This is a genomic window from Myroides sp., from assembly GCF_032073645.1.
Taxonomy (GTDB): domain Bacteria; phylum Bacteroidota; class Bacteroidia; order Flavobacteriales; family Flavobacteriaceae; genus Flavobacterium; species Flavobacterium odoratimimum.
In genome coordinates this window covers 57,672-113,395 of sequence record NZ_DAMANB010000013.1, presented here as the reverse complement: position 1 = coordinate 113,395, position 55,724 = coordinate 57,672, and the positions used below count along the sequence as shown (strand labels likewise).

52 protein-coding genes and 2 tRNA genes (1 of these 54 only partly in view) are annotated in these 55,724 nt (G+C 34.1%); 37 read left to right on the top strand and 17 right to left on the bottom strand.

Annotation, left to right across the window (positions count from 1 at the left end; translation table 11 throughout):
* Positions 1-104 precede the first annotated feature (104 nt).
* The 4 genes from RT228_RS11100 to RT228_RS11085 all read right to left on the bottom strand — a co-directional run bounded on the left by RT228_RS11100 (position 105) and on the right by RT228_RS11085 (position 1,850).
* A tRNA-Tyr gene (locus RT228_RS11100) sits at positions 105-185 on the bottom strand.
* A 51-nt stretch (positions 186-236) separates the two neighbouring features.
* Positions 237-317, bottom strand: a tRNA-Tyr gene (locus tag RT228_RS11095).
* A gap of 150 nt (positions 318-467) precedes the next feature.
* The gene (kdsA, locus tag RT228_RS11090; protein ID WP_006261362.1) at positions 468-1,286 is read right to left on the bottom strand and encodes a 3-deoxy-8-phosphooctulonate synthase; all 819 of its coding nucleotides are present in this window, start codon (positions 1,284-1,286) and stop codon (positions 468-470) included.
* Positions 1,287-1,295: 9 nt separating this feature from the next.
* Positions 1,296-1,850: a DUF4199 domain-containing protein gene (locus tag RT228_RS11085; RefSeq protein WP_006261361.1), complete on the bottom strand. Its 555-nt coding sequence runs from the start codon at positions 1,848-1,850 to the stop codon at positions 1,296-1,298.
* Positions 1,851-2,020: 170 nt separating this feature from the next.
* On the opposite strand from RT228_RS11085, the gene RT228_RS11080 reads away from it, so the two are divergent.
* Genes RT228_RS11080 through RT228_RS11070 form a run of 3 tightly spaced genes read left to right on the top strand, consistent with a single transcriptional unit; the run spans position 2,021 to position 5,553 of the window.
* The gene (locus RT228_RS11080; RefSeq protein WP_006261360.1) at positions 2,021-2,509 is read left to right on the top strand and encodes a SixA phosphatase family protein; all 489 of its coding nucleotides are present in this window, start codon (positions 2,021-2,023) and stop codon (positions 2,507-2,509) included.
* Positions 2,509-4,620, top strand: coding sequence for a polyphosphate kinase 1 (ppk1, locus tag RT228_RS11075; protein ID WP_073144686.1), 2,112 nt, complete (start codon positions 2,509-2,511; stop codon positions 4,618-4,620). Before RT228_RS11080 ends, ppk1 begins: the two co-directional genes overlap by 1 nt.
* Before the next feature lie 15 nt (positions 4,621-4,635).
* On the top strand, positions 4,636-5,553 hold the full coding sequence (locus RT228_RS11070; RefSeq protein ID WP_073144687.1) for a Ppx/GppA phosphatase family protein: 918 nt from the start codon (positions 4,636-4,638) through the stop codon (positions 5,551-5,553).
* Here RT228_RS11070 and RT228_RS11065 read toward each other — a convergent pair.
* Together RT228_RS11065 and RT228_RS11060 are read right to left on the bottom strand one after the other, a co-directional pair.
* Entirely contained in the window at positions 5,550-6,308 is a 759-nt protein-coding gene (locus tag RT228_RS11065) for a TIGR02757 family protein (protein WP_006261357.1), read from the bottom strand. The genes RT228_RS11070 and RT228_RS11065 overlap by 4 nt on opposite strands.
* Positions 6,301-6,981, bottom strand: a complete 681-nt coding sequence (locus tag RT228_RS11060; protein ID WP_006260029.1) for an ABC transporter ATP-binding protein — start codon at positions 6,979-6,981, stop codon at positions 6,301-6,303. Before RT228_RS11060 ends, RT228_RS11065 begins: the two co-directional genes overlap by 8 nt.
* A gap of 186 nt (positions 6,982-7,167) precedes the next feature.
* On the opposite strand from RT228_RS11060, the gene msrA reads away from it, so the two are divergent.
* From msrA to RT228_RS11045, 3 genes are all read left to right on the top strand, one after another.
* Positions 7,168-7,713, top strand: a complete 546-nt coding sequence (gene msrA / locus RT228_RS11055; RefSeq protein ID WP_006261356.1) for a peptide-methionine (S)-S-oxide reductase MsrA — start codon at positions 7,168-7,170, stop codon at positions 7,711-7,713.
* A 5-nt stretch (positions 7,714-7,718) separates the two neighbouring features.
* Positions 7,719-7,997, top strand: a complete 279-nt coding sequence (locus RT228_RS11050) for a hypothetical protein (RefSeq protein ID WP_006261355.1) — start codon at positions 7,719-7,721, stop codon at positions 7,995-7,997.
* Between the two features lie 109 nt (positions 7,998-8,106).
* Complete coding sequence (locus RT228_RS11045; protein WP_006261354.1) at positions 8,107-8,532, top strand: hypothetical protein; 426 nt, start codon at positions 8,107-8,109, stop codon at positions 8,530-8,532.
* Between the two features lie 44 nt (positions 8,533-8,576).
* Here RT228_RS11045 and RT228_RS11040 read toward each other — a convergent pair whose 3' ends face one another.
* The 3 genes from RT228_RS11040 to RT228_RS11030 form a co-directional block, all read right to left on the bottom strand.
* The gene (locus RT228_RS11040; protein WP_006261353.1) at positions 8,577-9,113 is read right to left on the bottom strand and encodes a hypothetical protein; all 537 of its coding nucleotides are present in this window, start codon (positions 9,111-9,113) and stop codon (positions 8,577-8,579) included.
* 68 nt (positions 9,114-9,181) lie between these two features.
* Positions 9,182-10,246 carry a nucleoid-associated protein gene (locus RT228_RS11035; protein ID WP_006261352.1) on the bottom strand — a complete coding sequence of 355 codons (1,065 nt, stop codon included), beginning with the start codon at positions 10,244-10,246 and terminating at the stop codon, positions 9,182-9,184.
* A 69-nt stretch (positions 10,247-10,315) separates the two neighbouring features.
* Positions 10,316-10,864, bottom strand: a complete 549-nt coding sequence (locus tag RT228_RS11030) for an IS1096 element passenger TnpR family protein (protein ID WP_006261351.1) — start codon at positions 10,862-10,864, stop codon at positions 10,316-10,318.
* 234 nt (positions 10,865-11,098) lie between these two features.
* On the opposite strand from RT228_RS11030, the gene RT228_RS11025 reads away from it, so the two are divergent.
* The 7 genes from RT228_RS11025 (at position 11,099) to RT228_RS10995 (ending at position 17,896) form a co-directional block, all read left to right on the top strand.
* Positions 11,099-11,257, top strand: coding sequence for a hypothetical protein (locus tag RT228_RS11025; RefSeq protein WP_006260037.1), 159 nt, complete (start codon positions 11,099-11,101; stop codon positions 11,255-11,257).
* Positions 11,241-12,596: a 2TM domain-containing protein gene (locus RT228_RS11020; protein WP_006261350.1), complete on the top strand. Its 1,356-nt coding sequence runs from the start codon at positions 11,241-11,243 to the stop codon at positions 12,594-12,596. The genes RT228_RS11025 and RT228_RS11020 overlap by 17 nt, the downstream gene beginning before the upstream one ends.
* A 6-nt stretch (positions 12,597-12,602) precedes the next feature.
* Positions 12,603-12,965: a hypothetical protein gene (locus tag RT228_RS11015; protein ID WP_006261349.1), complete on the top strand. Its 363-nt coding sequence runs from the start codon at positions 12,603-12,605 to the stop codon at positions 12,963-12,965.
* A complete protein-coding gene (locus RT228_RS11010; protein ID WP_006261348.1) occupies positions 12,958-13,719 on the top strand; it encodes a LytR/AlgR family response regulator transcription factor in 762 nt (253 codons plus the stop codon). The genes RT228_RS11015 and RT228_RS11010 overlap by 8 nt, the downstream gene beginning before the upstream one ends.
* Positions 13,720-13,819: 100 nt before the next feature.
* Entirely contained in the window at positions 13,820-14,986 is a 1,167-nt protein-coding gene (locus RT228_RS11005) for a TlpA disulfide reductase family protein (RefSeq protein ID WP_016649299.1), read from the top strand.
* 429 nt (positions 14,987-15,415) lie between these two features.
* Entirely contained in the window at positions 15,416-16,549 is a 1,134-nt protein-coding gene (locus RT228_RS11000; RefSeq protein WP_313138674.1) for a TlpA disulfide reductase family protein, read from the top strand.
* A 189-nt stretch (positions 16,550-16,738) separates the two neighbouring features.
* Complete coding sequence (locus RT228_RS10995) at positions 16,739-17,896, top strand: TlpA disulfide reductase family protein (RefSeq protein WP_058699973.1); 1,158 nt, start codon at positions 16,739-16,741, stop codon at positions 17,894-17,896.
* A 488-nt stretch (positions 17,897-18,384) separates the two neighbouring features.
* Here RT228_RS10995 and RT228_RS10990 read toward each other — a convergent pair whose 3' ends face one another.
* The 3 genes from RT228_RS10990 to RT228_RS10980 form a co-directional block, all read right to left on the bottom strand.
* Positions 18,385-19,107, bottom strand: coding sequence for a TIGR00730 family Rossman fold protein (locus tag RT228_RS10990; RefSeq protein ID WP_006260044.1), 723 nt, complete (start codon positions 19,105-19,107; stop codon positions 18,385-18,387).
* A gap of 4 nt (positions 19,108-19,111) precedes the next feature.
* Positions 19,112-21,946 (bottom strand): excinuclease ABC subunit UvrA, encoded by a 2,835-nt coding sequence (gene uvrA, locus RT228_RS10985; protein ID WP_039329670.1) that lies wholly within the window; start codon positions 21,944-21,946, stop codon positions 19,112-19,114.
* Between the two features lie 240 nt (positions 21,947-22,186).
* Positions 22,187-22,597, bottom strand: coding sequence for a four helix bundle protein (locus RT228_RS10980; protein ID WP_082013838.1), 411 nt, complete (start codon positions 22,595-22,597; stop codon positions 22,187-22,189).
* 416 nt (positions 22,598-23,013) lie between these two features.
* Here RT228_RS10980 and RT228_RS10975 point away from each other — a divergent pair, with 416 nt between their 5' ends.
* The 12 genes from RT228_RS10975 to RT228_RS10920 all read left to right on the top strand — a co-directional run bounded on the left by RT228_RS10975 (position 23,014) and on the right by RT228_RS10920 (position 35,208).
* Positions 23,014-23,982, top strand: a complete 969-nt coding sequence (locus RT228_RS10975) for a zinc-binding alcohol dehydrogenase family protein (protein ID WP_039329666.1) — start codon at positions 23,014-23,016, stop codon at positions 23,980-23,982.
* Between the two features lie 482 nt (positions 23,983-24,464).
* Complete coding sequence (locus tag RT228_RS10970) at positions 24,465-25,319, top strand: energy transducer TonB (protein ID WP_006261339.1); 855 nt, start codon at positions 24,465-24,467, stop codon at positions 25,317-25,319.
* An 83-nt stretch (positions 25,320-25,402) separates the two neighbouring features.
* On the top strand, positions 25,403-26,869 hold the full coding sequence (locus RT228_RS10965; protein WP_286420934.1) for a TlpA family protein disulfide reductase: 1,467 nt from the start codon (positions 25,403-25,405) through the stop codon (positions 26,867-26,869).
* A 353-nt stretch (positions 26,870-27,222) separates the two neighbouring features.
* Entirely contained in the window at positions 27,223-28,008 is a 786-nt protein-coding gene (locus tag RT228_RS10960; RefSeq protein ID WP_006261336.1) for a hypothetical protein, read from the top strand.
* A gap of 18 nt (positions 28,009-28,026) precedes the next feature.
* Complete coding sequence (locus RT228_RS10955) at positions 28,027-28,821, top strand: hypothetical protein (RefSeq protein ID WP_006261335.1); 795 nt, start codon at positions 28,027-28,029, stop codon at positions 28,819-28,821.
* Between the two features lie 4 nt (positions 28,822-28,825).
* Complete coding sequence (locus RT228_RS10950; RefSeq protein WP_006261334.1) at positions 28,826-29,674, top strand: hypothetical protein; 849 nt, start codon at positions 28,826-28,828, stop codon at positions 29,672-29,674.
* A gap of 151 nt (positions 29,675-29,825) precedes the next feature.
* Entirely contained in the window at positions 29,826-30,032 is a 207-nt protein-coding gene (locus tag RT228_RS10945; protein WP_016649307.1) for a hypothetical protein, read from the top strand.
* A gap of 248 nt (positions 30,033-30,280) precedes the next feature.
* The gene (locus RT228_RS10940) at positions 30,281-31,348 is read left to right on the top strand and encodes an ankyrin repeat domain-containing protein (RefSeq protein WP_286420933.1); all 1,068 of its coding nucleotides are present in this window, start codon (positions 30,281-30,283) and stop codon (positions 31,346-31,348) included.
* A gap of 18 nt (positions 31,349-31,366) precedes the next feature.
* Positions 31,367-32,155, top strand: a complete 789-nt coding sequence (locus tag RT228_RS10935) for a GLPGLI family protein (protein ID WP_286420932.1) — start codon at positions 31,367-31,369, stop codon at positions 32,153-32,155.
* Between the two features lie 89 nt (positions 32,156-32,244).
* A complete protein-coding gene (locus RT228_RS10930; protein ID WP_286420931.1) occupies positions 32,245-33,582 on the top strand; it encodes an NCS2 family permease in 1,338 nt (445 codons plus the stop codon).
* A 217-nt stretch (positions 33,583-33,799) separates the two neighbouring features.
* Positions 33,800-34,756, top strand: coding sequence for a ketopantoate reductase family protein (locus tag RT228_RS10925; RefSeq protein ID WP_006260053.1), 957 nt, complete (start codon positions 33,800-33,802; stop codon positions 34,754-34,756).
* Between the two features lie 50 nt (positions 34,757-34,806).
* On the top strand, positions 34,807-35,208 hold the full coding sequence (locus RT228_RS10920) for a hypothetical protein (protein WP_006260054.1): 402 nt from the start codon (positions 34,807-34,809) through the stop codon (positions 35,206-35,208).
* 98 nt (positions 35,209-35,306) lie between these two features.
* Here the strand turns inward: RT228_RS10920 and RT228_RS10915 are convergent, their stop codons facing one another.
* The gene (locus RT228_RS10915; RefSeq protein ID WP_394799930.1) at positions 35,307-36,803 is read right to left on the bottom strand and encodes an amino acid permease; all 1,497 of its coding nucleotides are present in this window, start codon (positions 36,801-36,803) and stop codon (positions 35,307-35,309) included.
* Positions 36,804-36,999: 196 nt separating this feature from the next.
* On the bottom strand, positions 37,000-37,569 hold the full coding sequence (locus RT228_RS10910) for a Crp/Fnr family transcriptional regulator (protein ID WP_006260056.1): 570 nt from the start codon (positions 37,567-37,569) through the stop codon (positions 37,000-37,002).
* Between the two features lie 414 nt (positions 37,570-37,983).
* On the opposite strand from RT228_RS10910, the gene RT228_RS10905 reads away from it, so the two are divergent.
* The 8 genes from RT228_RS10905 to acs all read left to right on the top strand — a co-directional run bounded on the left by RT228_RS10905 (position 37,984) and on the right by acs (position 48,242).
* Positions 37,984-39,597 carry a CTP synthase gene (locus tag RT228_RS10905; RefSeq protein WP_006260057.1) on the top strand — a complete coding sequence of 538 codons (1,614 nt, stop codon included), beginning with the start codon at positions 37,984-37,986 and terminating at the stop codon, positions 39,595-39,597.
* Positions 39,598-39,659: 62 nt separating this feature from the next.
* Positions 39,660-41,567, top strand: coding sequence for a membrane protein insertase YidC (gene yidC / locus RT228_RS10900; RefSeq protein WP_006260058.1), 1,908 nt, complete (start codon positions 39,660-39,662; stop codon positions 41,565-41,567).
* Between the two features lie 48 nt (positions 41,568-41,615).
* Complete coding sequence (gene proC / locus RT228_RS10895; protein WP_036496696.1) at positions 41,616-42,425, top strand: pyrroline-5-carboxylate reductase; 810 nt, start codon at positions 41,616-41,618, stop codon at positions 42,423-42,425.
* Between the two features lie 811 nt (positions 42,426-43,236).
* The gene (locus tag RT228_RS10890) at positions 43,237-43,473 is read left to right on the top strand and encodes a hypothetical protein (protein WP_006261327.1); all 237 of its coding nucleotides are present in this window, start codon (positions 43,237-43,239) and stop codon (positions 43,471-43,473) included.
* Between the two features lie 53 nt (positions 43,474-43,526).
* On the top strand, positions 43,527-43,892 hold the full coding sequence (locus RT228_RS10885; RefSeq protein ID WP_006261326.1) for a hypothetical protein: 366 nt from the start codon (positions 43,527-43,529) through the stop codon (positions 43,890-43,892).
* Positions 43,893-44,028: 136 nt separating this feature from the next.
* Entirely contained in the window at positions 44,029-45,240 is a 1,212-nt protein-coding gene (mnmA, locus tag RT228_RS10880) for a tRNA 2-thiouridine(34) synthase MnmA (protein WP_006261325.1), read from the top strand.
* A gap of 14 nt (positions 45,241-45,254) precedes the next feature.
* Positions 45,255-46,196: an NAD(P)H-dependent flavin oxidoreductase gene (locus tag RT228_RS10875; protein ID WP_131540875.1), complete on the top strand. Its 942-nt coding sequence runs from the start codon at positions 45,255-45,257 to the stop codon at positions 46,194-46,196.
* Between the two features lie 135 nt (positions 46,197-46,331).
* Positions 46,332-48,242, top strand: a complete 1,911-nt coding sequence (gene acs / locus RT228_RS10870; protein ID WP_131540874.1) for an acetate--CoA ligase — start codon at positions 46,332-46,334, stop codon at positions 48,240-48,242.
* A 109-nt stretch (positions 48,243-48,351) separates the two neighbouring features.
* Here the strand turns inward: acs and RT228_RS10865 are convergent, their stop codons facing one another.
* A complete protein-coding gene (locus tag RT228_RS10865; protein WP_006263693.1) occupies positions 48,352-48,549 on the bottom strand; it encodes a hypothetical protein in 198 nt (65 codons plus the stop codon).
* A 13-nt stretch (positions 48,550-48,562) separates the two neighbouring features.
* Positions 48,563-49,924, bottom strand: coding sequence for an oxygen-independent coproporphyrinogen III oxidase (gene hemN, locus RT228_RS10860; protein WP_131540873.1), 1,362 nt, complete (start codon positions 49,922-49,924; stop codon positions 48,563-48,565).
* A 92-nt stretch (positions 49,925-50,016) separates the two neighbouring features.
* Here hemN and RT228_RS10855 point away from each other — a divergent pair, with 92 nt between their 5' ends.
* From RT228_RS10855 to RT228_RS10840, 4 genes are all read left to right on the top strand, one after another.
* Complete coding sequence (locus RT228_RS10855) at positions 50,017-50,400, top strand: rhodanese-like domain-containing protein (RefSeq protein WP_058699982.1); 384 nt, start codon at positions 50,017-50,019, stop codon at positions 50,398-50,400.
* Positions 50,401-50,591: 191 nt separating this feature from the next.
* Positions 50,592-50,858 carry a DUF4834 family protein gene (locus tag RT228_RS10850; protein WP_006260067.1) on the top strand — a complete coding sequence of 89 codons (267 nt, stop codon included), beginning with the start codon at positions 50,592-50,594 and terminating at the stop codon, positions 50,856-50,858.
* A gap of 133 nt (positions 50,859-50,991) precedes the next feature.
* Positions 50,992-53,433 carry a YfhO family protein gene (locus RT228_RS10845; protein ID WP_006260068.1) on the top strand — a complete coding sequence of 814 codons (2,442 nt, stop codon included), beginning with the start codon at positions 50,992-50,994 and terminating at the stop codon, positions 53,431-53,433.
* 155 nt (positions 53,434-53,588) lie between these two features.
* The gene (locus tag RT228_RS10840; protein WP_006260069.1) at positions 53,589-54,884 is read left to right on the top strand and encodes a glycosyltransferase family 4 protein; all 1,296 of its coding nucleotides are present in this window, start codon (positions 53,589-53,591) and stop codon (positions 54,882-54,884) included.
* A gap of 210 nt (positions 54,885-55,094) precedes the next feature.
* Here the strand turns inward: RT228_RS10840 and uvrA (RT228_RS10835) are convergent, their stop codons facing one another.
* Positions 55,095-55,724: the 3' end of an excinuclease ABC subunit UvrA gene (uvrA, locus tag RT228_RS10835; RefSeq protein WP_006260070.1), read on the bottom strand. Its footprint extends 2,184 nt past the window's final position; 630 of the gene's 2,814 nt are visible here — the last part of the coding sequence; the start codon falls outside the window, past its right edge; it ends in the stop codon at positions 55,095-55,097.

The window sequence follows — 55,724 nt, the reverse complement described above, 5'->3', positions numbered from 1 at the left end:
GGTTTCCCAACGGATTTACAGTCCGTCCTCGTTGGCCGCTTGAGTATCTCCCCTCCTAAAAGGTTTGTTAGACTATATTTTTATACAATAGATAAGACTTTTTGTGGGGAGAGCAGGATTCGAACCTGCGAAGGTTTCCCAACGGATTTACAGTCCGTCCTCGTTGGCCGCTTGAGTATCTCCCCTCCTAAAAGGTTTGTTAGACTATATTTTTATACAATAGATAAGACTTTTTGTGGGGAGAGCAGGATTCGAACCTGCGAAGGTTTCCCAACGGATTTACAGTCCGTCCTCGTTGGCCGCTTGAGTATCTCCCCTAAGCTTTTGCTTATCTTGTTTGTTTAGAACGGTGCAAATATAGGGCTGTTTTCTTAATCTGCAAGACTTGCAAGGCTTTTTTTTCTTCTTTTTTTTACCGAAATTATCTAACTGATTGGTTATAAAAAAAGTAGTGTTGAAAATATTTTTTAAAATTTATTGATTGTTTGTTTAATGTCAACCAATTTCTTCATCAAATCTTCAAAGTAATCTAAGTGTAGCATGTTCGCTCCATCACTTTTTGCATTCGCTGGATCGAAGTGTGTTTCTAAGAATAGTCCATCTACACCTACAGCGATACCTGCTTTAGCAATAGTTCCGATTAGATCAGGACGTCCTCCTGTCACTCCAGACGATTGGTTTGGCTGTTGTAGCGAGTGCGTGATGTCTAATACTGTAGTAGCATACTGTTGCATTGTAGGGATTCCTCTATAATCTACAATCATATCTTGGTATCCGAACATCGTACCTCTATCTGTCACCATTACGCTTTCGTTATTACAGTCTAATACTTTCTGTACAGCGTGCTTCATACTCTCAGGACTCATAAACTGTCCTTTCTTCAGGTTTACCACCTTACCTGTATTCGCGGCAGCTACTACTAGATCTGTCTGTCTTACTAAGAAAGCTGGGATCTGTAAGATGTCTACGTACTCAGCAGCCATAGCAGCGTCAGAGTTCTCATGAATATCTGTTACAGTAGGTACGCCAAACTCTTTTCCTACTTTTTGTAAGATTTTAAGTGCTTTTTCATCACCTATACCTGTGAAGCTATCTATACGTGATCTGTTTGCTTTCTTAAAAGAACCTTTAAATACATAAGGAATCTTTAGTTTGTCAGTTACTGTTACGATATGCTCTGCGATACGCATAGCCATTTCTTCACCTTCGATAGCACAAGGCCCAGCTAATAAAAAGAAGTTATCAGCCTCAAGGTTTTTAATTAGGGGGATATTATTTAAATTCATAAAATTCGATTATTTATTATTTTTTCGTTTGTTGTTCTTCTTTTGCTTGTTATTTTTATTCTCTGTTATCACAGGCTTTGCTATGTTTTTAGACTGTATAAAGTACGAAATAATCGCGATAAATACAACTCCAAAAGACAGATTATTTGTTACACCATTTCTTAAGAAAATATCGAAAGTAGCATTCTTAGTTGCTTCTTCTAAAGACATGCTAGTCTGTGTAGCTAGTGCCTCCTGTAAGGTAGCCATAAAGTTAGGGCTAACTTGGTTAAACGTAATGTACTGTATAATCGGGAAGAAGAATGTAATCATGATACAGATTACTAGTCCAGATAAGAAAGCACGTTGCCAAGAAACAACACCGTTATAGAATTCGCGTTTCTTCTGTCTTATTCCCAACCAATAAAAGATAATCAACACAAGGTTAAAAAGTAGTTCAAAACCGACCTCATATCTAATCTTTTCTAAGTCGTGAAAACCAAGAGATTTGACAATAAACATCCAAAGTAAAGCTGCTAACGTAGCATAAGAAGCCCATTTAAATTCTATAGAGAAATTTCTCATTATTCTATTTTATAATTAAAGAATCAAAAGTAAAGTTTTTATTTTATAGCTTAAAATTTATTTTATATTGATATTTTTTATTAGATTTAGATATGTTTGTATAATTCTTGGCAAGGATTGTGACGCATAAATTTAAAAAATACAATAAACCACCCGTAAATAAAACTATTATGAAAAAACTAATCCTTATTAGACATGCAAAATCATGCTGGAACGCTATAACAGATGATTTGTCACGCCCAATATCGACCAAAGGAGTTGCTGATGCTCACTTAGTATCGCATACTTTAATGGGGCATTTACCTGCTAAAGTTATTGTATGGAGTAGCCCTGCAAAAAGAGCTAGTGAGACGGCTAAAATATTCTGTCAGAATATGGATATTAACTTAGACTATATTATTTATAATCCCGAAGTATATACTTTCGAACGGTCAGGATTAATAAAAGCGATAAAAAAATGTAAAAATGAGCATGATACCCTAATTCTTTTCGGGCATAATGAGGCAATAACAAAATTTGTTAATAAATTTGGTAGCGAAACCTATGAAAATGTACCCACATCAGGCGTTGTAATCATTAACTTTGATACCAATGACTGGGGAGAGATAGAAAAGGGGACAACTGAATTAACTATTTTCCCAAGAGACTTAAAGAAATAATGAATAATAATAACACAACAAAATACAAGTATATCGACCGCGAGAAAAGCTGGTTGTCATTTAATGAAAGAGTACTTCAAGAAGCTGGTGATGAAACAGTCCCTTTATTAGAAAGACTGAGATTCATCGGTATATTCTCAAATAATTTGGATGAGTTTTTCAGAGTTCGTTATGCCACTATACGTAGAATGACATTGACAGGGGAGAGTAATCGAAGACTGGGAAGTGGAGTTATTGTAAAAGATCTATTGGCTCAAATTACAGAGAGAGTTATTCAACTTCAAAAAGAAAGTGTACGTATCTTACATGAGGTAGAGCGCAAACTAGAAGATGAAGGAATCTTTATGGTCAATGAGAAAGAGATCAGTGAGAAACAACAAGCCTTTGTCAAAGACTTTTTCTTACATCAAGTATCTCCTGACTTAGTGACTATTATCCTAAGTGATTTGGCTGAGTTCCCTCTTCTAAGGGATACGCATGGGTATTTAGTTGTGAAGTTAGAAGTAGACGAAAAGCTGGTAGAGAAGCACTGTACTAATAAACAAAGACGTGATAATAGCTCTGTTCGCTATGCTATTATCGAGATTCCGAATATTATTAATCGATTCGTAGAAGTTCCTTCTGAGGATCCAGGCAAGAAGTATATCATGATGTTAGACGATATCATCAGATATAACCTAGATTCTATCTTTAATATCTTTGATCTAAAAGCAGAATCTGCTTATATGATTAAAGTAACACGTGATGCTGAGCTAGACTTCGATACAGATTTACACAAATCTTTTGTTGAGAAGATTTCCAGTGGAGTACGCGATAGAAAACAAGGGGCTATTGTGCGTTTCGTTTATGATCAGGAGATGGATGATGAGCTGTTAGATTTCTTATTAGAGAACGTAGAGATCGAGCTTAACGATAGTATTATTCCCTCTGGAAGATACCATAATAGACGTGATTATATGGGATTCCCGACTACTGGAAGAGTGGATCTTACGTATCCAAAACAGATACCTGTAGCTGTGAAAGGACTGAGCCTTGAAGATAGTATTATTCAGCAGATACAGAAGCGTGATTATATGATCTACACTCCTTATCAGTCTTATTCATATTTAGTAAAATTCTTGCGTGAAGCGGCTTTAGATCCACAAGTATTGTCTATTAAGATAACACTGTATCGACTAGCTAAAAATTCACAGATTATTAGCTCACTTATCAATGCTGTAAAGAATGGTAAGAAGGTAATCGCTCAAGTGGAATTACAGGCACGTTTCGATGAAGCGAGTAATATTTATTACTCTGAATTAATGCAGGCTGAAGGAGTTCAGTTAATATTCGGAGTTAAAGGACTGAAAGTACACAGTAAAATCTGTGTAGTAGAACGTCTGGAAAATAAAAAGGTAAAACGTTACGGGTTTATTTCGACAGGTAACTTTAATGAGAGTACAGCTAAGGTATATACTGATGTAACGGTGTTTACTAGTCATAATTCGCTAATGAAGGATGTGTCTAAGGTATTTGAGTTTCTTCAAGTGAACTATCGTGTACATCGTTATAAGCATTTATTAGTATCTCCACATTATACGCGTAAAGGGTTTTATAAGTTGATAGAACGAGAGATTAAGAATGCTAAGAATGGATTGCCTGCTTATATACGATTAAAGATGAATAGCTTATCAGATCTAAAGATGATTGATAAACTATATGAAGCGAGTAATGCAGGAGTTAAGATACAGTTGATTATTAGAGGAATCTGTTCTCTTATACCTGGAGTGCCTGGTATGAGTGAGAATATAGAAGCGATCAGTATTGTAGACCGTTTCTTAGAGCATTCTAGAGTTTATATTTTTGGGAATAATGACAACCCTGAGGTGTTTATCTCTTCAGCGGACTTTATGACTCGAAATTTAGACGAAAGGGTAGAGGTGACTTGTCCTATCTATGATGATTTAGTAAAACAAGAGTTGATCGATACATTCGATATCGGGTGGAAAGGAAACTATAAGACGAGATATCAGACAGCAGACTTGTCTAATAAGTATAGAGGGTATACAGCTGAAAATATGTTTCATGCTCAGCAAGAAATGTATAAGTATTATCAAAATAAGTTAAAGTAAAAGAAGAAATTATATATGCTAAAAATAAAGAAGTATGCTGCTATAGATATAGGTTCTAACGCCATGAGACTGTTGATTATGAATATCATCGAGGAGGAGGGAAGAGAGACTATATTTAGTAAGAGTTCATTAATACGTGTGCCTATTCGATTAGGACAAGATGTTTTCACTACAGGAAAGGTATCTCCTGAGGCGGAAGACCGTATGGTGGATGCAATGAAGGCGTTCTTTTTATTAATGAAGGTAAATAAGGTAGATCGATTTATGGCATGTGCTACTAGTGCCATGCGAGAAGCTACTAATGCTACATCTATCGTGGATAGAGTGTATAAAGAATCTGGAATAAAGATCAGTATCATAGATGGTAAAAAAGAGGCTATGATTATCGCTTCTTCTGATCTAAAACATTTTATTAATAGCAGTAATAGTATTCTGTATATAGATGTGGGGGGAGGTAGTACAGAGTTTACGTTGTTCTCTAACGGAAAACAATTGAACTCTAGATCGTTTAAAAATGGTACTGTACGTCTATTAAACAATATGGTAGAACCTCAGGTATGGACAGATATAGAGCAGTGGATCAAGGAAGAGACTAAGGAGTTAAAAGACTTAATCGTCATCGGTAGTGGTGGGAATATCAATAAGATCTTTAAAATGTCTGGTAAGACGCAAGATAAGCCTCTTACTTACTTCTATCTACACAAACAATTACTACGACTAAGTAAGATGTCTTATGAGGATAGAATCTCTTTGTTAGGATTGAACCCAGATCGTGCTGACGTTATTATACCTGCTATAAACATCTATAATAACGCCATGAAATGGAGTGGTGCTAAATACATCTATGTTCCTAAAATAGGGGTGTCTGATGGTATCGTAAAAGCACTTTATTACAATAAAGTAAAACTTGATTATCAAGTCATAGAGTATTAAAACTTCTCAATTGCTCCTAGTCCAAATAGGGCAAAGTCATATTTGACAGGGTCTATAGGATCGAAACGACGCAAAGCCACATCTAGTTCAGCTAGTGCCTTTGCGTCATTTTGTTTTCGCTTTAGGATACCTAGCTTTCTAGCCATATTACCAGAGTGTACGTCTAATGGACAAGATAAATCAGCTGTACTGATTTGTTTCCATATTCCTAGATCTACTCCTTTATGATCATCCCTGACCATCCAGCGCAGGTACATATTGATTCGTTTCGCAGCAGATCCTTTGAGCGGGTCAGAGATATGCTTCTGTGTACGCGACTGATGTTCTATCTCGAAGAATAGTTTTTTGAAGTTAGAAATTCTCTCTTGCATATTCATTTGTTGATTTGCAAAGACATTTTCTAGTCCATTGTGGTTGCTATAAATATGTTTAAGCCCTTTTATAAAAGTTGCAAAATCTACACCATTGAAAGTTCTGTGCACAAAGCTGTCTAAACTCTCTAAGTGGTCATCATGATGCTCCATCACGAAGTCATAAGGAGAATTTCCCATGAGCTCCATCATGCGATGTGCATTCTTAATAATCATCTTTCTATTTCCCCATGCAATAGTAGCACTTAAGAACCCTGCTATTTCTATATCTTCTTTTAGTGTATATAGATGAGGGATTTGTATAGGATCGTCCTGAATAAAAGTAGGGTTGTTATAAAGAATTACCTTTTCATCAAGGAACTCCTTAAGTTCTGCTTTAGTCATGTAAGTTTTGTTTTTGTTTAATTTGACCATCTACCATGGTTAATTTGCGATCAGCCATATTCGCTAGTTCTTCATTATGCGTAACAATGACGAATGTCTGTCCTAATTCATCTCTTAGTTTAAAGAATAACTTATGTAAGTTTTCTGCCGAGTGTGTGTCTAGGTTACCTGATGGCTCATCAGCAAAAATAACAAGAGGTTTATTGATTAGCGCTCTAGCTACAGCTACACGTTGCTGTTCTCCTCCTGATAGTTCAGATGGGAAGTGATGTATACGGTGAGATAGTCCTAAGTATTCTAATAAACGAATAGCTTCCTTCTCTGTCTCCTGTTTGTTTTTATTAGCAATAAAAGCTGGGATACACACATTCTCTAAAGCCGTAAACTCAGGTAGTAACTGGTGAAACTGAAAGATAAAGCCAAGGTGTAAGTTTCTAAATTTAGATATTTCTTTGTCTTTAAGACCTAGAATATCTTGACCGTTTATAGAAAGAGTGGTTTGACTTTCTATAGAGGGCTTGTCTAATGTTCCTAGTATCTGAAGTAAGGTTGTCTTACCAGCTCCAGATGCTCCTACAATAGAAACAATCTCTCCTTTTTTTATATGTAGATCTACTCCTTTTAAAACCTCAAGTTTATCGTAGTATTTATGAATATTAGTCGCTCTGATCATTTACTTAATTTTAGAAATACAAAGTAACGCTTTTTACCTATTTTAAAAACCTAAAAATGATTAAAAGACGAGTAATATATTTTTAAAATAAAAAAGTATCTTTATACAGACGATGTATATAAGTCTAATATGACTTATGACTAGCTAGATAAAACAATTAACGAATAGAAAATAGAAAGTAAGACAATGGAAAATAATAAATTAGAAACGGCAATATTCGGAGCAGGATGTTTTTGGTGTATTGAAGCTATCTATAAAAGCTTAAAAGGGGTAGAAGAGGTGCTTCCAGGATATATCGGAGGAAAAAAAGAAAACCCTACCTATGAAGAGGTGTGTACAGGAGAAACTGGCCATGCAGAGGTAGTAAAGCTAGTGTATAATCCCGCAGCGATTAATTATAACGAATTATTAGAGGTGTTCTTTACGAGTCATAATCCAACTACTTTAAATAGACAAGGAGAAGATGTAGGGACACAGTATAGAAGTGAGATATTCTACACGACAGAAGCTCAGAAAGCTGCCGCTAAAGAGTATTTAGATATCTTGAATAGTGAAAAAGTATATGATGATCCTATCGTAACTAAAATATCAGAAGCGACGAAATTCTATGTGGCAGAGGATTATCACAAGAATTATTTTGAGAAGAGTGGAGATAAGAACCCTTATTGTCAGTTAGTGGTAAAGCCTAAATTAGACAAGTTTAAAGCAAAGTACAATACGAAGCTTAAATAATATAAATGATTACGAATAATAAAATTAAATATAGACAGCTTTTTATAGGGATATTTATGGACCTTATAGGGTACTTATCCTATGCTATACCTGGAATAGGAGAGATAGCTGATCTGGTGTGGGCACCAGTGTCAGCCTACATTCTAGCTAAGATGTATCCTGGTAAAGTAGGTAAGGTAGCAGCTGTGGTTAACTTCATCGAAGAGCTGTCTCCTGGACTTGATTTTATACCCACATATACTATAACTTGGTTTTATACATATTTTGGTAAAAAACAAGAATAGTTAATTCTTTGCAGGTAATTTGTGTAAATCATTATTATTTATTAAATTTATGTAAAATAAAAAGATCAGGAGAGTTTTAGAATTTAACAATTAATTAAAAGTATTTCTTATGAGAAAAGTTTTTACACTATTATTCGCAGCGTTAGTTTTTATGTCTTGTACCAATGCAAAAAAAAGTAGAGAATTGGGGGATCAACAAGCTGGTGAGAAAGTTATAGGATGGTATTATTACAACGTTAAACAAGGGTTATACGATTCTATTCCCAACTTAGTAGATGATGACTTCTTCAATAGCGACCAAAAAGCAAAACTTGTAGAAGACTTAAAAGCTAAAAAAGAGAAGTTTGGTAAGTTAGATAGCTTTACAATGGATAAATGGGAGATGACTGATAGAGATAAAAAAGCGAAGACTAAAGATTTCTATTTTGAGTACAAAGTAAAATATGAAAATGAACCACAAACAATTACAGAGAAGATTTACCTAAGTCAAGAAGGTAATGATCTTAAGATTTCAAAGTTCGAATTCAGTAAATAATACAAAAAGAAAGCTCCTCACATTGAGGAGCTTTTTTATGCTTACTATTCTGAATCTGAATCAAGAAAGTCTGTAATAATGCTTTGCATTTCTTCTAAGCTTACAACTTTTAGATCAGGGTGTGTTTTTAGCCACGAAGAGTTAAGTGCTCTTAAATCTTCTGTAATTTCTTTAAACGAGTTGTCTTCTAGTAGAGAAGTTGTTTCTTTCTCTTTACCTAATTCTGAGTCAAAGAATTTCTTTAGCTTGATATTGCTAAATGCTTTTACTCTTCGCATTTGTTTTTCGAAGTAGTCTAAGTGTTCTTTTGCTTCCATAGCGGTAAGCCCAGCATGGATAATCTCTACTAGGTCTAGATCCCATTTACTTTTCCAAATAAAAGCAGCTAGTCCTTCTGTCTCTAATATGTTTAGATAATAATCTACACAGTAACTAGCAAAAGCATCAGGATGCAATTCGTCATCACCTACTTCGGAGTTACGTAAGTAATTTACTACAGAGATATTAGAGTTGATAATGTCTAACGGATTCTCACTGCTAAATGTGTTCTCTGATATTAAGATATAGTTGAATTCTCTCATATTATAAGGTATTAGGTATAAAAAAAAGCGATTCCAAATCAGTGTGGAATCGCCTTAATTATCTTTAATTAAGATTTTTGCTCTTTGTTAAAGTAAACTAAGTAGTAATACATTTGTTTCTCCTCGTCCCATCCTTTTTCTACGAATTTATCAGCGCTATCAGGGTTGATAAAATCAAGTTTAATCTGGATGTTAGTATCAAGGTTGATTACATTCTTCAGTTTCTTTCTAGCATCAGACACTGCATTATTTGCAATAGGGAAAGATGTAGTATCCTCTATACTGTATTTTTCTCCTTTGTCCACTTTGTAGTTTTTAAACTCAGCAGCTAAATCAGGATTGTCTATTACTTCGTTTAAGAAATTCGTTTCTTCAAATTCGTCATTTTTAGCAAAGTAATTCACAGAGCGGTTCATGAACATCACCTCTTCTTTTTTATCTTCAGCAGGAAGCACTACATCTTTAGCGAAGTCTTGACAGAACTTAAGGTATTTCTTCGTCATAAATGCTTCATCTTGGAAGATATCTACATTTAAGAAATGCTCTAACCAATAGCGTGCATCATATTTATTACTGTCAATCGTTAAGATTTTATACCCTTCTTCTTTTTTATAGTTGAAGATAATACATCCTTTATCTAATTTGTTTAAGTTGATTCCTTGTAGAAGAAGCATTTCTAGATTAGAATCTTTTTCTTGTAATTGTAAGAAATCAGTTTTAAGCTCACTCTTAAAGATACCAATCGCATCTACAACATTATTATCAATAGATAAGTTTGTTAAGTAAGTAACATAAACTTCTCCATTCTTAATATGTGGATGGTTAGATTGCTCATATAGGTGACGTGTGATTTTTTTAGCAACTTCTTGTACGTTATCTGCTGAAGGAGCATTAAAAATCTCATTGGCAAAGTTGTACATTTCGTTGAATTCTAAATCAACATCATGAGCGAATTGGTAATAACTTTCTTCTTTTTCGCGGAACGGTTTAAAGAAATACTCTTTTAATAAAGGAGCTATTTCATCGTTTAAATTATAAGGTTCTGCAGATAAGAAGATAGCTTCATTTCTACTTTTATTCCCAACTCTATGGATAGATAGAGTTTCAATGTGCGTATTAAATAAGTTGATCATAATGGCAATAATATATTAAGCAGTAGTATACCACTTAAATTATAAATTAAAAAATGAAATTAATAGTTATTAGTTCCAAGTGTCTTCGTAGCCGAAGTCTTCAAAACTATCATCTCCGTCGAACATATCGTAGTCTTCGTCATCGAAGTCATCGTCAAATTCTCCGAAAATATCTTCATTCGATACAGGGTTGGCTGTGAATGATTTGCCCGGCATACTATCTGGTAAGATACCATGAGAGAAAAGTAATTCTGGGTAGGCTGCACCAGGCTCTTCTTCTTCGATAGCTCCTAATTCAACGAAGAAAGTCCACATATTTAAAAAGTCATATACATATATGATTTTTGTGTTTTCTTCATCTAAGATAGAACTGATAGTAGTAGAGCTCATTGTTTTGTGTTCTCCAGGGGTATCTCCCATATCGAACAACGAAATTTCCTCTTCTAGTTGAGTCCATTGGTCATCACACGCATAAAAAGAAGCTGCCTCCATTCCGTCAAAACCAAAAGCATTAACGATAGCATTGTGTAAATCTTCTAATGAGTCATCTTCTAAAATAGCAATGTCTCTAAATATATCTTCCTCAGTATCAAGGATTACTCTGAACTTATAAACCATAACTTTTTTGTGGATTAGAAACGCAAATTTAAACTTATTATTCATTATTGAGGAATAAAACCCAGTCTTTTTACCTACATTTTAACGAAATAGCTACACCTAGTTGAGAGCCAGTTTTTTACTGTAAAACCAGGCTTTTTACAGTTCATCCCTTAAACTTGACAATTCGGTAGTCTTCTTTTTTTTAGTTGTAGGTTCTATTACATCTTTGCTTCAACAAAAAACACCAGAGATATGAAAATTATTATTGCCATTACCTTATTTTTGATAACATTCTTCTTATCTATGTTTGGAATAAACAGAACAGGAGATTCAAAAAGTGTTTTTCAAGAAAAACAACAGTTAATAAATGTAAAGACTAATCTTGTTTTAAAAGATGAAGCAAAAAAATAATATTGTAAAGATAGGAGCTGTATTACTGATAACATTTTTAATGTTTAGAAGGGTACTTAATCTTCATTACTTGGATATCTATTTATTTATATTCTACTTCAGTATACTTGTTTCGGCAGTACTGGGAGTTAATTATTATTTAAAGAAGAGCTATTTTGGTAGACTGAATATGTATCTAAGAGAGAATGAACGAAACATCGGATGGGCTACAGCGATTACTACGGCTATCAACTTTGTAGTAATACTCTGTGTTGCTATTCTTCTAAAGATGATTAATAGTTTCTTTGTAGAGGGAGGGCATATCGCTACTGTGTTTATGCATGGGGGCTTTAGGTCTGTTTTAAACTTCACTGTGTTTTATTCTATTCTATTAGCGATCTATTTTCATATTACTTTTTCTTCTTTAGTTAAAGACCAACAAATAGAAGAACAGAAAGTAATAACGGGTAATGTATCTGCTCAATTTGAAAGCCTTAAGAACCAGTTAGACCCTCACTTTTTGTTTAATAGCTTAAATGTATTAGGGGCATTAATAGAAGAGGATCAGGAGAAAGCAGTAGAGTTTAACCATTCCCTATCTAAGACCTACCGCTATATCTTAGATCAGAAGAATAAAGAATTAGTTCCTTTAGAAGAAGAGTTAGCCTTTGCGAAGACTTATATTGAGCTGTTACAGATGCGATTTGAAGATAGTCTAATATTTGAATTGCCTGAAAGGGTAAAACAAGAAGGTGCTAAAGTAGTTCCGTTGTCTTTACAGTTGTTATTAGAAAACGTGATTAAACACAATAAATCTTCTTCACAAAAGCCAATACATATTCTAATCAAAGAAAGTCCTGATGGGTATTTAATAATTCAAAATACATTGAATAAAAAACAGACTTTCGAAAGTAGAAAAGGAATCGGGTTAGAAAATATAGCCAGTAGATATGCGCTACTAACTTCTAAACCAGTATTTATAGAAGAATCAGAAGAATATTTTACAGTAAGAATACCAATACTAACTAAAATTATAGAACAGATGAGAATCATAGATGTACCTGAGAACGAACAAGAAATCTTAGTAGAAGCTAAGAAAAATGTAGAAAAAATAAAGAAGTTTTATGCTCATTTAACTACATTCATCATGGTCAATATTTTTTTAATGGTGATCAATATGATTACTAATCCAACTTTCCCATGGGCATTGATTCCTTTATTTGGATGGGGAATAGGCTTAGCTGCTGATGCGATGAGAACATTTAATTACAGTCTGTTTTTAGGTAGAGATTGGGAGGATAAGAAGATTAGGGAGTATATGGATAAGCATAATAATGGAGGTACACAAAAATGGAACTAACAGTATATGAAAGAGTCAACCATATCACCAGAAGCTTTAAGGAGCTATCAAAGACTTCAGAGAAAGCGTTATAACAGTTTAGTTTGTATTGGGATAGAGATTATTGTTTATATGGCAATTATTGCCTTTGTATTCTTTGCTAATTATTATCATTTTAGACGTGTACGAATACAAGTAGGGAATGATAACCCAATGAATGCATATTTACTTTTTTCTCTATTAATTCTATGCGCATTGGTCAGAGTTATTATTCTATACCTAGATAAGATACCTGTGTTATCTAAGCTGCAAGAGAGAATGGAGAAGAGAGAATTCGAAAGATTAAAAAAAACATATCAATACCAAGTAAGATTAAATCATCATGATTAGTATAGTTATTATTGAAGATGAAAAGCCTGCAGCGCGCTCGCTAGAGAGGAAGTTAGATAAGTTAGGTTATAGTTCTATGATAAACCTTTCTAGTGTCGAGGAGGCAGTACTGTGGTTTGGTTCTAATAAAGAGCCAGACCTCATCTTTTTAGATATTCAGTTGTCTGATGGTCTGTCTTTCGAGATATTCGAACAGGTAAAGATTAATAGTTCTATTATTTTTACAACGGCCTATGATGAGTATGCTTTAAGGGCATTTAAGTTGAATAGTATAGATTATTTACTTAAACCGATTGAAGAGAAAGAATTAAAACAAGCCATTGAAAAGTTTGAGAATAATCGATCTGTATTCTTTGGGTTTAATCAACAGTTAGATCTCTTTAAGCAATTTATGAATTCTAGTAATACAGTGGAGTATAAAGAGCGCTTTGTTGTAAAAGTTGGAACACAGATAAAAATAGTGATGCGCTCTGAGGTTGTCTGTTTCTATAGTGAGAATAAAGCCTCTTATGTACAGACGACAGAAGGACGTAATTATATTATCGATTACAGCCTTGAGGAATTAGAAAAGATGGTAGACCCGACAGATTTCTTTAGAATGAATAGGAAGTTTATTGTATCTATTAACAGTATTAAAGATATCTATGCTTATTCTAATTCTAGGTTAAAGCTAAATCTAATTAATCTAGAATCAGAAGAGTTAATCGTGAGTAGAGAGAAGGTAAATGATTTCAAAAAATGGATTGAGAAGTAAGAGTAACTTTTAAAAAACAAAGAAGACTAATAATAATCAAATTATAATTAGTAGATATAATATAATAATTATTACTTTAGTTTTAATTAAAAAATTAATTATGAAGAAGTTAAGTGTTTTGTTCGCGTTGGTTTTATTGATGGTCTCTTGCCAGAAGAAGAATACAATCGAAATAATAACAGAGAATCTACCAGATAACACTAAAGTAGAAGTCTATATAAGAAGCTTAGATTTTAATGAACCAGAAGTTGTAGCTACTGGAGATATAGTAGGAGGTAAGGTAGTATTAGATAATCCATTTACAGAGGGAGAATGGGCTTATCTTTCGATAAAAGAGTCAGAAGATGTGAATCATATCGTTCTTTTTATTGGTGAACCAGGTGCAATTACCATTCGATTTGATAAGAATAATCCTGATAAAAGTACTGTTGAAGGAACGGCCAATAATAAGAAAGTACAGCAGTTTATGGAAGATACGCGCCCTATATCAGAAAAATTGAATGTTTTCGTCGAAAAGAATATGGCAAGAATGCAAGAATTAGCTGATTCAACAATAAGTGATGATGGTCAAGAAGAATTAAAGAGGTTAAAAGAAGAGTACTCTGGTTTTGCAAATGAGTTCGATTCAACAATCAAGAAGTATGAAGCAGCAAATAGAGATAACGTATTTGGATTGATCATGTTTGTAGAATTGATGAATATGCAAGAGAAATCATTAGTGGAGTATAAAGCTGATTTTGACAAATATCCAGAAGCATTGAGAACATCTAAATTCGGTAAGCGAGTAGAAGCACGTATCAATGATTTAGTAGAAAATGAAGGGAAAGAGGTTATTACATTTAAAATAGGGGATAAATTACCAGAGTTTAAAGGATTTACTCCTGAGGATAAAGAATTAACGCTATCCTCTTTTTTAGAAGGGAAGAAACTAGTGCTTGTAGATGTGTGGGCTTCATGGTGTGGTCCTTGTCGTCAAGAGAACCCAAATGTTGTCAAAACGTATGAAGACTATCATAAGCTTGGTTTTGACATTATAGGATATTCTTTAGATAAGGATAAAGTAGCTTGGGTTAAGGCTATTGCAGCAGATAAGTTAACTTGGGCACAAGTTTCTAATCTACAGTTCTGGAAAGACCCGATTGTTGCAGATTATGGTATACAAGGGATTCCTGCGAATTACTTAATTGATGGTAATGGTGTTATTGTAGCAATGGATTTGAGAGGAAATGAATTAGGAGAAAAAATAAAAGAGCTGTTAGTAAAATAATTGATACAGTAAGTATATCTTAGAACTGCTATGACTTTAGGTTATAGCAGTTTTTTTTTGAAACTAGAATATGCTCTTTAACCCAAATTACGCATTAGCCAAATACTACAAAGCAATTCTACTTCATAGTTCTTTCATTAGCTCTAAAACCATACTATAGTATGCTTTAATCACTAATTCAGACCTATTTTGTTTAATTACTTTTCGTTTATATGTCTATTGCATAATTCGGGTTTTAGACACTTATTGCTAAGGTAGAAGGTGGAATAGATTTGTTGTGATTCAAGTTTTTAGCAGAATAATACAAGTTTTTAGCCAAATTTGTTAATATACTGATGCGAAAGGTTAATTGTGATTAAAAGTCAACAAAAGTATGGGGATTACTCCTTTATAATATCTATTTTTAACCTGTAAATAAAAAATATCCAAATGAAGAAGTTAAGTATATTGCTTTTTGGCGCATTGGTATTTGTATCGTGCCAAGATAAAAATGTAATTGAAATTACGACGAAGAATATTCCAGATAATGCAAAAGTAGAAATACTGTCTAAAGAGATTGGTCAAGATACGCCGTTTGCGGTAGCAGAAGGAGTTATTGTGGATGGTAAGGTGAGCCTTAAGAATCCGTTTACAGAAATAGATGAAGCTTTTCTTTCTATCCAAGAGGAGGGACAGGTAGGGCATAGCATTTTCTTTATGGGAGAACCTGGTAAAATTACCATTGAATATGACCAACATCATCCTGATCGCCCTATCATTGGTGGAACTGAGAATAATATAAAGTTACAACAGTTCTTAAATGAGATGAAACCTTATACTGATAAACTGACACAGTTTCTAACTGAGAATGGGGCGGTACTTAATAATGCATCTGGTGATAACGATCCAGCAGTCATAAAAAAGTTGAAACAACAATATAAAGTATTGTCAGAAGAGACTTCTAGATTAGTAGATAAATTTGAGATAGAGAACAATAGAACAGCTTTAGGGCTATTAATGATTTCTCAAAAGATAGGTTCGAAAGAAAAGTCATTAGAAGAATTAAAAGAAGAGTTTAGTAAATACCCAGCACAGTTAAAAAAGACAAAATTAGGTAAGAAGGTGCAGTCGCTATTAACAGGAGCAGAAGGAGACTTAGCTATTGGAGGTAAGTTACCTGACTTTAAGGGACTGACACCAGAAGGCGAAGAATTAACCCTAACGGATTTCTTAAAAGATAAAAAGTTAGTCTTAGTAGATCTATGGGCTTCGTGGTGTGGACCATGCCGTCAAGAGAATCCTAATCTAGTGAAAGCGTATGAAGCATATCACGATAAAGGTTTTGATATTATAGGGTATTCACTAGATAAAGAAGAAGTAGCTTGGAAAAAAGCTATTCAAGTAGATAAGTTAACTTGGACTCAGGTTTCTAATTTGATGTATTGGGATGATCCTATTGTACCGATTTATGGAATAGAGGGAATTCCTGCAAGTTACTTAATAGATGGGAATGGTACTATTCTAGCAATGAACTTGAGAGGAGAAGAACTTAGTAAGAAGATAGAAGAAATCTTAGCTAAGTAATTAGAAAATATAAAGCTATCATGAGTATGTTCATGCTAGCTTTTTTTATTACAATTATAGAACTGTATAAGGCATTTATAGGGTAAGCATAATAGTATTTAGTTAATCATTTTAAAAAGTATGTAAAAATAAGGGGGTTCGTTTAAAATAATGTCTATTTTTAAGGATTAAAATAAAAAACATATTTAAATGAAAAAATTAGGAGTTTTTCTTATCGCCGCATTAGTATTTGCATCGTGTGAGAAAAAAAGTGTTATTGAAGTGACTGCTAGTAACTTCCCTGATAATACTGAAGTAGAAATATTAGCTGTAGAAATAGGTAAAGATGTGCCTACAGAGGTAGCTAAAGGAACTATCGTAGGTGGGAAAGTATCTATCGAACATAAGTTTACAGAGTTAGACGAAGCTTTTTTAAGTATTAAAAGTGAAGGAGAGCAAGGGTTTAATGCCTTTTTCTTAGGTGAACCTGGAACGATTACAATCAAGATTGATAAAGAAACACCAGAGAAGACTGTTGTTGGTGGAACTGAGAACAATGAGAAGCTTCAGAAGTTTCAAAATGAAATCAATCCTTATGCAGAGAAGATCATGAAGTTCTCTGATGAGAATGGAATGCAAATGATGATGATGGCTCAGAGTGGTCAAACAGATTCTGAAGAGTTTAAAAAATTACAAGCTCAGTACGAAGAATTATTAGTAGCTCCTAAAACTATTTTAGATAAATACGCTAAAGAGAATGAGGGGAATGCTTTCGGAATGTTTTTACTAAATCAAATGATTCCTGCAGGAGAAAAAACTCCAGCAGAATTTAAAGCAGAGTACGATAAATATTCTAAAGGATTAAAAGAATCTAAGATAGGTAAGAGAGTTGCTGAGCGTTTAAGCCAAATATTAGATGAGGGTGAAGGAGTAAAAGGATTATCAGTAGGAGAAAAATTACCAGAGTTTAAAGCACTTACACCAGAAGGAAAAGAATTAACTCTATCTTCTTTCTTACAAGGAAAGAAGTTAGTGTTAGTAGATGTTTGGGCAGCATGGTGTGGACCTTGTCGTCAAGAGAATCCTAATGTTGTAAAAGCGTATGAAGCTTACCATGCAAAAGGGTTTGATATTATCGGATACTCTATCGATAAAGAAGATGCTGCATGGAAGAAAGCGATTGCAACAGATAAATTAACTTGGACTCAAGTGTCTAACTTAAAGTTCTGGGAAGATCCTATCGTTGCAGATTATGGTATCGAAGGGATCCCTGCTAACTACCTTGTAGATGGTAACGGAACTATCCTTGCTATGAACTTAAGAGGTGAGGAGCTAAGTAAAAAAGTAGAAGAATTATTAGCTAAATAATCTTCAGTTAAAATATACAAAAGGGCTGTTATGACAATGTCGTAACAGCCCTTTTTGTGAATTAAAAATGGCTGCCCTTCGGGGAATTACGAATTAAAAATTACGAATTAGGAATGTTTGCCCTTCAGGCATTAGGTACGTATATCGCGTCCAACTAGTTCGCGCGGCAACCCGTACGGTTATCACATACGCCTGATAACGTATATCACGCTCAGTATGTCATCCTGAGTGTAACGAAGGATCTCATCCTATGAGTCACGTGTGGGATCCTTCCTGTCGTCAGGATGACATACTGTATGTTTATGCGGTACTACTATTCCCCTCCTTAGGAGGGGTGCCCACAGGGCGGGGTGGTTTCTTCGTTTAATTACGAATTTCAAATTAGGAATTAAGAATGTTTGCCTACGGCAGTAGGTACGTATATTACATACAAAAAAAGACCGTTATATCGCTATAACAGTCTTTTCTATCAGGATCTAAAACACTTTTTAGAAATTTGGTTTCAAATTGTACTTTTTGTAGAAAGCATCAATTACTTCTACAACTTCGTCAGCTGAATCAACGATCTTGATTAAGTTCATATCTTCAGGAGAGATATTGTGGTATTTATCTAAAAGAACATCTTTTACCCAATCAATTAATCCACCCCAGAAAGCACTACCTACTAATACGATAGGGAATTTAGCAATCTTTTTTGTTTGGATCAATGTGATCGCTTCGAATAATTCATCTAGCGTACCGAATCCTCCAGGCATAACTACAAACCCTTGAGAATATTTAACGAACATTACCTTACGTACGAAGAAATAATCGAACTGTAAGTTCTTATCGCTATCAATATATGGGTTGAAGTGTTGCTCGAAAGGTAGCTCTATGTTTAGACCTACAGATACTCCCTTACCTAAGTGAGCTCCTTTATTACCAGCTTCCATGATACCAGGACCACCACCAGTAATAATACCATAACCTGCTTTACTTACTTTAAAAGCAATTTCTTCTGCTAATTTATAGTAAGGATCATCTGTCTTCGTTCTAGCAGAACCAAAGATAGACACACATGGCCCGATACGACCTATTTTCTCATACCCATTAACGAATTCAGACATGATTTTAAAGATTCCCCATGAATCATTAGTCTTAATCTCATTCCAAGATCTTTGTTTGAACTTGTCTTGGATCTTAGCCTCTTCGCTTTCAAATGCTTCTTTCATATTCTTAATTTTTTAATTCCATTTTTAAAAACTTAGCTGTATAGCTTTTCTCATTTTTACATATTTCTTCAGGTGTTCCTTTAGCAACTATCTGACCACCTTGACTACCTCCCTCATATCCCACATCGATGATATAATCTGCTGTTTTGATAACATCTAGATTGTGTTCGATAATTAAGATAGAATTCCCTTTATCCACTAATCTATTGATTACCTCCATCAGCACTCGTATATCTTCGAAGTGCAGACCTGTTGTAGGTTCGTCTAAGATATAAAACGTATTACCTGTGTCTTTCTTAGATAACTCACTCGCTAGTTTGATACGTTGAGCCTCTCCTCCAGATAGAGTAGTACTCTGTTGACCTAGGGTGATATATCCAAGTCCTACTTCGTTTATCGTTTTAATCTTTCTATATATCTTCGGAATATTCTCAAAGAATCCTACAGCTTCTGCTACAGTCATATCTAGTATATCTGATATAGACTTTCCTTTATAGCGAATCTCTAGTGTTTCTCTATTGAATCGTTTTCCTTGACATGTTTCACATTCTACATAGACATCAGGTAAGAACCCCATCTCTATGGTACGCACTCCAGATCCTTCACAGGTATCACATCGTCCCCCTTTTACATTAAAGCTAAAACGACCAGGTTTATACCCTCGTATAGCCGCTTCTGGTACTTGTGCAAATAAGTTTCTTATATCAGAGAATACATCTGTATAAGTAGCAGGGTTAGATCTAGGTGTACGTCCTATCGGACTTTGATCGATAGAAATCACCTTGTCAATATGTTCTAGACCTACTATTTTTTTATAAGGTTGTGGCTTCGCTACTGCGTGGAAGAAGTGCGTGTTTAAGATCGGGTATAATGTACCGTTGATTAACGTAGATTTACCAGACCCTGACACTCCTGTCACACAAGTAAGTGTCCCTAGAGGAATCTCTATGGTCACATCCTTTAAATTATTTCCTGTTGCGCCTTCTAACTTCAATGTTTTACCATTTCCTTTTCTGCGTTTTTTAGGAACTTCTATTTTAAGCTTACCATTTAGGTAATTCGCTGTTAATGTATCTTCTTTTAATAATTGAGCAGGTGTACCTTCACTTATTATCTTTCCTCCATTCTTACCTGCTTTAGGACCGATGTCGATAACGTAATCTGCACGTTCGATCATATCCTTATCATGTTCTACTACGAGGACAGAGTTACCGATGTCTCTTAGTGACTCTAGCGATTTGATTAACCTTTCATTGTCTCGTTGATGTAATCCGATACTCGGTTCATCTAAGATGTATAATACACCTACTAACTGAGAACCTATCTGAGTCGCTAATCTGATTCGCTGAGCTTCCCCACCTGATAAAGTACGAGAGCTTCTATTCAAAGATAAGTAAGTTAATCCAACATCTTGCAAGAAAGATAGACGAGTAGTGATTTCTTTTAATACTTCAGACCCAATACTCTTTTGTTTCTCTGATAATTTGCTTGGTAATTCTTTAAACCAATTGATTAGTGTCTCTACATCCATCTGTATAAGCTCACCGATATTCTGATCGCCTATTTTGAAATAGAGTGCTTCTTTTTTAAGACGAGTACCATTACATTCAGGACAGTCGATTTCATCCATAAACTCTTTCGCCCATCTTTTAATAGTTGCACTATCACTTTCTTCAAATTGGTTTTTGATGAAATTGACAATACCTTCGAAGTCTATCTTATAGTTCTTTGTGATACCCGCTACTTTAGATACTACAGCGAAACTCTCTTGTCCACCATTTAGAATAATATCCATGGCTTCTGCTGGAATCTTTTCTATAGGATCATTCAGAGAGAAGTTATATTTATCAGCGATAATCTCTAATTGTTTGAACATCCAAGATTTCTTCTCTGTTCCTAGAGGAATAAGACCTCCACCTTTGATAGAAATCTTAGGGTCTGGGATAATCTTGAGTTGATTTATCTCGTTGATCGTACCTAACCCGTTACAGCATGGGCACGCTCCCTTAGGAGAGTTAAAAGAGAAATTATTAGGTTCTGGTTTAGAATAAGAGATACCTGTGGTAGGACACATTAGGTGACGACTAAAGAAACGAGCTGTCTCTCCTTCATGCTCTAATACCATGATGATATCATCTCCATAGTGCATGGCTACTTTGATACTTTCTGTAAGGCGTTGCTTAGTCTGTTCTGTATCGTCTATAGCTATTCTATCGATTACTGTTTCGATATCATGCGTCTTATATCTATCCACACGCATACCTGAAGTGATGTCTTTAATCTCTCCATCTATGCGCACTTTTAAGAATCCTTGTTTCGCTATCTGTTCAAATAGCTCTCTATAATGTCCCTTTCTAGCGCGTACTACAGGGGCTAGTATATTGATGCGTTTACCTTGATATTCACTGATGATCAGGTCTAGAATCTGCTCGTCAGAGTAACTCACCATTTTTTCGCCCGTATTATAACTATACGCTTCACCCGCTCTAGCGTATAGCAAACGCATAAAGTCATATATCTCAGTGATCGTACCTACAGTAGATCTTGGGCTTTTATTGGTTGTCTTCTGCTCGATAGCAATCACAGGAGACAGACCGTCTATCTTATCCACATCAGGTCTTTCTAGTCCTCCTAAGAATTGTCTAGCATAAGCAGAGAAAGTCTCTATATATCGGCGTTGGCCTTCTGCATAAATAGTATCAAAGGCTAGAGATGATTTTCCCGAACCGGATAAACCTGTGATAACCACCAGTTTTTCGCGAGGGATAGACACATCTATATTTTTAAGATTGTGAACTCTAGCTCCTAGTACTTCTATTGTTTCTTCTGTTTTAGACATATTTTTTGGCAAAGGAACAAATATACAATTTTATCTCACCAATGAGAAGGACATCTGTCATTCTGCGATAGAGATTAGCAATTTTTTATTTCGTTGTTTTGTGAGTTTGTTATTTTGTGAGTTTGTGATTTTGTTGTTTTGTAATTTTGCTTTCTTACCTCTTCACAAATAGCATCTTCACAAAAAAACACCTTCACACCTTCACCTCTTCACAAATAGCACCTCCACAAAATAGCACCTTCACGATTCACCAATTTTTTTGCTTAAAGCATATATCTGATTAGTAATAAGTCCTATTTTCTCGCGTGTGTAGTTATATTCCTCTATAGTTAAGAACTCAAGATCTAAACTAAGTATTAAGAAATTAATAACTTCCATAGCGGAAGAATAGGCTATATTTAAGAACCTTAACTTTTCTTTATTGCTGTTTCTTGACATTCCTTCTGCTATATTAGCTGGTATACTATAAGTTGCACGTCTTAATTGAGATACTAAACCAAATAATTCTTCTTTTGGAAATCTATTAGTAAGAATATGTATGTCCTTGCTTAAACTTCTGGCGTTCTTCCATACTTCTAAGCGTTCAAAGTAGTATATAAACATGAATGTCTTTTTTGTGTTCAATAAATGATTAATCAATAAATATTCCATGATCATGGATTGTTTATTATGAAATTGTTATTTCGTTGTTTTGTGAGTTTGTTGTTTTGTGAGTTTGTGATTTTGCGAGTTTGTTATTTTGTGAGTTTGTGATTTTGCGAGTTTATTATTTTGTTATTCTGTGAGTTTGTTGTTTTGTGAGTTTGTGATTTTGCGAGTTTATTATTTTGTTATTCTGTGAGTTTGTTGTTTTGTGAGTTTATTATTTTGTTATTTTGTGAGTTTGTTGTTTTGTAATTTTGCTTTCTCTCACCTTCACAAAAAAGCACCTCCACAAAATAACACTTTCACAAAAAAACACCTCCACACCTTCACAAATAACACCTTCACATCTTCACAAAAAAACACCTTCACAAAAAAAGACAAAAAAAATAAGTACTTTTAGAGCTAAATTATAACACACAACAATGAAAGCGGCAATATTATATAAATCGGGTAGCACACCCAAATGTGGAGAGATAGACTCCACACTCACTGTGGAAGAGGGGCATAGGATCATTAAGGTCAAAGCTTCTGCGGTAAAGAATCTAGATAAATCTAGAGTAAGCGGAAAACACTATGCAAGTTATAAAGAGTTCCCTACTGTAGTGGGGACAGATGGAGTAGGAGAATTAGAAGATGGGACTAGAGTATATGGATTTGGTATCACAGGGATGTTAGCGGAGCAAGCCATAATAGGAGATAATTATACCCCTATTCCTCATACCTTAGATAATGTGACAGCTGCAGCATTACCTAATGCAGTACTAGGATCAGCTATGCCACTGCTGATTAGAGCGAAGTTAGAAGCAGGTCAGACAGTCTTGTTTAATGGAGCTACGGGATTCACAGGACAAGTAGCGGTACAGATAGCAAAACACTATGGCGCTAAACATATCATAGTCACAGGGAGAAATGAAAAACTCCTAGACGAATTAAAATCTTATGGAGCTAGTCATACCATCAATTTAAAAGATACGGACGAAAATATAAAGCAACAATTAAGTGCGATTCACAAAGAGACTCCTATCGATATTGTAATTGACTATTTATGGGGCAAACCTATTTCGCTTATCATGGAGGTATTAAAGGGAGAGTCTGTGACTCACCTTGCCCATACTACTAAGATTGTTACTGCAGGTGATATGGCAGGTAAAGAAATTACGTTATCATCAGCCATACTTAGAAGCTCAGCTATTGAGATTTTAGGTTCTGGCTTTGGAAGTCTTTCACCAGAAGAGCTCATTGTATTTAATAAAGTTATACTACCAGAGATGTTTTTATTAGCATCGAATAATAAACTGCACATCCAGACCGAAGCACATGCGATAGAAGATATCGAGCATGTATGGAATAAGCAAGTCCCTTCGGGTACTAGATTGGTGATCACTATTTGATATATAAAATCTAAAAATTTAAAGAGCTACTTTATCCGAAGTAGCTCTTTTTTTGTTTTTTCACTCGTTAGTATGATTAGTTATAACTGTATCGTTATAGTAGGACGAGACACTTTTTCTTTTGAATGAGTCCGTAGTGAGTCCGTAGTGAGTCCGTAGTGAGTCCGTAATAAGTCCGTTAATTAGCACAAAATAACGGAGGGAGTAGGGACTTACTTCTCAAGTATAAAAGTATTGTCTGAAAGAATAGCAATACGAACTATGAACTAGGCTAGAAACAACTTCTGTTAATGTTTATTTAAGAAAAATAAATCCTTAAAATAATAAATGTGTATTATTTTCGTTTATAATTTGTATATTAGTCATATACTTTAGTTTAATATTAATTTTTTAATACAGTATGAGAGCAGCTGTAGATTGATTTAGCTGTTGGTATTCGAATAATCCAACAGCCTATTGTTTAACATTTAAAATAAATAATTATGGCAAAGAATGATTTGTTTAGAAAAGATTGGTTGGATATCGTCTTTGAGCACCGCAATAAGGCGTATGGAGCGTATAATTTGCGCAAAAACAGTTCGCGTACCACCGTTTTATCCTTAGTAGCAGGAATGTTTCTCTTTAGTGCCGTATTTATTGTTCCTACAGTGATCTCTAATTTATTTGCAAGTAATGATCCAGGTTCGGTTGTAGTGATTATTGATGAAGTTATTAAACCTACAGCAGTAGAAGAAGAAATCTTTACGCCTAAGGAGGAGCCAATCGTAGAACTCCCTGCCAACAAGGTAGAAACAGTATTAAGCAAGACTAAAGAAGTAGAGTTTCACGAGTTCGAGGCAGCAGATGCGAATGAGGTTACTACAGTAGCCCCTAAAGTAGATGAGTTTATAGATGCTAATCCGGGCGCACATAATCTAGATGCTAATCCAGATGGCGTAATTGCTATTGATGAAGCTAGAACAGATAATCCAGCTGAAGTGGTGGATTCTAATGATGCTACAACAGGAGAAGCGCTAGAAGATACGACAGTGTATATAGGAGTATCTACTAAAGCAGAACCTTATGAGACAATGGCTAAATTTAGCAGCCGATTTGTGGGTTCATTTAGAACACCAGATTTGGATGCTAGTGTGAAGGAAGTAAAAGTTATTATGTCTTTTATAGTAGAGAAAGATGGTAGTCTAACAGATATCAAGGTGATGAGAGATCCTGGATATGGAGTAGGGCAAGAGGCTATTAGGGTCTTAAAGAGAATGCCAAAATGGAAACCTGCCCTAAATAAAGGAAAGGCAGTTCGTTCTCAGTTCACACTACCTGTTACGATTAGAGTTCAGTAAATTGTTTAGACTTTTCTATATTAAGCAGTATTCAGAGATGGATGCTGCTTTTTTTATTAAATTTAGTTTTTACTTAGTTGATTATGAAGACAAACATTGTGCAGTACTTATTTTTAGTAACCCTAGTGCTTATTGGAGGGATTATGACAGGCTGTTTAGATAAGAACAGGAATATTAAATCTTCTGTTGCGGAAGCCAAACAAATTGTGTTTGTATTTGAGCCTCAAGAGATAGACTGGAGTAGTAATCGCTTAAAGAGTAATGCAATTATATATTTTGATAAAGATAGCTTGCAAGTAAAGAACTATGCGGTAAACAACTATTTAAAAGGAGATACGATTGTGATTACTGTTAAGGATCAAGAAGTGTATTTTAACTATTACCTATCTAATGGTAAGGGTATTAAACAGAATTTATTTTATAATTTTCAACGAGGGGATACTATAGATGTCAGATATGTTGATAATCTACCTTTAGTTGATAATCGACATAGAAAAGAAAATCTTGAGGAGATAAATATTCAGCAATACTTATATAGTAAACAACCTTTAGAACAAAGCTTGTTTAGAAATAGATATGGCAGGAATCGCTCTGCTGAGGAAGAAAAGAGATATCTAGTAGAAGAAGATAACTATTATCATGATGTATATTCAACTCTAGATTCTCTTAAACAAGTAAATCAGTTATCACAACGAATGTATGATGTACTATTTTATAGTAATTACTATTATAGAATCAATACTTATAAAGATACCTATGATTTTAATAGCATAGGTACAGAGGACTTGAGGCGTGATGATTTATTAGTGTCAGGAGCTTATCGCTTTTTCTTAGAGAACTATGTACAGTATTATTACGATATAAAAGTTCCTGATCCTCAAGTTCCTTTTGTAATTGATTACGAAGATGCTTTTAATAAAATAATAATAAGTACTGAGTTTAGCGAAGTGGTCAAGGAGTATCTGCTTCTGTATTATTTCGAACAAATAGTAAATAATGGAATTTTAAAGAAAGAATTAGAGCTTCTATATGAGAAGCTGAAGGTTAATGTAAAAAATGACAAGGCATTGTCTGTAATACAGCAGAAGTATGGAAGTAGGTTAAATAGTGTATCGGATGATAAAAGTGTTCTGCTGCTGGATTCTAATAACAATACAATTTCATTAACAGACATAGTAAAAGAGAATAAAGGTCAAGTTATTGTAATTGATTTTTGGGCTTCGTGGTGTGGTCCTTGTCTTCAGATGATGCCCTATTCCAAAGTTTTAAAAGAGGTGTTAGAACAAGAACCAGTGGTATTTGTTTACATTTCGATTGATAGTGATAAGAGAGCTTGGGCTACTGCTTATAATAAAATAGGATTACCTATTGGTAGGCATAATGTTTTGGCTATGAACTACCCTGAGCATTCTTTCTATGAAGAATTAAATTTGACAGAAATACCACGTTATATCCTATATAATAAGGAAGGAAAATTAGTGAATTCTAAAGCTGCATATCCTAATAGTGATGTGCTTAGAGAAGAGATTTTATCTTTGGTGAAAGAGTAATACGGTTTTATTTTACTGTCTAGAGCATTATTACAGAAGTTAGAGCAATTGCCAAAATAAATCATTTCAGTGTATACAATTTTTGCTTTTTAAAAAAGTGAATGCTAGTAATAGATTAAAGGTACCTTTAACTACTTATTTTAATAGTTAATTTAGTATTTGATTAAAAAGATGTTTAGAAGCAATTATGTTTTTATAAAATCTTTTTTTTGTTAAAATATTATTGATTATTCTAATATATTGTGTTTTTTAAAATTTATTTCTCTATATGTTTATTTGACGTGTTTTGTGTTTGTTTTTTTGTTAAATTTGTATTTAATATTTATTTTTTAACATAATTACAAAGTACTGCTATGAGAATATTATTAATTACTTTTTTATTAATCAGCACATCTGTATTCAGTCAATCGAGTATAGGTGTTAAATTACCTAATCAAAATACAGATTTAACATTAGGGTCAGAGAATAAGGGGATGCTTCCTAATAGGGTGCAATTACAAGATGTATTATCTGCGGCTCCTCTAAAAAAGGAAAACATGGTTGCAGGTACATTAGTGTATAACACTACTGTAGACCCAACTAAAAACCTAGTAGAGGGATACTATTTTTGGCACTCTAGTAACGGCTGGTCTCGTTTATACATTAAGTATGTTCCTACGCGAGATATGAACTTCCTTGCGTTTAAGAAAACAACTAAGGAATATCTCTTACCAGATTACGAGATTAAGGTACCAATAGACGAGTTGAATTATGTATATAAGGCTGAAGAGAATGGTACACTTTTTTTAGATCTAAGTATATATAGTACTATGGCAGGAGGATCTGTAGTTATTGCGGGTAATACCTATTTGTTTACTAATATAGTAGATGAGACAGGGGCTGAGGTCTTTAACGGTGTTACTACAATGTCTCCTTTTGTTGCTACTGTAAATGAACCAGGCAAAATAACTGTAGGGATTTCTAACTTTTCTATCCCTGTAGTGAAAGGAAAAACATATAATATAAGTCATATAGGCGAAGAGTATTGGGCTGGGAATTTTTACAATGTTGCAAAACCTACGTTAGGCACACTTAGTATTGGAGGTAAAAAAGTATATTCATCTATGAAGGTTACTTTCTTATCAGAATTAAGTTTATAATATAAAAAGAGAATTGATATGAGATTTTATAAATATATATTGTTTTATTGTTTTATGAGTGTTTCTCTCTTTGCACAGCAGGGGATAAACACTACTTTACCTAACCCTAATGCGGAGTTAACTTTAGGCTCTACAGATAAAGGGATGTTGTTTAATCGAGTGAAACTAGTTAGTTTGAATTCGCCTAAACCGTTATCAGATACTAGTCTAGATGTAGGTGTAACGGTGTATAATACTAATGTGACAGGTGATCTTACAGAAGGGGTTTATTTTTGGTCTAGTGAAAAAAAGTGGACTAAAATTTATTCTAAAAAGACACCTACACGTCTTACTAACTTAGTAGGATACTTTAGGACAAAATCAAGTATAGAAGTTCCATATCAGCAAAGTGTGCAAATGAAGGATCTAGATTTTGAATATACTGCTTTAGAAGATGGAGTTTTGTTTTTAGAATATTTAATGGTAGCCTATGTTACTTATCAACCAGGTAATGCTACTTTACAAGGGGCTACAGATGCACTCTTCGAGACTATAATCACTGACTCTACTAAAAAAGAGATTTCTAGAGAGTATTGTGCTATTTCTCCTTATATGGTTGTGCCTGGTGATGGAAACAAAGCTGTGACTGCCGTAGGTATATATTATGTTAATGTAAAGAGAGGGGAGAAATATACGGTTAATACTTTTGCTAGTAATGTTTATGCTGGACCAAATGCTAATAAATTTAAGAATATGGTAGGTAACCTTGTTGGTCCAAATAGTAATTATCAATCGTCTTTAAAGGTTACGTTTTTGTCAGAACTTACGAATTAAAATTATGAAAAAGGAAATAGTAAAAAGGATTTGTCATGTCCTAACAGTAATGATTACATTATTCAATGTTTGTATGACTAATGCACAAGTAGGGTTGGGTAATGCTGTACTACCTATTAAAGAGGCGGATCTGACCTTAGAGTCTGACAATAAAGGATTATTAATAAATAGAGTGAAGCTAGTAAGTATGACCTCTGCTGCACCATTAGATCCTGCACATATGGAGGCTGGGATGATAGTTTATAATACAGTTGATACAGGAGATTTAAGAGAGGGGTTTCACTACTGGACAAGTGAGAATAGATGGATGCGTATGTATGTAAAAACCTCACCTAGTAGAGATATGCAATTTGTAACTTTTAAACTGACTAATAAGCAATATGATTTACAAAGTAAAACTACCACTCCTACAGTAGTGAATATGACAGAATTTGATTATGACTATGTAGCAGATAGAGATGGATTGTTATTTTTAGAGTTCGTTATTTATGGTGATATGAGTAGTAGTGAGAGAGCAGCTGCAAATATAATATGTACAACTGAAGTTACTGATAATACTGGAACTGTTGTTTTTACGGGTAATACTGTGCACTCACCATTATTAGTTACAGATTCGGGATTTAACTCTAGTGTAGGTATTTCTAATTTTAGTATAGAGGTTAAAAAAGGCAAAACATATAAGATTCGAACGAAAGCTACGGAGACGAATTATCCTGGTAAACAATATCATTATACTCTGAATAATGATGATAAATGGCTCTACTTTGAACCTAGGGTAGGAGATTTTGATTGGGCTCCGATTATGGCTCACTCTTCTATGAAGGTCACCTTTATGACTGAACCAATTTTGTAAATATCAATTTGTTATTAACTAATATAATTGTTTTGTATATTAATAGAGAAACGTCTAAATAAAAACTAAACCGAGTCTGTAGAGTCTCGGTTTTTTTGTGACTTTAGTCTTTAGGAGGTAAAATCTTAGATGTTTTCTTAATGAAGCCATCTTGGCTTCATGTCTTACAACTTGGTATGCTTTAATTTGTAACTGGTTGATATTTAACCAATTTTTTATTGCGCTTATTTGGGGTTTTGATAGAGGGAGAGAGCCACTAAATGTAGAAGAAATTAGTTATGAGAAAGTTGATGGTTTAGATAAAGAGGGAGAAGTTATTGACATAGATGATAATGTAGAAGAATTGACATTAGAATAAGAGTATAATGGTGATGGAAAAAGGGGATATGTTTATCGTAAACTAGTTAAAGAAAGAAGCCATTTTTTATTAGATATGTTTAGGATAAAGAGTTCTTATGGTTTATATACAACACCTTTTGATTTGAAGAAGTATTGCAGATAGTTTTGATTTTGGTATATAGTTTTAATAAATATTATTTATAATATAAATTATATTGCATTATTCTTTGTATATTCGGGTTGAAAAAAGAAAAAGAAAAGTTGTAAATGGCAAAGAAGAAGAAGAAAACCCTACCCAAGGACTTTCAAGAATTAGTAGATGCTAAGGATATGAAAGCGTTAAAGAAAGTATTTGACACTTGTGAGATAGATGCACGAGGTGGTTATAGTAAGCATACTGCCTTGAGTTTTTATAACGTAAAGGATGAGTTTGTCCGTTGGATGGTGGAGAATGGAGCTGATCTGGAAGCTGTAGATACATATAAGCGAACAGCGCTACATGAACATGCTAGTAGACGCAATGGAAGTATTACGGTTTTCTTAGAATTAGGGGCTAATATACATGCTGTAGATACGTATGGCACTACGCCATTACACTTTGCAGCAGGATATGGATTGAATAAAGATGCTGTAAAGAGATTGATAGAAGTGGGAGCTAATATTCATGCACTAGACTCTTATAAAGAAACACCTTTAAAATGTGCATTGAGACGTGCTAGCAATATTGATTTACCTGCTTTAGTAGAAATCGCTAAGTTACTTTTACCATTTACAAAAGAGATTACACTAGGATTAAAAGATGATGTTACTCGTATAGGAGAACGCTTTGAATTTCATAGAGAAAATTTTAATAAAGAGTTTATAGAAGAAAGCGATACAGCTTTGACTGCTTTATATGAACTATTCGATGTCACACCTGTCAAAAGACGTATTATGCACGATGGAGTATCTAAAATAGAAGTAGCAGGTACTACGTGGGAAGAGCAGTTTGAAGAACTGTGGGATTACTTAATTCCTTCTAAGGGTAAGGCAAAGACTGTACAAGGGGAAGTAGTGCGTATAGCAGGGAAGGTTCGCGATGAAATTTATAGAAATGGAGGAGGCAATTGGGATGCTGATTTTAAAAAGATGTTAGATGCTTTCTTAGTGTATGTATCTTCTTCGAATGCATTGTCTCAAAAGGAATTAGCTGATATCACTGCATTAGTAAAGGAAATTCGCAGAAGTGGTGATGGTGAAACGAGAGAGCTTAATTATCTATGTGAATCGGCGAATAATTGGGTACTTAAGAATAGCAATCCAATAAAATTAGGTGAAGTGAAGTATAAGAGATAATCTTTAATGATAATTGATATGAAGTATTTGTATTTATTACTGTTTTCTAGTTGTATTCTATCTGCTCAAGAGTTTAAGGAAGTAGAAGTGATGAGATATTATTATGAAAGCAAGGTCTTAACTGATAAATCTGTAGGTAAAATTAAGGATGGGACAGCTGTTGTTGATGTGCTAGAGGATCAATCTCGATTTATGGATTATGCATCTTATGAGAGAGAGAGATGGCGACTAACCAAATCAGAGAATACTTCTAAAGAAGAGATTATGCAAAAAGTAGTGTCTTATGTACCTGTTTTTAATTGGTTTGTAATGACAGATAAGGATACCAATACCTTTTATGATAAGATAGGGCGATTACATAACTACTATAAAGAAGATAGAAATGAAATCAAGTGGGATATCAAAGCAAGTAAACTAAAGTGGTATGATTATGACGTGCAAGAGGCAACTGCTACGTATGGAGGAAGGGAGTGGACAGTATGGTTTACACAAGGTATTGCAGGGCAAGTAGGTCCTTATAAGTTCAATAATTTACCAGGATTCGTAGTAAAGGCTTGGGATACCGAAGGACAGTATTCTTTTGAATTTTTAAATAGTCAAAAGATTAAAGTGATTTGGGATGTAAATGAAATAGGGACTTATAGAGAATCTTCTAAAGAGAAGACAAAGAAGGCCATGAGTATCAATGCTAATAAGACCTTTTTAAGTGATTTAGAGGGAACTGGTATAACTATAGGTGAAAAAGGGCAAGAGAGTTTAAATGTAAAGAAGGCAAATTATATAAATCCTATAGAACGCGATTATTAGGTATAAAGACTGATATAATTCTTTATTTTAATTAGAATTGGTTAAATCTTCTTATTTTTGTATGCTTTAAAAAGCAACAACACAACACAATGAAGAATTTTCTTGAGCGCTACTTTCAGTTGAGTAGCAATGGTACTACTATTAAACGAGAGTTTATAGCAGGTATCATCACGTTTCTGACCATGTCTTATATCTTGGTCGTGAATCCAAATATCTTAGCAGATGCAGGGATGGATAGAGAAGCGTTATTTACCACAACTGCCTTAGCTACAATCGTAGCAACCTTATTAATGGGTTTTTATGCAAAGTTACCCATAGCGCAGGCACCAGGAATGGGACTGAATAGTTTCTTTGCTTATTCAGTAGTTTTGACCTTGGGATATACTTGGCAGTTCGCTTTAACGGCTGTATTTATAGAAGGAATTATTTTCTTGTTATTGACGTTTTTTAATGTACGAGAACTTATTGTTAGAAGTATACCGAAAGTTTTAAAAGAAGCAATACCCGCAGGTATTGGGTTATTCATTACTCTTATAGGACTGAAGAGCGCAGGTGTAGTAATGTCAGATCCTAATACCTTAGTGAGATTAGGAGATTTTGGTCAGCATACTGTATGGATGACTTTCATTGGACTTATCGTGACGAGTATTTTATTAATCCGAAATGTGAATGGAGCTATTCTATTTGGTATTTTGAGTGCTACTATTTTTGGGTTGATCTTAGGGGATGTAGCATTGCCGACTAGTATTGTCGCGTTGCCACCTTCTATAGAGCCTATCTTTGGAGAGGCGATTAAACCTATGTTTACAGCAGAGGGATGGAATCAGATACTGTCTATTGATATGGTGGTAGTGGTGTTTACATTCTTATTCGTAAATCTATTTGATACCGTAGGGACGTTAATCGGAGTTATTTCTAAGACTAATTTGGCAGATAAAAATGGTAATTTCCCTCAAATGAAAAAAGCATTGTTTACAGATGCTATGGGGACTACTGTAGGATCTATCTTAGGAACGAGTTCTGTTACTTCTTATGTAGAGAGTGCATCAGGAGTAGCTTCTGGTGGACGTACAGGATTAACAGCTGTAAGTGTAGCAGTTATGTTTGCATTAGCTTTATTCTTAGGGCCTATCTTTTTGATTATTCCAGCTGCAGCAACAGCACCGGCTTTAATCATAGTGGGGTTATTCATGATTTCGTCTGTGACTAGAATCAACTTTGAGAAACTATCAGACGGATTGCCTGCATTCTTAACGATCGTTTTTATGCCTTTTACTTACAGCATTGCTGAAGGAATTGTATTTGGTATGTTGAGTTATACCATACTAAAAATAGGAGCAAAAGAACACAAGGATATTACGCCAACAGTCTATGTATTATCGATACTTTTCTTAGTAAAGATTGTGTTGGATGTGGTGACAAAATAAGTTTTTTTTGTGATGTTGTTTTCTGTTTTTTCGTTTAAGAGAACTATCTTTTACAAGTAAATAGAATTACAGCATAACATATCTGTTTACGGTTTGCGGTGAACAGTTTACAGTATTGCCCTACGGGCATAATGTACTTAGATGACAGAATAGGCTAATAGTTGGTATGATAAACTTAACTAGATCACGATTTCACAAAAAAACAAAAAACAAAATAATGAAAGATAAAAAGAGAATAACAATAGTAGGACTTGGTGGTGTAGGAGGGTTTTATGGAGGATTATTAGCTCATCAATATCAAGATAGTACAGATGTAGAGATATGCTTTATCGCAAGAGGGAAGCACCTTGAAGTAATAAAGGAAAAGGGATTAACTATTTTGTCAAAAGATAGTGAAGTGGTGGGGTACCCTAGTATCGCTACTTCTCAGTGGAGTGATATCGAGCATACAGATTATATTATCCTTGCGACTAAGGGATATGATTTGTCTCAAACGATAGAGGATATGAAATCAGCAGTAGGTGAACATACTGTGATTATTCCGTTGTTAAATGGAGTAGAGGCTTATGAGCAACTGAGAGCTGTATTTGGCGCTTCTAGAGTATGGCAAGGGTGTACGTATATGGTTTCTCGTCTAAAAGAAGCAGGGGTAATTGATAATCCGAGTGGTAGACAACGCATTCTGTTTGGCCTAGATGGTCAAATATCTCAAGAGATGAAAGACTTGGAAACAATTCTAAAAACTGCTGGTGTACATGCTGAAGCGACTTCTTCTATATCTAAGGAGGTGTGGGAGAAGTATATTTTAGTCTCTTCTTCTGCTATGGCTACTGCTTATTATGATAGTAGTTTTGGTGGTGTGATGGAGCATCATCCAGAAGAAATGAGACAATTAATCACAGAGGCTTCTGCTATCGGTAAGAAGAAAGGAGTTGCTCTTGGTGAAGATGTAGTTGAGGTTATTATAGAGCGTTTAAAGGCAATTCCGTATGAGTCAACAACATCTATGCACAGTGATTTTGCTGCTTTTAAAGAGCACAATGAACTTGGTATAATGGGAGGTTATATGGTGAAGCAAGGTGTTGCACAGGGAGTGGAGACCCCAATGTATAAGAAGATGTGTAACTATCTAGTAGTGCACTCTGGAGAGAAATATGTAGGAATAGGAAACTAAATAGTAAGATAAAATAAGTACTAGAGTTAGGTTATAAATTAAGAGAGGGTATGAGAAAAATTGGGGTATTGTTAATTTTGTGTTTAGCAAGTAATATCTATGCACAAGAAAAAGGAAGAAAAGAAAGAGTATCTATAAAATTAGACGTGGAAGATGCGACAATGTTAAATAAAGAGAATGCAATTGACTTACAGGAGTATATCGAAAGTGTTTATTTGAGCTCTACAAAGTTCTTTAATCAAGGGGCATTACCATTAGTAGAAAAAGGTGAATATGCTGTTGTATTAGTAGATTCTGAAGGGAATAATGAACTAAAAAAATCTTCTGATTTTAAAGGTATAGCTGTAGATAAGATAGAGAGTTTTGAATACAAAAAGGTTCCTGGGAAAGATTTTATCAATGGAACTTTTGCTACAAGCTTCGGAATAATAAGTATTAAAATTAAGAGTTAATGCATTACTTTATAATTACTAAAAAAAGCGTGAGTTAGATAATAACTCACGCTTTTTTATTTTGATTGTTGTTTCCTGTTATTCGTTTTCAGTATATATTATCTATCTAAATCCACTTCTTTAAGAGGAATAAGCTTTGTTTTGAATTTTAGCTTATGGTATAAGTAGAAGGCTAAGAAGAATGGAATCCCCATATAAGTGATTAGCATTCCTCTCCAGTCAAATATTCCCTCCATAATTAGTTTAGAATCTTGTCCTATGATTACTAATATACATAATAATAAGGCAAATAATGGACCAAAAGGGAACCATTTTGCTTTATAGACTAGTTGGTCTAGACTTTTGTTTTGAGCGTGGAATGCTCTTCTAAATCTATAATGACTAATCGCTATTCCTAACCAAGCTATAAAACCTGTCAGTCCTGAAGCAGCTAGAATAAAGTCTACAGCATTAGGATGTGTAGATTGTACTGCGAATATTAATAGTACTACAACTCCAGTAGCAATTAGGGCGATCATCGGTACACCGTGTTTGTTCGTTCCACCAAAGGCCTTGTGTGCCATTCCATCTTTCCCCATCGCATATAGCATACGAGTAGAGGCATAAAGGCCAGAATTACCTGCTGATAGAATAGAAGTAAGAATAACAGCATTCATCACAGCTGCTGCAAAGGCTAAATGTGCTTTTTCGAATACTAATGTGAAAGGTGATTTTGCAATCTCAGAAATATCTGCTCCTAATAGAGAAGGACTTGTATAAGGGATGATTAATCCAATAACGAATATGGCTAAGATATAGAATACTAAGATTCTCCAGAATACTTGTTTAATGGCTTTAGGTATATTCTTTTCAGGGTTTTCTGATTCACCTGCAGTAATACCGATTAACTCAGTTCCTTGAAATGAGAAACCTGCAATTAGGAATACGCCTAATACACTTAAGAATTTACCTGAGAATCCGCCTCCTAAAATAGGAGCATCACCTAACGTAAAGTTTTTGAACCCGATGTATTCACCACCTAGTATTCCGAAAATAGTCAATAATCCAATTCCTAAGAATAAAACAACAGTCACTACTTTAATAATAGCAAACCAATATTCTGATTCTCCATAAGCTTTAACAGATAACATATTTAATCCAAAGATGACTAAGAAGAAGAGCAGGCTCCAACCCCAAGTAGGTAAGAATCCTAGAGGCTCCCAATACGAAATAACCACTGCTGCAATAGAGACATCTACTGCTACTGTAATAACCCAATTAAACCAATAGTTCCAACCTAAAGCAAAACCTAGTGATGGATCAACAAATCTAGCGGCATAAGTACTAAACGAACCTGATACGGGTAAGTAAGTAGCCATCTCTCCTAATGAGGTCATTAAGAAATACACCATAAGACCAATCATGGCATAGGCTAATAGAGCACCACCTGGACCTGCCTGATGTATGGCTTCTCCACTTGCCATAAATAAACCTGTTCCGATACATCCTCCAATTGCAATCATGGAAAGGTGTCTAGCCTTTAATCCACGAACTACTTCTTGATTTTTATTTTGATTTTCCATTGTTACTATTTGTTGCAAAAGTATAAAACACATTAGGTTAATTCTAATGAAATTGCTTATTAATTTGAATTAAAGATAATAAAATAAGCGAAATATTGTGTCTTAAATATAATTTTAAGCTAAATAAAACGTAATAATCAGAATATAATTTATGTCAAAACAAAGGCGAGCAAATATTATTCTATGAAAAAGGGATTGCTTCGAATATTATTAGATTGATAAAAAAGGGTTATTTTTTTAAGAATTCACTGCGAATTCTACTCAAACTTACTTGAGTTACTCCTAAAAATGAAGCAATATACTTCAGCGGAACTCTATTTAAGAGTGAAGCATCTCGTTCTAAAAGGTCAATATAACGTTCTTTAGCTGATTTAATTTGTCTCAGAATAGAACGTTCTTCTGTCTTTAGAAGTTCTATCTCAGCAAACTTTCTTCCCCAGTTCGCAATCTCAATATCTGTTGAGTAGAGCTGTTCTAATTGACTTATTTTAGTGAAATAGAATGTACTATCTTCTATTAAGTCAATCGTTTCATAACTAGGTTTGTTTAGAATATAATTATACATCGATAAGGCTGGATCTCCATCTTTTCCAAACCAAAAGGTCAATTCTCTATCTTCTTGAATAGCATAAGCTCTAACTAATCCATTTTTGATAAAATAGAAATAGTTTTCATGTTTTTCATATTCAGATAATAGGTAATTTTTAGGGAAAGAGATTTCTGTAAAAACAGCAGTTAATTTCTCTTTAGCAGATTTCGAAAGAGGATATATATTATCTATAATTTGTTCTATGATCATTTAGCTTGATTTATTGTTGTCTATTGTTCTTGAGTTTATCTCAAAAAAATATTTACTATATTGTTTTTTGTTGTATTACTTCCTTTTTAGGAATGCATAAGTGTTAAAATTCTTATAATACAATGGTGATGAAATAATCTGTTTTAAAATTTAACAATTGAGTCTTCTGTCATTAGAATAGGCAATGTTGTATTTATAAGCAATTAATATACAAAAGTATATACTAATGAGATATAATGCATGATTTTTTTATGCAGTTGTGAATAATCTTATTAGAAGTATAATATTGATGATTTGGAGAGGATAAGTTAGTTGTTGATATTTTTTTAGCTAATCTAAAATTAGAAGAATAGCTCGGAATGTTGTATTTTTGCCAAGTTTTATTGTTAACAACACAGCTAATACACACACTAAATGAAACAAACTAAGTATATTTTCGTTACAGGAGGAGTTACATCTTCTTTAGGAAAAGGAATCATAGCAGCTTCTTTGGCTAAGCTATTACAAGCGCGCGGATATTCGGCCACTATCCAGAAATTTGATCCGTATATTAATGTGGATCCAGGAACACTTAACCCTTATGAACACGGGGAGTGTTTTGTAACAAATGATGGCGCAGAGACTGATCTTGATTTAGGTCACTATGAGAGATTCTTAAATGTACCTACTTCTCAAGCGAATAATGTTACTACAGGACGCGTTTATCTTTCTGTAATAGAGAAAGAGAGAAGAGGAGAGTTTTTAGGAAAGACGGTACAGGTAGTTCCTCATATCACGAATGAGATTAAAGAACGTATGCAGCTTCTAGGTAAATCAGGTGACTATGACATCGTGATTACTGAGATAGGTGGTACAGTAGGGGATATTGAGTCTTTACCTTATATCGAGTCTGTACGTCAGTTATTATGGGAGTTAGGAGATAATAACGCTATCGTAGTCCACTTGACTTTAGTACCTTATCTAGCAGCAGCAGGAGAGCTTAAAACTAAGCCAACTCAACACTCTGTGAAAACTTTAATGGAGAGCGGTATTAAGGCAGATATTTTGGTTTGTCGTACAGAGCATAACTTAAGTACTGAGATACGTCAGAAGTTAGCACAGTTCTGTAATGTGAAACCAGAAGCTGTTATTCAGTCTATCGATGCTGATACTATCTATGATGTGCCAAACTTAATGCTACAAGAAGGTTTAGATAGAGTAGCTCTTAAGAAATTAGATTTACCAGAGAAGACATCTCCAGATTTAGTGAAATGGAATGAGTTTATCCATAAACTTAAAAATCCATTGCATGTAGTAAATGTAGGGCTAGTAGGTAAATATGTAGAATTACAAGATTCTTATAAATCTATTTTAGAAGCATTAGTACACGGTGGTGCTGAAAATCAAATAAAAGTAAATATCGTTTCTATTCAATCTGATAATATCAATGCTAATAATGTGGCAGAGAAATTAAAGAACTTAGATGCTGTGTTAGTAGCACCAGGTTTTGGTTCTCGTGGTATTGAAGGAAAAATAGAGACTGTAAAATATGTAAGAGAGAACAAGATACCATTCTTAGGTATTTGTTTAGGTATGCAGATGGCTGTAATCGAATACGCAAGAAATGTATTGGGGTATGCTTCTGCTAATACTACTGAGGTGAATGAAAGTACTCAATATCCTGTAATTACTTTTATGGAAGATCAAAAGAATATTACAGATAAAGGAGGTACAATGCGTCTAGGTGGATGGGATTGTAAATTAAAAGAAGGTTCTAAAGCTTTTGAAATTTATGGAGAAAGTCTAATCAATGAGCGTCACCGTCATAGATATGAATTTAATAATCAATATTTAGAAGATTTTGAAAAAGCTGGTTTAATAGCTTCTGGATGGAATCCTGATACAGGACTAGTAGAAGTGGTAGAGTTAGATACTCATCCATTCTTCGTAGCTGTGCAGTTCCACCCTGAATATAAAAGTACAGTGGCAAAACCACATCCACTTTTTGTAAGCTTGGTTAAGGCAGCAATTGATAATAGAACAAAATAAGTTCTAAAGGTAATAAGCAAGTATTATTACAGCGAAAAATTTGATAAACTACAAATTAAGTAATGGAAGGAAAAAAATTAGATCGTAACAGTATTGTCGGCTTTGTTATTATAGCCGGGTTGCTAATTTGGATGATGTTGAATAATATCAACAAAGAAAAAGAAGCTATCGCTCAGGACAAAGAGGTAGCCAAAAAAGAGATAGTTAAAGAAGCTGAGTCTGAGAAAATTTCAAGTGCTATAAGTAATCATGTAGAGGTGGATTCTGTTCAGAATACTGCTTTACAAGCTGCTTTAGGCCCATTTGCTTATAGTGCAACATTACCATCTGCTCAAGGAGGTAAAACAGAACTTAAGAATGAATTACTGACTTTAGTTGTTGAAAATAAAGGAGGTAGTTTATCAAATGTTGTAATCAATAACAATGCTCGTTTTAATAAAAACTCTAAAGAACTAGTAGAGTTAATTAAAGATAATAACGCTGAGTTTAATTTAGAGTTATATACGAAGGACAACAAAAAGTTTAATACAAGAGACTTGTTCTTTGAACCTGAATTGACAAAAGAAGGGGAGAATCAAGTATTATCTATGCGTTTAAAAGTATCAGCTACTGAGTTTTTAGAGTATAGATATGTATTGAAGCCAGATGACTATATGTTAGACTTTACTATTCGTACACAAGGATTAAGTAGAGTTATTAATACAGCAGAGACACCAGCATTAGACTGGAGCTTAAAAGCATATAGTAATGAGAAGAGTATTACTTATGAGAACCAATATACTCGTGTATACTATGAGTATGAAGGAGGAAAAGATAACAGTCTAAGTAATACAAGTAAAGATGACAGTACTGAAGCTAAAAATGTAAGTTTCGTTGCATTTAAACAACACTTCTTCGCTTCTGTTTTAATTACAGATAAAGCTTTTGATACAGCTAGTTTAAAATCAGCTAACTTGGTTCATGATGAGGCAGTAGATACTGTTTACACTAAACAGTTTAATGCAAAAATGCCTTTAGCTTATACAGGTGGAGAGTTAAACTATGATATGAAGTGGTTCTTCGGACCAGCTGATTATAAATTATTAAAGTCATATGATCAAGGGTTAGATAAGATTGTTCCTTTAGGATGGGGAATCTTTGGATGGTTAAACCGTTTCTTATTTATTCCAGTATTTGGAGTATTGAGTTCATTCTTACCTTATGGTATTGCTATTATTGCATTAACTGTACTTGTGAGATTATTAATTTCTCCATTGACTTATAAGTCTTATGTTTCTCAAGCAAAAATGAAAGCAATTCGTCCAGAAGTGAATGAGTTGAACGAAAAATATAAGAATGATCCAATGAAGAAGCAACAAGAGACAATGAATTTGTACTCTAAAGCAGGAGTTAACCCAATGGCAGGATGTATTCCAGCATTGTTACAGATTCCTATCTTCTATTCATTGTTCCAATTCTTCCCATCAGCATTTGATTTGAGACAAAAATCATTCTTATGGGCAGATGACTTATCGTCTTATGACCAGATTTTAGAATTGCCTTTCCGTATTCCATTCTATGGTAACCACGTGAGTTTATTCCCTATTTTAGCTTCTGTTGCAATTTTTGTATATATGAAGATGACTACAGGAGATCAACAAATGGCAGCACCTGCTCAAGAAGGAATGCCTGATATGAGTAAAATCATGAAGGTGATGATCTATATCTCTCCATTGATGATGTTATTCTTCTTTAATAACTACGCGTCAGGATTGAGTTTGTACTACTTTATTTCTAACTTGATTACAATTGGTATTATGTATGTAATTAAAAACCATATTGTAAAAGAAGATAAGATTAAAGCTATCATTGAAGACAATAAAACGAAAGAACGTCCTAAAGGTAAGTTCCAACGTAAAATGCAAGAAATGATGCAACAAGCGCAAGAGCAACAAAAATTACAAGAAGAAAGAAAGAAGAAAAATAAATAATTCTTTTATATTTAACACCTCTGATCAAATTCAGAGGTGTTTTTTTTTATGAGAATTGCAATTATAGGAATGGGAAACATGGGGAGTACTTTTGCCAATGGGTTTATTAACTCTAGGTTTATTAACCCATCAGATGTATTGATATACACGCGTTCACAGAAGGCTACAGAAGATAGTCGTAATATTCATCAGTTGTCTTATCGCTATCAATTGGATGGTGATATAGGATCTTGTGACATCGTTATCGTTGCAGTCAAACCCCAAGACTTTTCTATACTAGTTGCAGATCTAAAGAAATATGTAAATAAAGATCAGATAGTCGTTTCTGTGATGGCAGGTATCTCTATAGATCGTTTAAAAGAAGATTTAGGAATCGAAAAAATAGTTCGTTCCATGCCTAATCTGCCTACTCAGATAGGTAGAGGTATGACTGTTTTTACTGCTTCAGAAGAACTAGATCGAAAAGAGTTGTTCATTATTCAGAACTTAATTAATACCACAGGTAAGTCTGTATATGTGTCTGAAGAGAATAAAATAGATGCAGCTACAGCGGTATTAGGTAGTGGGCCTGCTTATGTGTTTTATTTTATGGAAGCTATGATACAGGCAGCAATATCTTATGGTTTTGAACCGTCACAAGCAGAATTGTTAGTGAAGCAAACCATATCAGGTGCTCTAGGATTGTATGAAGCCAATTCGTTATCTACACAGGATTGGATAGCGAAAGTATCGTCTAAGGGTGGTACTACTGAGCAAGCGATTAAGTATTTCAATGAAGAAGAGGTATTGCAAAAATTAGTGGAAGGAATTCATAGAGCAAAGGCTCAATCTGAGTTACTGGGTAAGAAATTAGGGTAGTTTTTGTAATATGTTATCATTAGTGCCTGATAAAACTTATTATTTAATACTAAGTCTAAAAAGGCTGTCAAAACAAAGAGAGTTGTTTTATCTTTTAATCTTGTTCAGGGGTTTCTAAGAAATATACTAGTTTAATGTAGTTATAGCCCAAAAAGACTATCAAGACTCTTGTGCATTCGCAGGTCTACCTGTACAGAAGAAACAGATTAGCACTATTCAAACTAAACATTAAACAAGGTTTTCTTCGGGCGTTGATTAGAGAGCCTTTTGGAGTTCTTCGGAAAACTGGCCTTCCTTCCGAATAAACACTGAATTATTCCGAAGAGGCTCCGAAGAAATGTATAGTGTTAATATTTTTAATTGCTGTAATTCAGTAAGTTGTGTTTTGTGAAATGGAAGAAAGTGGAACTTTTGGGAAATAAAGAGAAGTTTTTGGAAGAAAATGGAAGCTATTCTAAAAACTTGTTTTTTCGATTGTAGTTTTGCCCTGTAATTAGGAAGAGAAATATGATCGAGTTAGATTCCTTTGGTTTTTCCTTATAAACCTATCGTTTCAATAGATACTTCACGAAGTGAATTACATTTGGAAAAACAATAAAAAAATATACTTATAAGTACGCACTTTTACTCATCGTGTTTAGAGTGTGTAAGACTAAACTACGATAACTTTTTAGAAGCCAGCATGCTGACTTCCTTTTTTAAATACTTTTATAGGACAACAATGATATGTTCTAAAAGATTTATTTTTAAGGTAAAATATTAATAAGGAGGATAGAGAAGTAGTGTAGAACTTTATTGAGGTAGATAAGATATGATGAATAAAGAGTTTTATGATTTTATCATTGATCGGATGGAATTGTTTTATCGAAATTTTGGTGCAGAATGGTGTGTAGATGATTTAGTAATAAAGCCTAAAGAAAAGGCATTACTTCGGGAGTTTTTATTAACTCTTGAAAAAGAGGAGATTGTTAATGTTATAGGTGATGATAGATTCATTATTATTGATTTACCGTCTAAGTATAAAACATCTAATCTAAATAATGAATAATAGAGATTGCATTACTTTATTAAGGTTGTTATAATATTTAATCAAGAAGTAAAATGAAAATACTTAGGAAAGTGCTGTTAAGTAAGTCTGATTATCCGATTAGTTATTATGAAGATGAAGTTGATTTTACATTTTACACGATGAATGGTTGGAAAGAGACAGTTGTTTTATCTCTTTCTACTTCTCAACCATTAGAGAATTTAGTTGAACAGCAGGGTATTAGTTATGAGTCTCTAGCTAAACAAGGTATAGCTAGGCTTAGTGATTTGTCAAGTAAGGAAAAACAATACTTTTATCGGTATATGATTGTTGAGGATTTAAAGTATGTGGACGTGAAGTACTTGATTGTTTTTGGTTTTGTAGAACATAGAGAGTATTATGATTGCCAGGTATTTGGTGTTTTAGAAATTGAAGTGTAGGAGTGATGATTTGGTAAGATTATAATTAAGTTTAATAGTTTTTCTCTATGAGAGAATCATAATTAAAAGATAAGATAAATTCAAAAGCTTTTTGTATTGCGGCATTTCTCGTAAATTTGCCACAATATTTTTTATTATGAAGAAAAGAGTAGTAGTAGGTCTTTCGGGAGGTGTAGACTCAAGTGTCGCAGCTTATTTACTGAAAGAACAAGGGTATGAAGTTATTGGACTCTTCATGAAAAACTGGCACGATGATTCTGTGACAATTTCTAATGAATGTCCATGGCTAGAAGATAGCAACGATGCTTTAATGGTCGCTGAGAAGCTTGGGATTCCATTCCAAACAGTTGACTTAAGTGAACAATATAAAGAGAAGATTGTAGACTATATGTTTAAGGAGTATGAGAATGGTCGTACCCCTAATCCAGACGTATTGTGTAATCGCGAGATTAAGTTTGATGTATTTATGAAAATAGCATTGACTTTAGGAGCAGATTATGTCGCTACAGGGCATTATTGTCGCAAAGATGAAGAGGTCATTACCAAAGAAGATGGAACACAGGAGACAGTATATAAACTGTTGGCTGGTGTAGATCCTAATAAAGATCAGTCTTACTTCTTATGTCAGTTATCTCAAGAGCAATTAGCGAAAGCGCTATTTCCAGTTGGAGAGTTGTTGAAACCACAAGTACGTGAGATAGCAGCTAAGATGAACTTAATCACAGCAGACAAAAAAGATTCTCAAGGATTGTGTTTTATTGGTAAGGTAAGATTACCAGAATTCTTACAACAGCAGTTGAAAAGAAAAGATGGGCTTATCTACGAAATACCAAAAGATTCGTCTATCTATACGAAAGAGGAAGAGACATTCTCTACAATAGGAGATGCTTTGTACAGCGAAGCGAAATCAATTGTGTATACACCTGAAATGGGTAAAAAGGTAGGTGAGCACTTCGGAGCGCACTTCTTTACTATTGGTCAACGCAAGGGATTAAATGTGGGAGGTACTGCTGAGCCATTGTTTATTATAGGTACTGATGTAAAGGAAAATATCATTTACACAGGTCAAGGAAGTGACCACCCAGGATTATTTCACAAAGCATTATTTGTAAAAGAATCAGAAATTCATTGGATTAGAGAAGATTTAGCATTGCAAGAAGGAGAAACAATGTCTATATTAGCACGTATAAGATATCGCCAACCTTTGCAAAAAGCTACTTTACACAAGATGAAAGAAGGTATGTACGTTCGTTTTGACGAACCGCAATCCGCTATCACAGAAGGACAATTTGTATCTTGGCATATCGAAGACGAACTAATTGGTTCGGGTGTTATTTCGAAACTATAAACAACCAAAATACAATGAAAAATAAGTTAGTAGATCTTTTTAAAATTCAGTATCCTATCGTACAGGGAGGGATGATTTGGAACAGTGGTTATAAGTTAGCTAGTGCAGTGAGTAATGCTGGTGGATTAGGACTTATAGGTGCTGGTTCAATGTATCCTGAGGTACTAAGAGAACATATCCAGAAGTGTAAGAAAGCAACTGACAAACCATTTGGAGTAAATGTCCCTATGTTATATCCTAATATTGAGGAAATCATGAACATTATTGTAGAAGAAGGAGTGAAAATTGTCTTTACTTCTGCAGGTAATCCTAAAACATGGACTCCATTTTTAAAACAACATGGGATAACAGTAGTGCATGTAGTTAGTTCTTCTAAATTTGCATTAAAAGCCCAAGAAGCAGGTGTTGATGCGATAGTAGCAGAAGGGTTTGAAGCTGGAGGACATAATGGAAGAGAAGAAACTACTACGCTTACTTTGATTCCTATGGTTCGTGAGAAGATCACGGTTCCTTTAATTGCGGCTGGAGGTATCGCTACAGGAAGAGGAATGCTTGCAGCTATGGTACTCGGTGCAGATGGAGTGCAAATGGGAACGCGATTTATCGCTTCTAAAGAGAGTTCTGCTCATGATAACTTTAAGAATCTTCTATTAGATGTACAAGAAGGGGATACTGTTCTTACTTTAAAAGAACTTGCGCCCGTACGTTTAATTAAGAATGAGTTTTACACAGGACTTCAAGCCTTGTATGCTAAGAATCCATCAGTAGAAGAATTAAAAGAATATTTGGGTAGGGCTCGAGCTAAAAAAGGAATGTTTGAAGGAGATTTAGTAGAAGGAGAACTAGAGGTAGGGCAAATATCAGGTCTGATACATAAAATAGAACCAGTAAGTGATATTGTTAAAAATATCATTGCTGAGTTTGATCAAGCAAAGAGAGATATAGCTCAGTTATAGGGTTTATTTAAATAACGAAAGTCATACAATGTTTTTTAATCTTAAAAATATTGTATGACTTTTTGCTATTTATTACTAAAATCATATATTTAAGAGCTAAAAAAAATATTACATAAAAAAAATCACAACTAAAATATGAGTTATTATAAAATAGAAAATCTAGAACAATACTTTAAACACTATAAAAAATCCGTTAGAGAGCCTCGTAAGTTCTGGGGGAAGATAGCAGAGGAAAACTTCGTTTGGTATCAAGTGTGGGATAAGGTATTCGAGTTTGATATGGAGGAATCTAAATTCCAGTGGTTTGTTAATGCTAAATTGAATATTGTAAAGAACAGTATTGATCGTCATCTTGCAAAAAGAGGAGAGAAAGCAGCTATTATATTTGAACCTAATAATCCAGAAGAGCAAGCAGAAACTATTACCTATAATGACTTATACAATAGAGTGTGTAAGATGGCTAATGTGCTAAAAGAGCAAGGGGTTAAAAAAGGAGATAGAGTATGTATCTACCTTCCTATGATACCTGAGTTAGCGGTTAGTATGTTGGCATGTGCTAGATTAGGAGCGATACACAGTGTTATATTCGCTGGTTTTTCTTCATCTGCTGTGACGAAGCGTATTAATGATTCTGAATGTAAATTTGTTATAACATCCGATGGGAGCTTTAGAGGAAATAAGACTATTCCATTAAAACCAATTATTGATGAAGCATTAGACTCTTGCCCAGGAGTTGAGAAAGTACTTGTAGTGAAGAGAACAGGTGCTGAAGTTGCTTTTAAAGAAGGAAGAGATATGTGGTTAGCCCCTCTATTAGAAGAAGCATCTAATAATCATGTGGCTCAAGTAATGGATGCAGAAGATCCTTTATTTATTTTGTATACTTCTGGTTCTACAGGTGCTCCAAAAGGAATGGTGCATACTACAGCAGGGTATATGGTGCAAACGGCTTATTCTTTTAAAAATATTTTTGACTATAAAGAAGAGGATATCTTCTGGTGTACTGCTGACTGTGGTTGGATTACGGGGCATTCATATATTATTTATGGACCTCTATTAAATGGTGCAACTACAGTGATGTTTGAAGGAGTACCATCTTATCCAACGCCTAGTAGATTCTGGGATATCATTGATAAGTATAAAGTAACCCAATTCTATACAGCTCCTACAGCTATTCGTTCGTTGATGACAGAGGATTACAGTTATGTGAATTCACATGATTTGTCTAGTTTAAGAGTTATTGGTTCGGTAGGAGAGCCTATTAATGAGGAAGCTTGGCACTGGTATAATGACCATGTAGGAAAGAAAAGATGTCCTATAGTGGATACTTGGTGGCAGACAGAGACAGGAAGTATCTTAGTTTCTCCACTGCCATTTATTACACCTACTAAGCCTACTTATGCGACTTTACCATTACCTGGTATTCAGGCAGTATTGATGGATGAGAAGAGAAATGAGATAGAGGATAATCAGGTAGACGGATCATTGTGTATTAAATTCCCTTGGCCATCCATGGCTCGTACTATTTGGGGAGATCATGAGCGATATAAAGAGACTTACTTTGGTCAGTTTCCAGGTAAATACTTTACAGGAGATGGAGCTTTAAGAGATGAAGTAGGATATTATAGAATTACAGGACGTGCAGATGATGTTGTTATTGTCTCTGGACATAATCTAGGAACTGCTCCTATAGAAGATGCGATTAATGAGCATCCAGCTGTAGCAGAAAGTGCTGTAGTAGGATATAAACACGATATCAAAGGAAACGCTTTATATGGATTTATTACCTTGAAAGTGGAAGGGGAGACTCGTGATAGAGAAAATCTTAAACGCGAGATTAACCAGTATATATCAAGTCATATTGGGGCAATCGCTAAGTTGGATAAGATTCAGTTTGTGGATAGTTTGCCTAAAACAAGATCTGGTAAAATTATGAGAAGAATCTTGCGTTCTATTTCTAATGGAGAAACAAAAGAGTTCGGTGATGTATCAACACTTATTAACCCAGAGGTGATAGAAGTGATTATGAACAATAAAGTTGAGTAATCAATAGCCTATAAATAATAAAAAGTCCTTAATCGTAAGATTAAGGACTTTTTTTATACTATCGTTTACCTGAGAGTAAACAATAAACAAATGACAATTCGAATGATGGTTACAGGTTTTTTTGATCCTGTATTTTAGCTGCTTTTTTTACAGAGTAAACTAAATAAGCTATAAAAATAATAAAACCTATATAAGACAGCCAGTTGTGTTGGATAGACCATAAGTTATCCATATCTAGATTATATATTCCAGAAACTAATCCTAGTAATACCAGGAAGGTAATTATCTTCTCAATATTTTTATTCATTTTACTTATTTTATTAGATAGTCATTGAGAACAACTGCCTTTGGGGTTTATTCTTTTGTAATCTTAAATCAAAAGCCATACATACATTTCTAACAAATGCACGCCCTTTAGTTGCTATCTTAATGTTATATCCTTTAATTTCAATTAATTCATCTCTTTCTAGTTCCTTAAGTTCTTCTAATATAGGATTGAAATCAATGCTATCAATATCCGCAGTTAGATCTGTATTTAAAGAACACATTAAATTTAAGATATGTTTTCTAATAATCAAATCTTCTTTGTTTAATATATGCCCTTTTGTAACAGGAATAATATGTTGATCTAATAGTTGATAATAAGTATCAATGTCTTTTTCATTTTGAGCAAAAGCATACCAGCTGTCACTGATAGAAGATACACCTAAGCCTATCATTACTTGAGTTTTAGAAGAGGTGTACCCCATAAAGTTTCTATGGATATGCCCTGTATTCATAGATTTATAAAGAGAATCTGATTTTAAAGAAAAGTGATCCATTCCTATTTCAACATATCCGTTCTTAAGAAGAAGTTCTTTTCCTTTTTCGTATAATTGACGTTTTTCAGCATCTTTAGGCACATCTTCATCATTAAATCCACGTTGACCATTTCCTTTTATCCATGGCACATGTGCATAACTATAAAACGCTAAACGATCTGGAGAAAGAGATTTCGTCTTTTCGATAGTATCGATTACATGTTCTAACTTTTGGAACGGTAGCCCATAGATAATATCATGTGAAATAGAAGTATAACCAAGCTCTTTAGCCCATAGTGTTACTTTTGCAACATTGTGAAAGCTTTGTTCTCTATGGATTGCTTTTTGTACTTCAGGGTTGTAATCTTGTACACCAAAACTCACTCTTCTAAAACCTAGATTGTATAGAGTAGATAAGTGTTCTTTAGTTGTATTATTTGGATGTCCTTCAAAACTAAATTCATATTCTTTAGCAATATTAGCTTTCGCTTTAATACCTTCAATTAGCTTAGTCAAATGTTGTGGCGAAAAGAATGTAGGAGTACCTCCCCCTAAGTGGATTTCTTTGATGATTGGTTTTTCATCAAATAATGCACAATATAAATCCCATTCCTTAAGAAGAGCATCTATATATGGACTTTCTACTTCATGTCTTTTGGTAATTCTCTTGTGGCAGCCACAAAACGTACATAAGCTTTCGCAAAATGGCAGATGGATATAGATACTTATTCCTTCTTTTTGATTGGACTCAATGAATGATCTCTTTAAAGAATCAATCCATTTATCTGCAGAAAAAGAGGTCTCATCCCAGTAAGGAACAGTGGGATAACTAGTGTATCTAGGACCAGGTACATTATACTTTTGTATAAGAGAAACTGACATATTTATTTTATATTTGTAACAAATGTATAGTAATGTTAAATCGCATACTATGATATTTGTCATTTTTGTTAAACTATAAACTAACCTATATTATGAAAAAATATAACGCTTTTTGGCTTTCATTTATTGCTACTATTTTAATTACAGTAAGTGGTTATAGCCAAGAAAAGGCAGCCCATTTATTGAACAATGAGAACTTTAAAAAAGCAATTGAAGCGACAGAAGTTCAGTTACTTGACGTTAGAACGGATAAAGAGTTCAGCGAAGGAACTATAGAGTATGCAAAAAATATCAATGTGCTAGAGGAGGACTTTATTGATAAAACTAAAACGCTATCTAAAGAAGAACCAGTATATATTTTCTGTAAATCAGGAAAGAGAAGTGAGAAGGCTAGAAATATTCTTTTAGAACAAGGTTTTAAAACAGTATATGAGTTAGACGGAGGATATACTAAGTGGGAAGAAGCAAAGAAATAATACAGATTCCCATATAATAGGGAGATCAATATAAGCAGATGAAGTCCTTGATTTACTTGTTTATAATGAAATCAATAAAGTAGGGTTACAAATAAAATAAAGGAAGGAGTAAGGATATTTATCAATAATTTAAGAATTGTGATTGTCATTATGCGGTTATAATTACTATTTTTGGTAAAAAGAAGGAAATTATGGGATTTATTAAAACACTTATTATTATTGTTCTGATATACTACGCATTTAAAATAGCGATGCGTTATTTGTTTCCTGTATTAATATACAAGGCTGCAAAAAAAGCAGAACAGAATTTTCAACAGAGACAACAACAGTACAATCCATATAACAACAATCAAGAAACAGAAACGTATACTAATACTGCAAGTCAGCATAATAAAGTACCACGTTCGACAAAAGTTGTTGGAGAGTATGTAGACTTCGAAGAAGTAGATTCGAAGTAATTCATAGATATAGTATAAAGCCCTCAAGAGCAGTGCCTCTTGAGGGCTTTTTTATATATATAATAAAACTATAGGCTTCCCTTTAAAGCCATCTGAAATTTACTTATTTTAGCATACTTAAATAGTAGTATAAATGTCATCAGAAACAACGAATACGTTTAAAAGAATTTATCCACATCTATTAGTGGTTTTAGGTTTTATAGTAGTAGCACTACTTTATTTCTCACCTGTTTTATCTAATAAGGTAATTTACCAATCCGATATTGTGCAATATACTGGAATGGCAAAAGAACAAATAGACTTTAGAGAACAAGTTAAAGAAGAGCCTTATTGGACAAATAGCGCTTTTGGAGGAATGCCAACCTATCAATTAGGAGCTAAGTTTCCACACAACTATGTAAAAGATTTAGATAGTATAATTCGTTTTTTACCTAGACCTGCAGATTATCTATTTATCTATTTTATCGGATTCTATATTCTATTGGCTTCTCTAGGAATGAAGCCTTTGAGATCATTTATAGGAGCATTAGCTTTTGGTTTTTCTACCTATCTGATTATTATTTTAGGAGTAGGGCATAATGCTAAAGCTCACGCTATTGCTTATATGCCGATGGTATTGGCAGGAGTGCTTTTAGTGTTTAGGAAACATTATATAAAAGGGGGATTGCTAACTCTATTTGCAGCCGCTTTAGAAATTAGTGCAAACCACTTCCAGATGACCTATTATTTACTATTATTACTTATCGTAGTGGGAGTATTTTATATGGTCAAATATATAAGAGAAAAAGATTATAAAGCGATAGGTACATCAATAGCTGTATTAGTAGGAGCCGCTATTCTAAGTATAGGAGCGAATGCTACTAATCTGATGGCTACTTCAGAATATACTAAGTTTAGTACGCGTAGTAATAGTGAGCTAACGTATCAACCTGATGGTTCTGTAAAGGAATCGTCTAATGCGATGAGCTATGATTATATCACGGAGTATAGCTACGGTATTTTTGAAAGTTTAAACTTGATAGCACCTCGTTTGACAGGGGGGGCGAATAATGAACATTTAGATACAGATTCTAATGTATATAAATTGTTTAAGTCAGTAGGCGCTAGTGATCAACAAGCAAAAGAAATGGCAAGTAGTTCACCTACTTATTGGGGAGATCAACCTATTGTTGCAGCACCAGCTTATATAGGAGCTGTTGTATTCTTCTTGTTCTTAATCGGAATTTTTGCAGAGAAGAGAAGTATTAAGTATGTTTTCATAATAGGGGCAGTCTTTTCTTTATTGTTATCATGGGGTAAGAACTTCTCTATTCTGACAGACTTCTTTATTAACTATTTTCCATTGTATAATAAGTTTAGAGCAGTGTCTTCTATTCAAGTAATACTTGAATTATGTGTACCTGCCTTAGCTATTATTGGGCTATATGCTTATAGTAAGTTAGCAAAAGAAGAGCAGTTAGCTGTTTTAAAGAAATCAGGTATCGTAGCTGGATCTATCCTAATATTGTTGTTTTTAGTAAAAGGGTCTTTAAGTTTTACAGGCTTAAATGACGGTTATTATAGAGGAGCTTATGGTGAGATAGGGCCAGGATTTATCAGTGCTTTAATAGAAGATAGAAAAGCAATGTATACAGCAGACCTTATTAGAAGTTTTGTTCTAATTGCTTTAGCTTCAGGAGTTTTGTTCTTATCAACTAAAGAAAAAATTAAGCCAGTTGTTGCAATAATTATTATTGGTGTATTGATGGTAGGAGATTTAGTATTAGTGGATCGTAAGTATGTAAATGACTCAAACTTTGTACTAGCATCTCAAATGTCTCAACCTTTCCAGGCAACACCAGCTGATAAGGTAATACTGAATGATACAGAGCATTTTAGAGTATATGAGTTAAATGGAGGCTTTAATAGTGCGAGAAGTTCATTCTTCCATCATTCTTTAGGTGGATATCATGCAGCGAAACCTCGTAGAATGCAAGAGCTAGCAGATTATCAATTGAATCAACATTCTAATATGGAAGTGTTGAATATGATGAATGTGAAGTATATCATTCAGAAGGATGAAGAGGGACGTGATGTTCCACTATTAAATGATAATGCGAATGGCAATGCGTGGTTTGTATCTAGTATTCAAAAAGTGCAAGATGCAAATGAAGAAATGAAAGCATTGGATAAGTTGAAAACAAAAAATCAGGCTGTATTGAATACAACTATGTTTAAAGATGTACAGTTAAAAGATACATATGCTGTGGATTCTTTAGCTCGTATTGAGTTAAAAAGTTATGCTCCGAATAAGATAGTTTATGAGTCAACTAACAGTGCTGATGGAGTAGCAGTATTCTCTGAAATCTATTACCCACAAGGTTGGATTGCTAAAGTAGATAATACAGAGGTGCCCATCTTTGCTGTAGATTATGTATTAAGAGGAATAGAGTTATCAAAGGGGAAACACACTATCGAATTTACTTTTGAACCACAAGTAATCAAAACAGGTAGTAGAATAGCCCTAGGATCGAGTATTCTTATTTTCTTGATTACAGTAGGAGGAGTATATCTTTTAGTTAAGAAGAAGGAGTAGGTTTACGATTTACGGTTTACAGTTTACAGTTTACGGTTGACGGTTGACGGTTTACAGTTGACGGTTGACAGTTGACGGTTTACAGTTTCACGATTTCACAGAAAAACGATTTCACGGTTTCACAGAAAAACGATTTCAAAAAAACAAAATGTAGTATGAATATGCCAAAGAAAAAAGTTTTAATCATAAGTTATTATTGGCCACCAGCAGGAGGACCAGGAGTACAACGTTGGTTAAAGTTTGTCAAATATTTACCAAGCTTTGATATTGAACCTATAGTATATATACCTGAAAATCCAAGTTATCCATTATTAGATTCTAGTAATGAGCAGGAGGTAAGCTCTGAAATAATGATTCTTAGACGGCCTATTAGTGAGCCTTATAGTAAGGCTAAATTAGTGAGCGGTAAGAATACAGATACTTTAAGTGCGGGAATTATTCCAGACAAGAAGAAACAATCGTTCACAGATAAACTATTGCTTTGGGTGAGAGGGAACTTTTTTATTCCTGATGCTAGAGTGAGCTGGGTGAAACCTTCTGTGGCTTATTTATCTAAGTACTTAAAGGAAAACAAGGATATAGAGACCATTATTACGACAGGGCCTCCTCATAGTATGCATTTGATAGGAATGGCTCTTAAAGAGCAATTAAACATCCAATGGATAGCTGATTTTAGAGATCCATGGACGACTATAGGGTATCATAAAGAATTAAAACTAAATCAGTCTAGTGCAGCTAAGCATTTAGAATTAGAGAAAGAAGTTCTAAATAAAGCAGATCAAATTATCGTCACTAGTAAAACAACTAAAAAGGAGTTCCAGACTAAAACGGATAAACCTATAACAGTGATTACAAATGGTTATGATATTACGAACCTAGGAAAAGTACCTCTAGATGAGAAATTTACTTTAGCACATATTGGCTCGTTTTTATCTGATAGAAATCCTAGAATTTTATGGAAGGCTATTTCAGAATTGCGAAAAGAGAACAAGGCATTTAAAGATGCATTTCAATTAAAACTAGTAGGAAAGGTAAGTAGTGAAGTATTAGATACCATAAAAGAGTTTAGGCTAGAGGATTGTGTTGTTAATCACGGTTATGTAGATAATGTAGAGGCATTAAGACAAATGCGTGCTTCACAAGTGCTGTTATTAGTAGAAATAGATTCAGAAGATACTAAAGCAATTATTCCTGGTAAGTTATTTGAGTATATGGCATCAGAACGCCCAATATTAGGAATAGGGCCTGAGGATTCTGATTTCTTCGATATTATCAAAGAAACAAATACTGGAAAAGTAGTGTTGTATTCTGAAAAAGATAAGGTGAGAGATATTTTATTAGAATACTTCGAACAGTATCAACAGAATCAATTAAAAGTATTCGCTATGGGACTGCAGTATTTCAGTAGAAAAAGATTGACTGAGAAACTAGTTAAAGTAATTAAGAATTAAAAAATAGGAGTGATTAACCTTCAATATGAGGGGCTTATATCACATGATATTATAATTATGACAAAGGTAATTTTGAATTTCGAGGTTACCTTTTTTATTGCACGTTGTTAGCGGAACCTGAGCTGAAACAATTAAAAAAGGCTGTATCATTATTTGATACAGCCTTTTTCTTATGAGGTATATAGTCGTAATTCGTAATTATCCAATGGATTACTTAAGTTTTTCTTTTAGGTACTTTCCTGTTAGTGAAGCTTTGTTTTTTACAATTTCTTCAGGTGTTCCAAAAGCAACTAATTGCCCTCCATTTTCTCCTCCTTCAGGCCCGATATCTATAATGTAATCAGCACATTTGATTAAATCAAGGTTGTGCTCAATCACAATAATAGAATGCCCTTTTTCAATTAAAGCTTCAAATGACTTTAATAGCTTTTGAATATCGTGGAAGTGCAATCCTGTTGTAGGCTCATCAAAAACAAATAATACCTTATCTCTGGTTGTACCGGCTAATAAGAAAGAAGCAAGCTTGATTCGCTGTGCTTCTCCACCTGATAGAGTAGAAGAAGACTGTCCTAACTGTACATAGCCTAGTCCTACATCGTGTAGAGGTTGTAGTTTTTGTGCAATCTTAGTTTGCTTATGTTGTTGGAAGAACATTAAGGCATCATCTATCGTCATGGTCAGTAAGTCATCGATATTCTTTCCTTCAAAATTTACTTCCAGTATTTCTTTTTTAAAGCGCTTGCCATGACAAGTTTCACATTCTAAGTGAACGTCTGCCATAAACTGCATCTCTACTGTTACAGTTCCTTCTCCTTTACAAGTTTCACATCTCCCACCATC

What these genes read in the sequence shown, in the direction of transcription:
- kdsA (WP_006261362.1), bottom strand. Translation starts at nt 1,286, where the DNA reads ATGAATTTAAATAATATCCCCCTAATTAAAAACCTTGAGGCTGATAAC.
- RT228_RS11085 (WP_006261361.1), bottom strand. Translation starts at nt 1,850, where the DNA reads ATGAGAAATTTCTCTATAGAATTTAAATGGGCTTCTTATGCTACGTTA.
- RT228_RS11080 (WP_006261360.1), top strand. Translation starts at nt 2,021, where the DNA reads ATGAAAAAACTAATCCTTATTAGACATGCAAAATCATGCTGGAACGCT.
- ppk1 (WP_073144686.1), top strand. Translation starts at nt 2,509, where the DNA reads ATGAATAATAATAACACAACAAAATACAAGTATATCGACCGCGAGAAA.
- RT228_RS11070 (WP_073144687.1), top strand. Translation starts at nt 4,636, where the DNA reads ATGCTAAAAATAAAGAAGTATGCTGCTATAGATATAGGTTCTAACGCC.
- RT228_RS11065 (WP_006261357.1), bottom strand. Translation starts at nt 6,308, where the DNA reads ATGACTAAAGCAGAACTTAAGGAGTTCCTTGATGAAAAGGTAATTCTT.
- RT228_RS11060 (WP_006260029.1), bottom strand. Translation starts at nt 6,981, where the DNA reads ATGATCAGAGCGACTAATATTCATAAATACTACGATAAACTTGAGGTT.
- msrA (WP_006261356.1), top strand. Translation starts at nt 7,168, where the DNA reads ATGGAAAATAATAAATTAGAAACGGCAATATTCGGAGCAGGATGTTTT.
- RT228_RS11050 (WP_006261355.1), top strand. Translation starts at nt 7,719, where the DNA reads ATGATTACGAATAATAAAATTAAATATAGACAGCTTTTTATAGGGATA.
- RT228_RS11045 (WP_006261354.1), top strand. Translation starts at nt 8,107, where the DNA reads ATGAGAAAAGTTTTTACACTATTATTCGCAGCGTTAGTTTTTATGTCT.
- RT228_RS11040 (WP_006261353.1), bottom strand. Translation starts at nt 9,113, where the DNA reads ATGAGAGAATTCAACTATATCTTAATATCAGAGAACACATTTAGCAGT.
- RT228_RS11035 (WP_006261352.1), bottom strand. Translation starts at nt 10,246, where the DNA reads ATGATCAACTTATTTAATACGCACATTGAAACTCTATCTATCCATAGA.
- RT228_RS11030 (WP_006261351.1), bottom strand. Translation starts at nt 10,864, where the DNA reads ATGGTTTATAAGTTCAGAGTAATCCTTGATACTGAGGAAGATATATTT.
- RT228_RS11025 (WP_006260037.1), top strand. Translation starts at nt 11,099, where the DNA reads ATGAAAATTATTATTGCCATTACCTTATTTTTGATAACATTCTTCTTA.
- RT228_RS11020 (WP_006261350.1), top strand. Translation starts at nt 11,241, where the DNA reads ATGAAGCAAAAAAATAATATTGTAAAGATAGGAGCTGTATTACTGATA.
- RT228_RS11015 (WP_006261349.1), top strand. Translation starts at nt 12,603, where the DNA reads ATGAAAGAGTCAACCATATCACCAGAAGCTTTAAGGAGCTATCAAAGA.
- RT228_RS11010 (WP_006261348.1), top strand. Translation starts at nt 12,958, where the DNA reads ATGATTAGTATAGTTATTATTGAAGATGAAAAGCCTGCAGCGCGCTCG.
- RT228_RS11005 (WP_016649299.1), top strand. Translation starts at nt 13,820, where the DNA reads ATGAAGAAGTTAAGTGTTTTGTTCGCGTTGGTTTTATTGATGGTCTCT.
- RT228_RS11000 (WP_313138674.1), top strand. Translation starts at nt 15,416, where the DNA reads ATGAAGAAGTTAAGTATATTGCTTTTTGGCGCATTGGTATTTGTATCG.
- RT228_RS10995 (WP_058699973.1), top strand. Translation starts at nt 16,739, where the DNA reads ATGAAAAAATTAGGAGTTTTTCTTATCGCCGCATTAGTATTTGCATCG.
- RT228_RS10990 (WP_006260044.1), bottom strand. Translation starts at nt 19,107, where the DNA reads ATGAAAGAAGCATTTGAAAGCGAAGAGGCTAAGATCCAAGACAAGTTC.
- uvrA (WP_039329670.1), bottom strand. Translation starts at nt 21,946, where the DNA reads ATGTCTAAAACAGAAGAAACAATAGAAGTACTAGGAGCTAGAGTTCAC.
- RT228_RS10980 (WP_082013838.1), bottom strand. Translation starts at nt 22,597, where the DNA reads ATGGAATATTTATTGATTAATCATTTATTGAACACAAAAAAGACATTC.
- RT228_RS10975 (WP_039329666.1), top strand. Translation starts at nt 23,014, where the DNA reads ATGAAAGCGGCAATATTATATAAATCGGGTAGCACACCCAAATGTGGA.
- RT228_RS10970 (WP_006261339.1), top strand. Translation starts at nt 24,465, where the DNA reads ATGGCAAAGAATGATTTGTTTAGAAAAGATTGGTTGGATATCGTCTTT.
- RT228_RS10965 (WP_286420934.1), top strand. Translation starts at nt 25,403, where the DNA reads ATGAAGACAAACATTGTGCAGTACTTATTTTTAGTAACCCTAGTGCTT.
- RT228_RS10960 (WP_006261336.1), top strand. Translation starts at nt 27,223, where the DNA reads ATGAGAATATTATTAATTACTTTTTTATTAATCAGCACATCTGTATTC.
- RT228_RS10955 (WP_006261335.1), top strand. Translation starts at nt 28,027, where the DNA reads ATGAGATTTTATAAATATATATTGTTTTATTGTTTTATGAGTGTTTCT.
- RT228_RS10950 (WP_006261334.1), top strand. Translation starts at nt 28,826, where the DNA reads ATGAAAAAGGAAATAGTAAAAAGGATTTGTCATGTCCTAACAGTAATG.
- RT228_RS10940 (WP_286420933.1), top strand. Translation starts at nt 30,281, where the DNA reads ATGGCAAAGAAGAAGAAGAAAACCCTACCCAAGGACTTTCAAGAATTA.
- RT228_RS10935 (WP_286420932.1), top strand. Translation starts at nt 31,367, where the DNA reads ATGAAGTATTTGTATTTATTACTGTTTTCTAGTTGTATTCTATCTGCT.
- RT228_RS10930 (WP_286420931.1), top strand. Translation starts at nt 32,245, where the DNA reads ATGAAGAATTTTCTTGAGCGCTACTTTCAGTTGAGTAGCAATGGTACT.
- RT228_RS10925 (WP_006260053.1), top strand. Translation starts at nt 33,800, where the DNA reads ATGAAAGATAAAAAGAGAATAACAATAGTAGGACTTGGTGGTGTAGGA.
- RT228_RS10920 (WP_006260054.1), top strand. Translation starts at nt 34,807, where the DNA reads ATGAGAAAAATTGGGGTATTGTTAATTTTGTGTTTAGCAAGTAATATC.
- RT228_RS10915 (WP_394799930.1), bottom strand. Translation starts at nt 36,803, where the DNA reads ATGTGTTTTATACTTTTGCAACAAATAGTAACAATGGAAAATCAAAAT.
- RT228_RS10910 (WP_006260056.1), bottom strand. Translation starts at nt 37,569, where the DNA reads ATGATCATAGAACAAATTATAGATAATATATATCCTCTTTCGAAATCT.
- RT228_RS10905 (WP_006260057.1), top strand. Translation starts at nt 37,984, where the DNA reads ATGAAACAAACTAAGTATATTTTCGTTACAGGAGGAGTTACATCTTCT.
- yidC (WP_006260058.1), top strand. Translation starts at nt 39,660, where the DNA reads ATGGAAGGAAAAAAATTAGATCGTAACAGTATTGTCGGCTTTGTTATT.
- proC (WP_036496696.1), top strand. Translation starts at nt 41,616, where the DNA reads ATGAGAATTGCAATTATAGGAATGGGAAACATGGGGAGTACTTTTGCC.
- RT228_RS10890 (WP_006261327.1), top strand. Translation starts at nt 43,237, where the DNA reads ATGATGAATAAAGAGTTTTATGATTTTATCATTGATCGGATGGAATTG.
- RT228_RS10885 (WP_006261326.1), top strand. Translation starts at nt 43,527, where the DNA reads ATGAAAATACTTAGGAAAGTGCTGTTAAGTAAGTCTGATTATCCGATT.
- mnmA (WP_006261325.1), top strand. Translation starts at nt 44,029, where the DNA reads ATGAAGAAAAGAGTAGTAGTAGGTCTTTCGGGAGGTGTAGACTCAAGT.
- RT228_RS10875 (WP_131540875.1), top strand. Translation starts at nt 45,255, where the DNA reads ATGAAAAATAAGTTAGTAGATCTTTTTAAAATTCAGTATCCTATCGTA.
- acs (WP_131540874.1), top strand. Translation starts at nt 46,332, where the DNA reads ATGAGTTATTATAAAATAGAAAATCTAGAACAATACTTTAAACACTAT.
- RT228_RS10865 (WP_006263693.1), bottom strand. Translation starts at nt 48,549, where the DNA reads ATGAATAAAAATATTGAGAAGATAATTACCTTCCTGGTATTACTAGGA.
- hemN (WP_131540873.1), bottom strand. Translation starts at nt 49,924, where the DNA reads ATGTCAGTTTCTCTTATACAAAAGTATAATGTACCTGGTCCTAGATAC.
- RT228_RS10855 (WP_058699982.1), top strand. Translation starts at nt 50,017, where the DNA reads ATGAAAAAATATAACGCTTTTTGGCTTTCATTTATTGCTACTATTTTA.
- RT228_RS10850 (WP_006260067.1), top strand. Translation starts at nt 50,592, where the DNA reads ATGGGATTTATTAAAACACTTATTATTATTGTTCTGATATACTACGCA.
- RT228_RS10845 (WP_006260068.1), top strand. Translation starts at nt 50,992, where the DNA reads ATGTCATCAGAAACAACGAATACGTTTAAAAGAATTTATCCACATCTA.
- RT228_RS10840 (WP_006260069.1), top strand. Translation starts at nt 53,589, where the DNA reads ATGAATATGCCAAAGAAAAAAGTTTTAATCATAAGTTATTATTGGCCA.